This window comes from Secundilactobacillus paracollinoides DSM 15502 = JCM 11969 (assembly GCF_001311135.1).
GTDB lineage: Bacteria > Bacillota > Bacilli > Lactobacillales > Lactobacillaceae > Secundilactobacillus > Secundilactobacillus paracollinoides.
On the sequence record NZ_BBAG01000026.1, the window covers coordinates 1 to 43,500 of the forward strand.

At 47.0% G+C, this 43,500-nt stretch carries 42 protein-coding genes and 7 pseudogenes; 24 read left to right on the forward strand and 25 right to left on the reverse strand.

Annotated elements, in window-relative coordinates; genetic code table 11:
• Nucleotides 1-514 precede the first annotated feature (514 nt).
• Nucleotides 515-1,175: pseudogene (locus JCM11969_RS09360) on the forward strand (SDR family oxidoreductase).
• 72 nt (nt 1,176-1,247) lie between these two features.
• On the opposite strand, the gene JCM11969_RS09365 reads toward JCM11969_RS09360, so the two are convergent.
• From JCM11969_RS09365 to map, 4 genes and pseudogenes are all read right to left on the reverse strand, one after another.
• Nucleotides 1,248-2,144, reverse strand: a complete 897-nt coding sequence (locus tag JCM11969_RS09365) for a DMT family transporter (protein WP_065928572.1) — start codon at nt 2,142-2,144, stop codon at nt 1,248-1,250.
• A gap of 181 nt (nt 2,145-2,325) precedes the next feature.
• A pseudogene (locus tag JCM11969_RS09370) lies at nt 2,326-3,906 on the reverse strand (MFS transporter).
• 1 nt (nt 3,907) lies between these two features.
• Nucleotides 3,908-4,369 (reverse strand): PadR family transcriptional regulator, encoded by a 462-nt coding sequence (locus tag JCM11969_RS09375; protein WP_263850047.1) that lies wholly within the window; start codon nt 4,367-4,369, stop codon nt 3,908-3,910.
• 260 nt (nt 4,370-4,629) lie between these two features.
• Nucleotides 4,630-5,421 carry a type I methionyl aminopeptidase gene (map, locus tag JCM11969_RS09380; protein ID WP_054710750.1) on the reverse strand — a complete coding sequence of 264 codons (792 nt, stop codon included), beginning with the start codon at nt 5,419-5,421 and terminating at the stop codon, nt 4,630-4,632.
• Nucleotides 5,422-5,555: 134 nt separating this feature from the next.
• Between map and JCM11969_RS09385 the strand changes: the two are divergent.
• A pseudogene (locus tag JCM11969_RS09385) lies at nt 5,556-6,265 on the forward strand (glycosyltransferase family 2 protein).
• A gap of 417 nt (nt 6,266-6,682) precedes the next feature.
• Here the strand turns inward: JCM11969_RS09385 and JCM11969_RS09390 are convergent.
• The 3 genes from JCM11969_RS09390 to JCM11969_RS09400 form a co-directional block, all read right to left on the reverse strand.
• Complete coding sequence (locus JCM11969_RS09390) at nt 6,683-7,645, reverse strand: YhgE/Pip family protein (protein WP_162231469.1); 963 nt, start codon at nt 7,643-7,645, stop codon at nt 6,683-6,685.
• Complete coding sequence (locus tag JCM11969_RS09395; RefSeq protein WP_054710754.1) at nt 7,593-8,234, reverse strand: hypothetical protein; 642 nt, start codon at nt 8,232-8,234, stop codon at nt 7,593-7,595. Before JCM11969_RS09395 ends, JCM11969_RS09390 begins: the two co-directional genes overlap by 53 nt.
• A 111-nt stretch (nt 8,235-8,345) precedes the next feature.
• Nucleotides 8,346-8,849 (reverse strand): YhgE/Pip domain-containing protein, encoded by a 504-nt coding sequence (locus tag JCM11969_RS09400; RefSeq protein WP_054710756.1) that lies wholly within the window; start codon nt 8,847-8,849, stop codon nt 8,346-8,348.
• Between the two features lie 434 nt (nt 8,850-9,283).
• Here JCM11969_RS09400 and JCM11969_RS09405 point away from each other — a divergent pair, with 434 nt between their 5' ends.
• From JCM11969_RS09405 to JCM11969_RS09415, 3 genes are all read left to right on the forward strand, one after another.
• Complete coding sequence (locus JCM11969_RS09405; protein WP_054710758.1) at nt 9,284-9,910, forward strand: hypothetical protein; 627 nt, start codon at nt 9,284-9,286, stop codon at nt 9,908-9,910.
• 596 nt (nt 9,911-10,506) lie between these two features.
• Nucleotides 10,507-12,642, forward strand: a complete 2,136-nt coding sequence (locus JCM11969_RS09410) for a YhgE/Pip domain-containing protein (RefSeq protein WP_054710760.1) — start codon at nt 10,507-10,509, stop codon at nt 12,640-12,642.
• A 407-nt stretch (nt 12,643-13,049) separates the two neighbouring features.
• Nucleotides 13,050-13,652 (forward strand): hypothetical protein, encoded by a 603-nt coding sequence (locus JCM11969_RS09415; RefSeq protein WP_054710762.1) that lies wholly within the window; start codon nt 13,050-13,052, stop codon nt 13,650-13,652.
• Nucleotides 13,653-13,698: 46 nt separating this feature from the next.
• Here JCM11969_RS09415 and JCM11969_RS09420 read toward each other — a convergent pair whose 3' ends face one another.
• The gene (locus JCM11969_RS09420) at nt 13,699-14,271 is read right to left on the reverse strand and encodes a TMEM175 family protein (protein WP_054710764.1); all 573 of its coding nucleotides are present in this window, start codon (nt 14,269-14,271) and stop codon (nt 13,699-13,701) included.
• A 180-nt stretch (nt 14,272-14,451) separates the two neighbouring features.
• On the opposite strand from JCM11969_RS09420, the gene JCM11969_RS09425 reads away from it, so the two are divergent.
• The 3 genes from JCM11969_RS09425 to JCM11969_RS09435 all read left to right on the forward strand — a co-directional run bounded on the left by JCM11969_RS09425 (nt 14,452) and on the right by JCM11969_RS09435 (nt 16,167).
• The gene (locus JCM11969_RS09425) at nt 14,452-14,820 is read left to right on the forward strand and encodes a MerR family transcriptional regulator (protein ID WP_054710766.1); all 369 of its coding nucleotides are present in this window, start codon (nt 14,452-14,454) and stop codon (nt 14,818-14,820) included.
• A gap of 3 nt (nt 14,821-14,823) precedes the next feature.
• The gene (locus JCM11969_RS09430; protein ID WP_225353219.1) at nt 14,824-15,291 is read left to right on the forward strand and encodes an NAD(P)H-binding protein; all 468 of its coding nucleotides are present in this window, start codon (nt 14,824-14,826) and stop codon (nt 15,289-15,291) included.
• A gap of 354 nt (nt 15,292-15,645) precedes the next feature.
• Nucleotides 15,646-16,167 (forward strand): hypothetical protein, encoded by a 522-nt coding sequence (locus JCM11969_RS09435; protein WP_054710768.1) that lies wholly within the window; start codon nt 15,646-15,648, stop codon nt 16,165-16,167.
• Nucleotides 16,168-16,215: 48 nt separating this feature from the next.
• Here JCM11969_RS09435 and JCM11969_RS09440 read toward each other — a convergent pair whose 3' ends face one another.
• From JCM11969_RS09440 to JCM11969_RS09450, 3 genes are all read right to left on the reverse strand, one after another.
• On the reverse strand, nt 16,216-17,049 hold the full coding sequence (locus tag JCM11969_RS09440; protein WP_054710770.1) for an oxidoreductase: 834 nt from the start codon (nt 17,047-17,049) through the stop codon (nt 16,216-16,218).
• A gap of 72 nt (nt 17,050-17,121) precedes the next feature.
• Nucleotides 17,122-17,682, reverse strand: coding sequence for a TetR/AcrR family transcriptional regulator (locus JCM11969_RS09445; RefSeq protein ID WP_054710772.1), 561 nt, complete (start codon nt 17,680-17,682; stop codon nt 17,122-17,124).
• 332 nt (nt 17,683-18,014) lie between these two features.
• The gene (locus tag JCM11969_RS09450) at nt 18,015-18,464 is read right to left on the reverse strand and encodes a helix-turn-helix domain-containing protein (protein ID WP_054710774.1); all 450 of its coding nucleotides are present in this window, start codon (nt 18,462-18,464) and stop codon (nt 18,015-18,017) included.
• Between the two features lie 241 nt (nt 18,465-18,705).
• On the opposite strand from JCM11969_RS09450, the gene JCM11969_RS09455 reads away from it, so the two are divergent.
• On the forward strand, nt 18,706-19,275 hold the full coding sequence (locus JCM11969_RS09455) for a TetR/AcrR family transcriptional regulator (RefSeq protein ID WP_054710776.1): 570 nt from the start codon (nt 18,706-18,708) through the stop codon (nt 19,273-19,275).
• A 35-nt stretch (nt 19,276-19,310) separates the two neighbouring features.
• Here the strand turns inward: JCM11969_RS09455 and JCM11969_RS09460 are convergent, their stop codons facing one another.
• Entirely contained in the window at nt 19,311-20,099 is a 789-nt protein-coding gene (locus tag JCM11969_RS09460; RefSeq protein ID WP_054710778.1) for a hypothetical protein, read from the reverse strand.
• 404 nt (nt 20,100-20,503) lie between these two features.
• Nucleotides 20,504-21,070, reverse strand: coding sequence for a TetR/AcrR family transcriptional regulator (locus JCM11969_RS09465; protein ID WP_054710780.1), 567 nt, complete (start codon nt 21,068-21,070; stop codon nt 20,504-20,506).
• Nucleotides 21,071-21,398: 328 nt separating this feature from the next.
• On the opposite strand from JCM11969_RS09465, the pseudogene JCM11969_RS19000 reads away from it, so the two are divergent.
• Nucleotides 21,399-22,228 (forward strand): annotated as a pseudogene (locus JCM11969_RS19000) (amidohydrolase family protein).
• Between the two features lie 214 nt (nt 22,229-22,442).
• On the opposite strand, the gene JCM11969_RS09480 reads toward JCM11969_RS19000, so the two are convergent.
• The 3 genes from JCM11969_RS09480 to JCM11969_RS09485 form a co-directional block, all read right to left on the reverse strand.
• Nucleotides 22,443-22,670 carry a hypothetical protein gene (locus JCM11969_RS09480; protein ID WP_263850048.1) on the reverse strand — a complete coding sequence of 76 codons (228 nt, stop codon included), beginning with the start codon at nt 22,668-22,670 and terminating at the stop codon, nt 22,443-22,445.
• Nucleotides 22,667-22,816 (reverse strand): hypothetical protein, encoded by a 150-nt coding sequence (locus JCM11969_RS19005; RefSeq protein WP_225353220.1) that lies wholly within the window; start codon nt 22,814-22,816, stop codon nt 22,667-22,669. The genes JCM11969_RS09480 and JCM11969_RS19005 overlap by 4 nt, the downstream gene beginning before the upstream one ends.
• 148 nt (nt 22,817-22,964) lie before the next feature.
• Nucleotides 22,965-23,543: a TetR/AcrR family transcriptional regulator gene (locus tag JCM11969_RS09485; RefSeq protein WP_054710789.1), complete on the reverse strand. Its 579-nt coding sequence runs from the start codon at nt 23,541-23,543 to the stop codon at nt 22,965-22,967.
• A gap of 142 nt (nt 23,544-23,685) precedes the next feature.
• Here JCM11969_RS09485 and JCM11969_RS09490 point away from each other — a divergent pair, with 142 nt between their 5' ends.
• On the forward strand, nt 23,686-24,450 hold the full coding sequence (locus JCM11969_RS09490; protein WP_156319327.1) for a hypothetical protein: 765 nt from the start codon (nt 23,686-23,688) through the stop codon (nt 24,448-24,450).
• 85 nt (nt 24,451-24,535) lie between these two features.
• Nucleotides 24,536-24,775 (forward strand): hypothetical protein, encoded by a 240-nt coding sequence (locus JCM11969_RS09495; protein ID WP_156319328.1) that lies wholly within the window; start codon nt 24,536-24,538, stop codon nt 24,773-24,775.
• 73 nt (nt 24,776-24,848) lie between these two features.
• On the opposite strand, the gene JCM11969_RS09500 is transcribed toward JCM11969_RS09495, so the two are convergent.
• The 5 genes from JCM11969_RS09500 to JCM11969_RS09520 all read right to left on the reverse strand — a co-directional run bounded on the left by JCM11969_RS09500 (nt 24,849) and on the right by JCM11969_RS09520 (nt 28,452).
• Nucleotides 24,849-25,484 (reverse strand): sulfite exporter TauE/SafE family protein, encoded by a 636-nt coding sequence (locus tag JCM11969_RS09500; protein ID WP_156319329.1) that lies wholly within the window; start codon nt 25,482-25,484, stop codon nt 24,849-24,851.
• A 185-nt stretch (nt 25,485-25,669) separates the two neighbouring features.
• Entirely contained in the window at nt 25,670-26,665 is a 996-nt protein-coding gene (locus tag JCM11969_RS09505) for an AraC family transcriptional regulator (protein ID WP_054710795.1), read from the reverse strand.
• A 311-nt stretch (nt 26,666-26,976) separates the two neighbouring features.
• Nucleotides 26,977-27,789 (reverse strand): oxidoreductase, encoded by an 813-nt coding sequence (locus tag JCM11969_RS09510; protein ID WP_054710798.1) that lies wholly within the window; start codon nt 27,787-27,789, stop codon nt 26,977-26,979.
• Between the two features lie 118 nt (nt 27,790-27,907).
• Nucleotides 27,908-28,120, reverse strand: coding sequence for a hypothetical protein (locus JCM11969_RS09515; RefSeq protein WP_054710800.1), 213 nt, complete (start codon nt 28,118-28,120; stop codon nt 27,908-27,910).
• Nucleotides 28,120-28,452, reverse strand: a complete 333-nt coding sequence (locus tag JCM11969_RS09520; RefSeq protein ID WP_054710802.1) for a TetR/AcrR family transcriptional regulator — start codon at nt 28,450-28,452, stop codon at nt 28,120-28,122. The genes JCM11969_RS09515 and JCM11969_RS09520 overlap by 1 nt, the downstream gene beginning before the upstream one ends.
• 164 nt (nt 28,453-28,616) lie before the next feature.
• Here JCM11969_RS09520 and JCM11969_RS09525 point away from each other — a divergent pair, with 164 nt between their 5' ends.
• From JCM11969_RS09525 to JCM11969_RS09560, 8 genes and pseudogenes are all read left to right on the forward strand, one after another.
• Complete coding sequence (locus JCM11969_RS09525; RefSeq protein WP_054710804.1) at nt 28,617-29,282, forward strand: HXXEE domain-containing protein; 666 nt, start codon at nt 28,617-28,619, stop codon at nt 29,280-29,282.
• Nucleotides 29,279-29,935 carry an HXXEE domain-containing protein gene (locus JCM11969_RS09530; RefSeq protein ID WP_054710806.1) on the forward strand — a complete coding sequence of 219 codons (657 nt, stop codon included), beginning with the start codon at nt 29,279-29,281 and terminating at the stop codon, nt 29,933-29,935. Before JCM11969_RS09525 ends, JCM11969_RS09530 begins: the two co-directional genes overlap by 4 nt.
• Nucleotides 29,936-30,086: 151 nt before the next feature.
• Nucleotides 30,087-30,935 (forward strand): MurR/RpiR family transcriptional regulator, encoded by an 849-nt coding sequence (locus tag JCM11969_RS09535; RefSeq protein WP_054710808.1) that lies wholly within the window; start codon nt 30,087-30,089, stop codon nt 30,933-30,935.
• A gap of 235 nt (nt 30,936-31,170) precedes the next feature.
• On the forward strand, nt 31,171-31,725 hold the full coding sequence (gene hxlB / locus JCM11969_RS09540) for a 6-phospho-3-hexuloisomerase (RefSeq protein ID WP_054710810.1): 555 nt from the start codon (nt 31,171-31,173) through the stop codon (nt 31,723-31,725).
• A gap of 20 nt (nt 31,726-31,745) precedes the next feature.
• Complete coding sequence (locus JCM11969_RS09545; protein ID WP_054710812.1) at nt 31,746-32,576, forward strand: MurR/RpiR family transcriptional regulator; 831 nt, start codon at nt 31,746-31,748, stop codon at nt 32,574-32,576.
• A gap of 55 nt (nt 32,577-32,631) precedes the next feature.
• Nucleotides 32,632-34,624, forward strand: a pseudogene (tkt, locus tag JCM11969_RS09550) (transketolase).
• A gap of 148 nt (nt 34,625-34,772) precedes the next feature.
• On the forward strand, nt 34,773-35,786 hold the full coding sequence (locus tag JCM11969_RS09555; protein ID WP_054710814.1) for an ROK family glucokinase: 1,014 nt from the start codon (nt 34,773-34,775) through the stop codon (nt 35,784-35,786).
• 15 nt (nt 35,787-35,801) lie between these two features.
• Nucleotides 35,802-36,768, forward strand: a pseudogene (locus tag JCM11969_RS09560) (GRP family sugar transporter).
• A gap of 128 nt (nt 36,769-36,896) precedes the next feature.
• Here JCM11969_RS09560 and JCM11969_RS09565 read toward each other — a convergent pair.
• Nucleotides 36,897-37,781, reverse strand: a complete 885-nt coding sequence (locus tag JCM11969_RS09565; RefSeq protein ID WP_054710816.1) for a LysR family transcriptional regulator — start codon at nt 37,779-37,781, stop codon at nt 36,897-36,899.
• 108 nt (nt 37,782-37,889) lie between these two features.
• Here JCM11969_RS09565 and JCM11969_RS09570 point away from each other — a divergent pair, with 108 nt between their 5' ends.
• The 4 genes and pseudogenes from JCM11969_RS09570 to JCM11969_RS09585 all read left to right on the forward strand — a co-directional run bounded on the left by JCM11969_RS09570 (nt 37,890) and on the right by JCM11969_RS09585 (nt 41,544).
• Complete coding sequence (locus JCM11969_RS09570; protein ID WP_054710818.1) at nt 37,890-38,420, forward strand: DapH/DapD/GlmU-related protein; 531 nt, start codon at nt 37,890-37,892, stop codon at nt 38,418-38,420.
• Between the two features lie 14 nt (nt 38,421-38,434).
• Nucleotides 38,435-39,180, forward strand: a pseudogene (locus JCM11969_RS09575) (SDR family oxidoreductase).
• A 947-nt stretch (nt 39,181-40,127) separates the two neighbouring features.
• Complete coding sequence (locus JCM11969_RS09580) at nt 40,128-40,934, forward strand: patatin-like phospholipase family protein (protein WP_054710820.1); 807 nt, start codon at nt 40,128-40,130, stop codon at nt 40,932-40,934.
• A gap of 307 nt (nt 40,935-41,241) precedes the next feature.
• Nucleotides 41,242-41,544: a hypothetical protein gene (locus JCM11969_RS09585; protein WP_054710822.1), complete on the forward strand. Its 303-nt coding sequence runs from the start codon at nt 41,242-41,244 to the stop codon at nt 41,542-41,544.
• 15 nt (nt 41,545-41,559) lie between these two features.
• Here the strand turns inward: JCM11969_RS09585 and JCM11969_RS09590 are convergent, their stop codons facing one another.
• The 3 genes from JCM11969_RS09590 to JCM11969_RS17760 form a co-directional block, all read right to left on the reverse strand.
• A complete protein-coding gene (locus tag JCM11969_RS09590) occupies nt 41,560-42,711 on the reverse strand; it encodes an MFS transporter (protein WP_054710824.1) in 1,152 nt (383 codons plus the stop codon).
• Between the two features lie 463 nt (nt 42,712-43,174).
• Nucleotides 43,175-43,306: a hypothetical protein gene (locus JCM11969_RS19885; RefSeq protein ID WP_263850049.1), complete on the reverse strand. Its 132-nt coding sequence runs from the start codon at nt 43,304-43,306 to the stop codon at nt 43,175-43,177.
• Nucleotides 43,303-43,443, reverse strand: coding sequence for a hypothetical protein (locus JCM11969_RS17760; RefSeq protein WP_156319331.1), 141 nt, complete (start codon nt 43,441-43,443; stop codon nt 43,303-43,305). The genes JCM11969_RS19885 and JCM11969_RS17760 overlap by 4 nt, the downstream gene beginning before the upstream one ends.
• Between the last annotated feature and the right edge of the window lie 57 nt (nt 43,444-43,500).

The following is a 43,500-nucleotide window of genomic DNA, read 5'->3' on the forward strand; positions in this document are numbered from 1 at the left end:
CGACAAGACATCTGGCGGCAACAAGGTCTCAATGCGGTTCATGAACACCTACATGACGTATGCCCCAGACATCGAACCAGAAAACTTCGATGTGTGCCCAGTCTTATTGACCCATTCTTGGACAAGATCACCAAGGTAAAGGTAACACGGACAACGCTGCGGAACGGGTCACACTACCCAATTGAAGCCACGGCTTTGACTGATCTGCACCGCGAAATTTTGAACTTCTTACATGAGAATAATGCATAGAGAGCAGAACAAACCGGTTAAAGACTGGAGCAGAAGCGGACTATGTTATAAAATCCCGGTTTGGATTTTGTAACATAGTCCGCTTCTGTGCAAGTCATTGGTTTGTGGCACTCGTTTCGGCACGGTCGCTAGAAGACACCTTTCAAAAATTTTAGGTGATGTCACCCCCAATCCATCCTGACCCCGATTCAGATTAATTGTTGTCCTTATCACTTATCGTTATACTAAAACCGATAAGCTAATTTACAGCAAGGGAGACAACATCATGAAAATTTTAGTTATTGGTGCCCACGGTCGGGTAGGGCAACGCATTGTGAATCAGTTAAATGATAAGGGTGATAACGTTTTGGCCGGGTTGCGTGATGAAGCGCAGTTCAGCACATTTAACGGCGAACACATTACCCCGATTTTATTAGATATTCAGCAAACCACTGTAGCGGCACTCAGCGCCCAAATGGCCGGCGTTGACGCGGTCGTTTTCAGTGCTGGTGCCGGTGGCGGTGGTTATGACCGCACGATGTTGATCGACCTGGATGGTGCGGTTAAGGCCATGCAAGCAACGGAACAAGCTGGCATCAAACGCTTTGTTATGGTCAGCGCAATGGGCACGAGCAGTCGGGCAACCTGCGGATGCGATTCGGCCATACTACGCCGCTAAGTTCTATGCTGACCACTGGTTGATCCATGATACAGCTCTCGATTACACGATCTTGCGGCCGTCAACGTTGAGTGACGATTCCGGAACGGGTAAAATCACCATCAATGCCAGCGATAAGTTGGATAACGGTGCTAAAACAGTGAGCCGTGATGATGTGGCTGCAGTTGCGGTTGCCGTGTTACATGATGATCAGACGGTTAAACAAACGATCAGTTTTACCGGTGGCAAGACGGCTATCCAGTCAGCAATTGATGCCGCAGCAAAATAGATGATCAGTGGGCTCCAACTGGTGAAGCCTACAAAAAAGTCCATCGACATACCACATGTCAGGGACTTTTTTCTATTCGGGTTGCTTGCGCGGCCACATTTTTCGGAAGTTCAGCTGCATAACGAGCAGGGCAATCATGATAAGGACGCCGCCGATCAACAGGTCGTTGGTGAAGGGTTCAAACCCAAACACAACGGAGAAGATACTGCCAAACATGGATTCTGTCATTAAAATGATACCGGCTGGTGTGGCATCGGTAAAGCGCTGGCCGACAACTTGCAGGGTCTGGGCACCGAATGAGGAGAAGATTCCGAGGATGATAACGGGCAGGATCCCCGCTTGCCAGTTAATGCCGGAGAAGGACCCACGCTCAAAAATGAGGGCGTAGATCAGGCCGAATACACCCTGAGTGATACCTAGCATAAAGGAGAGAACCCAGGGATTCATATCGGTTGCAGGCAGGCTGAAGTACACGATTTGCAGTGCGTAGAAGAGTGCCGAGACGATGGTCAGTAAATCGCCAATGTGCAGCGAAACGCCGTGGTCAACGATACCGGTGAGAAACATCATGCCAACCATACAGATAATAATTGCGGGATACGTTTTAAGTTCAGGTCGTTTGTGAAAGAAAACGAACATGATGATGGGAATCATCACAACATAAATGGCTGTTAAAAATGCGTTATTGGCCGGCGTTGTATGCATCAAGCCCATGGTTTGAAATTGAAAGCCTAAAAAGTTAATAATGCCGGCCGTTAAGCCAACGCGAAAGTCCACCCAACTCATGTGGTTGATGGCTTTGTGGAAGACCAGGTACGCTAGTCCAGCGTAGATCAGTCCCCGAATAGCGTTGATCGTCCCGGCTTGCATCCCAGCGTTCGTCGCCTGTTTGGAAAATAGGTAACCGGCACCCCAAATGACGGCGGCGACCAGCAACATCACGTTGGCCCTTCCTTTGGATATACTCATGATGGCGCCCCTCGCTTTCTTTGATTGTCACCAAACCATGATAGCATTGATATGGTGGGGATTACCAGCATAAATGAGTAGAATATGGATAAATATTTAGTTTTATGCATTTTGCTGTGTATAAGCCTTTTGTGGTAATTAAAAAAGACCCAGACACTAATTTTGCCTGAGCCTTTTTTAATTAGTGGTTCTCGCTAGTATCCGTAATCTCAGTAGACTTTTCTTGGTTCCGCAACAGCAACGCAGCAGCCAAACCGCCAACGATCGCGATGATTGCGGCGCCAACTGACACAGCAGCCGTTCCGTTATCGTAAGCGTGGACAACAATGCGTTGGAAGTCCTGCGCAAATGGCATGTGGCTCAACCGCGCAGAGAAGGCGATGTTGTGGCCAGAGAATGGACCGGCAGTGATCAGCGCGTCCTTTAAGCCGTGGTAGGCTTGTGTTGGCATGTTGATGCTGCTTAAATGGGCATTGAGGTAGGATTCGTAACGGGAATCTTGAATCAGCCTAAGCCAACGACCCCAACGGTGATCCCGATTTGCCGGAAAACGTTCAATAAGCCGGATGCCATTCCCATTTCTTGAGGGGCGATCCCTTCCAGACCAGCGGTGTTCAGGAGTGGGTTGACCATCCCATTGGTGATCCCCATGAGGACCATGCCAGGCCATAGATCAACGAAGCTGACGTTGGGACCGATAGCGTTGGCCAACAGCAGGAAACCGATCCCACCCAGGAACATGCTGAGGATAATCATCCACTTCTTGGAATACCGGGCACTGAGGATGCCGGTAATGGGTCCCAAAATTAATGACCAGACACTGATGGTGAGTTGCCGCACCCCAGTTTGGATGGCGGAGTAGCCAATATAGTTTTGCATTAAGGCGGTCAGGAATGTGTTGTAAGAGTAGATGCCGGCACCCAACGTAAAGGCGACGATCACGATCCAACAAAGTGGGCGCTTTTGAACATCTTGAGGTTGACCATTGGTTCCTTGATCTTTGATTCTGCGAAAATGAAGATGATCAGGCAACGATACCGCCAACGAGCCAGCCGGCAACGCGACCGTCAGTCCAGGCCCAGTGCGTGTGGCCTTCCTTGACGATCAGGCCGTAAACAATCGCAAACAGGCTGACTGTGGATAGGATCATGCCAATAAAATCGATCTTTTGATTTTTCCCGTAACTTGGGGTTTCTTTCACGTAAATGATGGTGAGAATGACGGCAACAATGCCGAATGGGACGTTGACGTAGAAGATGGATTCCCAACCGAAATGTTCAACCAGGTAACCGCCGATCAGCGGCCCGGAAGCACTGGATAACCCGATGATGGAACCGAGGATCCCAAGCGCTGTCCCGCGGGCACGGCCATCAAAGTTGGAGGCCACCAGTGCCATGGAGAGGGTCATCATCCCAGAACCGCCAATGGCTTGCACCCCACGGCTGATATCGAGCATTAATAGACTGCTGGCCATCCCGTTGACGGCCGAAGCGATGACGAAAACGATCATTGAGGCAAGAAAAATCTTCTTACGGCCGAACATATCGCCAAGTTTTGACATAATTAAGAGTGAAACAGCGTATACCAGCGTGTAGGCGTTCAGCACCCACTGCAGGTTCGTAAAGGTCGTGTTAAATGACTTCACCATAGTTGGCAGCGCCACGTTCACAACGGTGACGTCCAGCAACCCCATGAAGACCCCTAATCCCATGGCGCCCAATGCGATCCATTGGGCGGTGGTGGTTTTTGTTTTTTCTTGCATGTTAAAGTTCCCCCTGTAATTCTTCTTGGCACTGGGTGATCCAGGCCAGCTTAGTGTCGCAAATTGACATGCTGAGTTCAAGCGACCGCAGCGACCAGGCCAAAACGGTTTTATCCGTAATTTCAGATGCCAGCTTATCCGTCAAATGGTGGTAGGTGGCATCAAAACTAGCTCGGTCAGTATCGACAGCAGCCTTGTAATCAGCTAAGATCTGCGCGCGTTCAGCAGGTGTAACGGTTCCGAGGCCCCGAAGTTTGAAACGAAACATGGATTCACGTTTAGCATCCATTTCGATCGGTTGACTCATCAGGTCTTGAAGCCGGTCACGACCGGCGTCGGTAATGTGGGCAATTTTCTTAGCCCGCGGGCTATCGTTTTCATGCGCCAGGGTAATGTAACCAGCCGCCGCCATTTTATTGAGCAGCGGGTACATGACCCCGTTAGAAATATTGCGCCGCGGCACCAGTGACCCGCCGAGGACCTGACAAAGTTTATAACCCGACATATCACGGATGAGAGCATAATCAAAATTAATAATTCGTACATATCGGCCTCCGTTACTGAAAATTGCAACTTTCCTAGTATAGGTCGTGACGACATATAGTGCAAGTGTTTTTTATTATTTTCTGAAAAGTATCTTCAAATGAAAACAGCTAATGAAAAACGGAGACAAGGCATCTCGAGTGGAGATACTTTGTCGCCGTTAGTTGGCGTTACATTCAATTAGCTTAGGTACTTTGCGTCCATCGCTGCATCCTGGCTCGTCAAGATCTTCGGGCCATCTTCAGTAATTGCAATGGTGTGTTCAAACTGGGCACAGTCTGAACCATCGTCCGTCACATAGAATTCCCAGTCATCGCCAGGATCTTGTTTTGCCACAATGTCGGAGCTGCCCGTGGTGATCATCGGTTCGATGCAGATGGTCATGCCGGCCTTCAACCGTGGCCCGCGGCCTGCTTCACCATAGGCGGGCACGTCTGGACTCTCGTGCATGGTTGGCTGAATGCCGTGACCAATGAGCGCCTTAACGTTACCGTAGCCCTTTGACGTCACGTAGCTGTCAATTGCATCACCAATATCGCCGACCCGGTTGCCGACGACGGCCTGTTGGATTCCCAGATAAAGCGCCTTTAGCGTGTCGTCCATCAACGCTTGACGTTCTGGAGACAGTTGGCCACAAGCGTAGGTCCAGCAAGAATCTGCAAGGTACCCGTGCCAGTTCACAACGGTGTCGACCGCCACAACATCGCCGTCTTTCAGCAATAGGCCCTTGCGTGGCATGGTGTGTGCCACTTCATCGTTGATGGAGACGCAGGTCGCATACTTATAGCCTTCGACCCCTTTTTCTTCAGGGGTTGCGTCGTGGTCCTCGATATATTTTAAACTGAATTTTTCGATGTCCCAGCTGGTGATGCCGGGCTTGATAACATCGCGAAGGGCACGGTGCATGCCAGCCAGAATGGCGCCGGCTTTTTCCATGCCTTCGATTTCGCGAGGTGATTTTAATGTGATCATTGTCTGTTTGCTCCTACAAGTTAAGTTAGGTTAAGTTTACCACAGTTGTTCACGGCTGGAAATTCGTGCTAAATGGTACAAGCTAATCGGTTGATAATGTCAATTTTCGGGGGATAATAGGCCGCAAAAACGAGGTGATCACGATGAAAATGACAGTTGTTGTGCCAACTTATAATTTAGGTGCTTACGTGAAGGCGATGTTGGCAGATCTGAAAGAACAGACAGTGGATTTTGAAGCTTGGTTAGTGGATGATGGGTCGACGGATGGCACGGCAGAAACGCTGGCGGATTTTGCACGCGGCATCCCGATGTTTCACGTGGAACAACTTCCGCATCAGGGTGTCTCATTTGCCCGTAACTTCGGCATTGATCACGCAACAGGGGATGGCATCGCGTTTGTCGATGGCGATGATATGATCAAGCGACCTTCGTTGAACGCCTGTCCCAGGGACTGGATCAAGATGCAGTGCTGTCGGCGGTCGGCTATGATTGGCACCGGCGCTCAACACGAGAGTCCCACGAATTTGTTGTGCTGGATCAAAAGGATATGTTTACTCAGGTCTCCAATCACGGCACCGAAGTGGGCGGGTATGTGTGGAACAAAGCGTTTAGCAAGAAAGCGCTGGACGCCAACAAAATTAGATGTGATACGACGTTGCACATTGCGGAAGATTACCTATTTACGGCAACCTTTGTGGCTAAGACGCCGGGTCGGTACATCTATGTGCCTGAGGTACTGTATACGAAGCGTAATCGACCGGATAGTACGATCCACACGGTGAACCGCGCGCAGGAACCGGTGGTGTTTGAGCGGATTTATGAGTTGGGGGATTTGATTAAGTAGAGAGCGGAGGAAAACGGTAGGAAGCGGAGTGTAAGCCAACTCTGGCAGAAATGCCTGGGCTTGGCATTTGTGTCAGAGTTGGCTTACATGCAGCTTTCAGTTTTCCGAAGCTCGTTTCGGCACGGTTGCCTAGAAAGTAGCTGCCTAAAGCTCAACCATCCTGTTTTACACCGATTAAAAAGACCCATCAAACGATTGTCTCCGTTTTGTATGGGTCTTTTATTATGGATTGTTGTTTTCTATCATGGGTTTTGCAGTCAAAGTGATCTGGCAACTGTTCTCCCTTGTTACATAGACTAAACGCGTTCCGCAAGGCTGAGGGCTCCTGTGTAAGCGACTCTGGTCAAAAAAGTCAGGACCGGACTTTTCTGACCAGAGTCGCTTACACTCCGCCCTCAAAACGCCTTGCTCCACGCTCTACTGCCCGATCCCACTATTACTAAAATCAGACAAAATCCGCCGTGTAAACCGCTGCAGCCTAGCCTTCAAGAAGTAGCCCAGCAGCAGTGTCACGCCGATCATCAGCAGTAACGCAAAGGCGTCCGTGAAGACCGTCACCATATTTGGCCCGCCGACTGCTTCTCTAAAGCCGCCCACACTGTATGCGAACGGGAAGAGGTGGTAGACGGCGCGGAAGAAGGCTGGGTTCAATTGGATCGGGTAGAGTGCCCCGGAACCGGCTAACTGGAGGGCCACCAGGAAGATGACCACCGCTTTTCCTAAGTTCCCAAAGGTCGATGCCAGGGTGTACACAATCGTTGTGAATAGGATTGAAGTGAGGAACCCGAACAGCAGCATGATGAACAGGCTTTCCACCTGGACGTGCAGCAACAATACCGAGCTGAAGATGATGACGGCCGTTTGAATCAATGAGACCGTGCCAAACGTCAGCATTTTGCCAAAGTATTCTTCATGCACCGTCATGTTTTTGAAGCGGCGGTTCTCTCGTGGAATCTTGGTGTGAAGGACCATGACCAGCATTGTGCAACCGACCCAGATCGACAGGGTGATGTAGGTGGGTAGGAAGGCCGCACCGAACGTGCTGACCTTGTAGATGCTTTCGTCCTTGACGTTGAACAGCGAGACCAGCGTGTGGCCCATGGTCTTCGGGTTGTTCTGCAGGACCGTGATAATTGAAACGATATCGCTGTCGCTAGTCAGTTTGAGTTGATTGGCAATGTTGGAAATGTCGTCTTGATAACTGGTGAGTTTGCTGTTGAGGGCAGCGCTGCTGGAAGCAATCAGTTTGTTACCTTGAATCGCATTGTTCAGATAGTCCTGATTGATGCCCTTAGCCTGCTGAAGCTCGCTTAGAATGGTTTGCGACTTAGTCACTGCATAGATCAAATGCGTGCTGATACTGTCTAAATGGCCCTTCACTGAGGTGTTGTACTGTGTCAGCGCGGAACTTAGGTTGCTTGAGATCTGCCGCGTGTTCGTGAGTGAGCAGCTGAATGTCGCCGCTTGTTAATTTACCAGTGGTGTTCAGCGTTGATTTGAGAGATTTCAGCTGGGTCTTCGTGGCATTTAGGAGAGAGACCGCGTTACCCAGGGTGTTATTGAGACCGGTCAAGCCTTGGAGCTTAGCCTGCCCGTTGACACTCTTCAAAAATGATTGCAGTGGGGTGATCTGACCCTTTAACAGATCGACCTGTGAGATGGCGCGATTTAACGTGGTGCTGACGGTACTGCGACTGCCTGAGCTCACTTCTGAATTTAACTGGTTCAGGGTGTGATTAAGCCGTGACGCCCCGGCATTAGCGCTTGATAGGTTGGTGTTTAAACTGGTAAAGGCTTTGTTGATCGTTTTTTGTACCGAACGCAGGGATGAGATGGTTTCAGTGTTCGTGGTTTGTAGCACATCCACGTTTTGAGAAGCCGTCATCACGGGCTTTAGTCCGGTTAGAATCGATGCCATATTTGTGGATGTCTGGCTGATCTCACTCATCGCACCGGTTGCGAGACTCATACTGTTGCTCAGAGTGATGATCCAGTCCTTTAATTCCAGAATTTCTGCGCTTTGGCTCTGAGCCTTGTTACCAAGGATGTTTAATTTGCTGAAAATGGTGGTATTGACGGTTTATAGAAAAGTGGTTTGCACCTGATTGACCAGCGTTTTTGCGGCCGTTTCAGTAATCTTGCCGCCCATGGGACTGTCACGGCTATTCGCCCGGTAGACCAGTTTGGCCTTATGCGCGTGACTGCCCGCGATACTGGAGAGCGATTTTGAAAAGTTTTTCGGGATCACGATCTCCGCGTAGTACTGGCCGCTGCGTAATTTAGTCGTGGCGGTCTTCGCGGACGCAAATTTCCAATTCAGCTGGTGGTCATTTTTCAAGGTCTTAACCACCGTTTGGCCGACGTTGAGTTTTTGTCCAGCGAGTGTGGCGCCCTGATCCTTGTTCACCACGGCAACGGGGATATTTTTAATTTCTGATGTATCATACGGATTCCAGATGGCCCGTACGTTGATCAGGGTATAGAGGCTCGGCAGAATGCACAGAGCCAGGAATGTGATGATCACAAACGGCGACGAAAACAGCGCCCGTAGATCACGTTGATAAATTGCTTTGACGTTTGACATTAATTTCTCCCTATATAAGTGACGACGGTAACGATTTTGGCGCTTCCTAAATAGTTTAGGTTAGTCCTGCGGTAAATTCAAATACGCGATGAATGGGGGTCAACACCTGTTATGATTCAATAAATCAAACATTTGCTATATAATTGTACTAAATAATGGTTAAAAACGCACGATGGCGCACTTTTTAGCAATTGTGTTTTTGACAATTCAAGGGTTCATGACCGTGACCATGCCAGAAAAGACCGGTTTTGGTGGTATACTTGTGTCCCATTGACCCAATAAAAATGACCTTTATTTTTTTGCGGAACTTATCTATAATAACTTGACTATTCAAATTTTAAAAGGAGTTTTATTTATGAAGAAGCCAGTCCTACTTGTTGCCCTCCTGACCAGTATCCTGTTTCTGGTGACCTGTTTCTGGTGACCTGTTTCTGGTGACCACCACAAATCAGGCGGATGCGAAAACGAAGTCTGCTACAATCCTGTCGACTAGAACGCTGACCAAGACGCCATACCACGCTACTAGCGGGTATTTATACACGTCCGCTCATTTGACCAAGAAGGCCCATAACGCTGATAACTATCCGTTGACGACCTTCTACGCTACCAAGTCAGATACGGTGCGTAAGTCGAATGGTAATAAAGCCGTTTACTACTATGTGAAGAATGGCAACGGCAAGGTTAAGGGATGGATCTGGCGCGGTCATCTTGTGCGGATCATTGACACAAGTTCAAAACTGAAACAGTTTAACGAACTGATTGGCTTGATCGACTCAACGACCACCAGCACGCATAACCAAATCGTTTCCTTATTGAAGACACTTGGCAGCAACAGCAACACGACGCTAACCACGTTGACATCGGATCTGACCACGTTGCAAAATAGCCTGACGAACAGTTCAGACATTGCCAAGGTGAAGGAAATTATTTCGATTCTGCAAAGTGATTTCAGTACCGGCATTACGAATCTGTATAATTTAACCACGGCACTTCACGGTCTGACCACGAATTCTAGCTCGCTGATCAACTTATTGCTCAGCCAAATTTCGAGTGCGTCTTAATTAAACAGCAACTTACCTAAGCGTTGTCTTGAGACCAGAGAGTTTTGGGGCGATGCTTTCGTTTGTTTTATTTAGTGTCTTTCTATGTTATCTAGCCTAAACGTGTTCAGCAAGGTGGCCTGGCAGGTGATAGTCCGTTGCATTCCGCAATTTGGCACTCCGTGTGGTGGCTCGCGACTGAGCTAACTCGATTTCTGCTGCGCAGCTCTCGAGTGGATCTCAGTCGTCTCGCATGTCACTAAATGGTCAAAGAACGACCATTAAGTGACATCGACACCACAGCTCCGTGCCAAATTGCTGCATTCCACTGACGTTGCGCTTACTTTTTACCATCGGTTAAGCATCACAATAGCGTTAAATCGAGTTCGAAGAGAATCCGCTCTCGACTGCGGTAAGCCCATTGACAGCAATGCTTTTGGCAATGGGCTTGGACCCGGTAACGATTGGTCAACAGGTTTCATGACAGCGTTTATGAAGACTAACAATCTATGATGACTAACACAAGTATCGCAACGAAGCGACCTGATAACGCTCAAAGCCCCTCAGCACGGTACGACAGCCTTTAAACACCTTTTTACACACTCTCGGAGGTCCTCATGCACAACATTTTTAATCTCATCAAAAAAGATTTTCATAACATCTTCCACCGTCGTGCCATCTGGATCACGTTGCTGGCATTTGCCCTTATTCCCATGTTTTACGCGGTGCTCAACATTCAAGTTTCTTGGAATCCCTATTCGCCCAAAAATACCAGTCGGCTGGAAATTGCCGTGGTGAACAGCGATGAAGGGGGGGCGCTTAAAGGACAGTCGTTTAACGTCGGTGACCGGATCATTAAGCAGTTGCGTAAAAATCACGCGATTCACTGGGTGATCACGAACGACTGGGCGGCGAACAACGGGTTGGAAAATGGTCAGTATTACGCCATGATCGAGATTCCAGACGACTTTTCGTCTAAGCTGGCCACGTTTACGACCAGTGACCCGCAGAAACCCAACGTCATCTATAAATCAAACGAGAAACTCAATCCTGCAGCAACCAAGATCATTGGGCAAGCCAAGGATACGCTGACTGACACGATTCGCCAGAATTTTATTAAAACGAGCACCAAGGAGATTCTCCAGGTCGCCAATCTTGCCGGCGAGCAAATTCAGGACAAGAAGCCAGAGATCCTGCAAGTTCGCAGTTCACTGACGGATGCCATCAAGACGATCAACAAGACGCAGACGACGCTGGCGAACGTCAACAAAACAAACGTGAAGACCAAGGCCGCGTTGCAGGAAGTGAAGACTAACATTCCGGTCATTTCCAGTCAGATCGATGACCTGCAGGATGACATTTCCAGTACCAAATCCTTGAACAGTTCGACGCAGAAACTGAATAGTTCACTGAAATCGAACTTGGCGGATGGCATCAACGCGTTGCAGACGCAGGGGACAAAACTGCAGAATACCGTCAACGCTTTACCATCGGGGAAGATTTCCGGTACGACGCTGACGAGAACTACGGCAACGACAACCTCACTGTTAAACGGTATCAACGACACACTGAGCGACAATCTGCGGGTGCTGGATATCCTGAATAATTTCATTCCAAACAACACCACGACGTCGCTGATCAAGTCGATCAGTACCGCAAAACAAAATGTGAACAAACAAAAGTCGATAGTCAAAAAGTTGAAGACTACGGGTGCTAGTTCAAAACAGCAGGCGCTCGTGAAACAGTTAAAGGCTGGCGCAAACACGTTAAACACAGACTTGGACAACGCGTACACAGACTTTAACGCAACAACTAGCCCGGCGCTCGACAGCCTAAATAATACATTGAACAGTAATCTCAACGGCAACAGCCAGGTCGTTTCATCAATGAAGTCAGTGCTGCCAGAGTTAAAGGCCATGGCCAACGCTGGGAGTATCACAACGTCCCAAACTAGCGATATCAGTTCCCGGTTAGGTAAAATTAAAACGACGCTGAAGACCTTAGACGGCCAGATGCGTTTCCTCAACGAAAAGAACCTCGATACCGTTATCAAACTGCTAGGCACTGATCCTAATCTGTCGTCGATCTTGTCATCACCAATCAAGCTACAGACCAAGGAAATTTACCCGATGAAGAATTTCGGCTGGCAGATGACCCCATTCTACTCAGTATTGGCACTATGGATCGGGTCGCTGTTGCTGTCGACCATCCTGGCATGGAAGTACATTTTGCCGGATAAGAAAAATGGCCTGCACCGGCCAAACACGTTTGAATCGTACGTTGGTAAATTAACCGTTTACCTCACCATGGGCTTCTTCCAGGCAACCTTCGCGTTTATCGGCGAAATGCTGCTGGGGGTGCGACCGGTCCACTGGTTCTTGTTCCTACTGGCGTTCTACGCAGTGAGCGTGACGTTTACGATCATCATGTTCAATCTCGTCTTCATGCTGGGCAATGCCGGAAAGGTGGTGATCGTCCTGCTGATGCTGATCCAATTGTTCGGGACCGGCGGGGTGTATCCACTAGAAGTCGTGCCAAAGGACCTAGCAGCACTGGCGCCATTCATGCCGTTCACGTATGGCATTCAGCTCTTTAGGGAGGTCATGACAACGCCAAACTGGCCGGTGGTCGGCCACGATGTGTTGATGCTGCTGGTATTTATCCTGTTCTTCACAGTGATCATGGTGCTGAGACGCGTGTTTGAGAAGCGCGTGTTTAGGATGGAAGAGGATATGAAGAAGGCGCGTCTATAGAGTGCGGAAGAAGGCGGTTAAGGGGCGGAGCATAAGCGAGTCTGGTCAGAAAAGTCCAGGCCTGACTTTTTTGACCAGACTCGCTTATGCAGTAGCCCCTTGCCTTCTGGAGCATGTTTAGTCTCGAGGACAGAGACCCACAGAGCAAAACGGGTCTTTAGCAAAATTTCATTCAGAAAAGTCCGAACCTGACTTTTTTGCCCAAAATCGCTTACGCAACATTCCCCAGCCATCAATAGCAAATTCAATCTCAAAAATGGCACACAATCCACAACAACTTAAACAACAACAAACTCGATTACGCTGACTTAATTATCAAAAAAGAGGTCAATCCCACCTTGCCAATACCATTGCGGTATACTCTGATTTAGGAGTGCATTGATTACCTAAATTTGGGGGTTAGAGGATTGACACTATACATAAACATAGGCGTTCTAGTCTATTTCATTTACCAACAGTTCAACTTTGGTATTGTGAACCGATTCAAGTACCTTGCCTTACCGGTTTTTGCATTGTATAAACTAGCTACGATTCCCGGATGGCAATGGTCAGATGTGCCATGGGCGATTCTAATTGCCGCTATTGGTCTGATGATTAGTTGGTACCAAGCCAAGGGGACGAAGGTTAGGGAAGAGCATTTAGCTAAATATTATTTCCGGAATAAAGATAATGATGAGGTGCCTGTATACACGCATGCAGTGACGGCTAAGGGCGGGACTGCTTATTTGTCAGGTTGGGTGATTATTATCATCGTTGAATTTGGCCTTGAGGTCGTTTTTTCACAACTCACTTTGAACAATTCAAATTTGTATCACTTGGTCGTTAATGAGGCCTTAGAAACGATAGCGACTGCATATGCGATGGCTAACCCTGGTCATGGCAGCTGGTCAGTTTGGTCATTGACCTTTTTTACCAGCGCAGGCTACACACTTTGGTTGATGAGAAAATCATCGTTGGTGAAAGACACGTTGCTCAATCGTGAACCGTTTGAAATTGTGGATGAAGACTAAAAAAACTTTCGTTAAAACGACATAGTTGTCGCTCAACGAAAGTTTTTTAGTCTTGTCGAGGTGTAGCCGGCGCCATCGTCAACTGCACCGCTAAAACAACGGTAATCAACGCAACAAGAAACAGCGCAGAAATCGGCCAAACGAAGGCAAGAATCATGCCGACAATATAACCGCCATACAGAATGATCCGCGTTCTAAGATTATTTGACGCGTCTCGTTTAACCTTTGGATTATCGCGAATGATCTGCTCGTCCATTAATTGAAAGATCAGCGCCCAGATCAAGAGGATAACAAGATAGAACAGTTCAGGTACTGCGGCATCAGGATGTTCGCCAACCCAGGCCGTCGCGAACGGCACCAGCGTGAGCGTGAATAACCACATACCGTTATAGAGAAACGTTTTGGTAGTAATTAACTTGGCTTTATTGAACGCATTGTGGTGTGAATACCAGACAATGTAAATCAGCGTGAAACTAATAATGTAGGACAAAAGTACGGGCCAATCCGTTAATAACCCGCGCAGTGAGTCCGTCTTTGGTGTGTGCAATTCCAGTACCATAATTGTCGCAGCAATGGCGATCACATCATCAGTAAAGGCTTCTAGACGTGCTTTGTTCATATGTATCACCCCTCAATTATTAGTATAAACTAGGGATGATGATTTATTAATGCGAAACACTTGGCATATGGACTAACAATCGCTTTGCATAATAGTAAGCAATTTTTCTTGCTATGAAGTCAGCTTCATAGTTTATACTTCGGTAATGTTAAATAAAGTACTCGTAAGGAGGGGTTCCGGATGACTTATACAACCAATGAAGTTGCCAAAAAGGTCGGTATGACAGTCTCACAAATTCATTATTATGATCGGCTAGGATTAATACCAAACCTTGATCGATCAACAAACGGTTATCGTGACTTTTCGGAAACGAATCTTGTTTGGTTAACGAAATTGAAGCTGTTTACAGACTCAGGAATGTCGCTTAAGGATATCCAACAGCTCACTCAGTTGGTTGGTGAAGGGAAGCTTGAAACGGTGAAAAAACGCCGCGAAATTGTTGAAGACCATATTTTTCGACTCGTGCAACAAGAGTCTGAAATTCACGACCAAATTACTTACCTGCACCAATTCTTAGACGAGTACGATCACTTAGAAGGGAAGTCATAATGAATGAAAACTGTTTTAGTTCTAGGGGCAACTTCGCCAACAGCACAGGCATTTATTCGGTTGATGGAAACAGAATTTTCGGATTATCAACTGCGTTTATTTGTCCGTAACGAGAGCCGGTTGCCACGAGATGAACGGCAACAGCATACTGTCATTATCGGAGATGGGTCCTCGTATGACGACTATGTAAAGGCATTGAACGATGTTGATTATATTTACAACTCGATCGGTGGGCTTGAAACAGGACCCTATACGCAATTGCTCATTCAGGCAATTCGAGATACGAAAACGTCAATTCAACGTGTTGTTGATATATCGGCAGGCGGTATTTACGGCGAATACTTGTCAGGCGACCTGCCATACCTATCCACAGTTCGTTTCAGACATCCCGAATATACGAGAGATCAGTTGAACAAACTTGAATGGTATAAGGAATCGGGCTTGTCCTTTACGATTTTTCGTCCTGGCTGATTCAAAACGGACCTGAAACACAGATCATTACACATACGCCAAACTATTTGAAAATAGCACCGGATGAATTTGCGATTAATAGGGCAACTTTTGCGCGAGCTGCGGTTAACGCGCTATTTAAAGATGATTATCATAATCAAAGCGTGTCTGTTTCAAATGGGAAGAAACTCTAGTTTAAGCAGGTTAATGCGGACTGAAGTCATCAGTTGCATTGCATATTCGTTTAATGTTTCATATGAAACACCCGGTTCCCCGATTTAGCAACTTTTTTAGCTATGGTCTAATTACCACACTTGCTGTAGGATTATACTAATGACTATATTAGTTTGATTTCATGAAAGGGGAGATAGTGTTATGAAACATAAGATTATTGGGGCAATTGCTTTAGGGGCGGCTTTTTTCGCTGTTGGAACAACTGCACAAGCTTCTAGTCATAGTACGATTCCGACGAAGTTGCGGGGGACTTGGTATCAACCTAGTTCAAGTAAATCGTATTCAGTGATGGGGATTACTACCCATACAGTTTCTTTGTGGACAGCAAATAATTCAGGCAAACGGACTTCTAAAAAAACGACTGTGTTAACGTCTTCAGCTAAAAATTATAAACAACTCTATGTGACTAAGAGTAATGCCTTTAGCAAAAACCGTTACTGGTATCAGTTACCAAACATCAATAAGCAAATTCCTGGTGGTTTTACGGATGACTGGGGCTTCTGGACTTACACCAAGAAAATTGGCTCAAAGAAGTACAGTGTGTTAGGGACGTATCAACGACAAGGTTACGTTGATGCATACTCCAAAACGCGAACACACCATAACTTTTCCTACACTGCCAACTCGCAAAAGGCAATGGATGCCTTGGGTTACAAAAAATAGCGTCAAAAAAGACCAGTTCACAACGAACTGGTCTTTTTGTATCGCCATTTAGTTATCCTTCGGTGCCATAATCGCCTTCAATGATCGGAACATCATTCGATCAAACATCTTGTAGGACAGCTTACGAGCGGCAATCACCAACATATTAGAAGCATGGTCGGGCAGGTAGCGGGTCTTTGGCTTTCGGGCGTTAATGGCCGTTAAAATAAGTTCAGCAATCGTATCAGGGGTGGTTGAGAAGTTGGAGAAACCGGAGTTCTTGGCATAGCGGTCAACAATATCCCGGTAGGCGGAGTTGGCAGGTGTCTGTTCCAAGAGTTTCTTGGTGGCAATACCGCCCCATTCCGTTTTTGTACCGCTTGGTTCAACGATGATGACATCGATGCCAAAACGTTTCACTTCCATGCGCAGCGTGTCGCTTAATGCTTCCAATGCGTGCTTTGAAGCGTAATACCAGCCAGCAAGCGGGGAGTAAATTTGACCGCCGACGGATGAAATATTGATGACCTTACCTGCGTGCTGATGACGCATTGCGGGTAGCACAAGTTGTGTTAGATTCATCAGTCCAAAGACGTTCACATCAAATTGGCGTTTGGCTTCTTCCGGTGAAACGTCTTCTAAGGCACCCTGAGCGCTGTAACCAGCAGAGTTAACAATGACATCAATCGTGCCGCTTTGAGCGAGGACGTCGCTGACAAAGGCCTGATTTGAGGCCTGGTCAGTCACATCTAACGCGTGAACGTGAATGCCAGCGTCAGCGAGATCCTGCATTTTTTCAACACGACGGGCACCAGCAAACACGGTATAGCCTTGTCGATTCAATAGTTGGGCAGTTGCTTTACCAATTCCAGCGGATGCACCAGTAACAATAGCAGTTTTCATAAAATTATTTCTCCTTTTTAAATAGTGAACGTTCAGTTATAAAACCTTAAAAATGAAAAGCCTAATCCAAAACTAGGCTTTAATGACTTTCCAACATAGATTAACAGCAGTCCTAATTTGCGCGTCATCGGGATCAACATGGTGGCCGTAGTTGGCCTTCATCCATGAATTGAGGGCGTTAAACGTAAATGAAACGATCATCGGGAAGGGGATATCGGCAATCTTGCCGCTATCTTTCCCTAACTTGATCAACGCGAGAATGTCGTCGTTGTTGTGCAACATTTTTTGGTAGACGTTTTGTTCAATCAGTTCCGGGGTGTTGTTTACAGCGTCCATGAAGAAGGCTTGATCAGGATGCGATAGTAACGTTTCAACATAGTGCGTAAACATCCGCTTGAGTTCGGCTTCGACGTCAACGTCAGGGCTGGTATCGACCTTCGTCTGGCTATCTAAGATGTCCCTAGCCTCAACGTACATTGAGGTCAGCATTTCTTCCTTACTTGCATAAGTGAGATAAATAGTGGCTTGTGAGACACCCGCTTTCTTTGCAATTTTGGACATGCTTAAATTTTGATAGCCTTCATTGATGGTGATATCGTAAACGGCCTGTTTGACGGCAGCAACTTTATCCATATCTTTTTCGCATGTTGCTAATATAACTGAACGTTCAGTTATTGTCAACAATTAACCTCAAAAAATTTCCTGGGAAATAAAACGAAGTTAGTCTAAGGTGCATTACAAAAGGAATTTTGGCTTATATGCCTAATTTTAAAAAGAGGCCTTTTATTGCTGATGGGGGAGTGATGCAACATTCTGGTCTATAGGTTACCAATAAGCGTTCGTGTATCATCATGACCTGCGATGTAAAAGAAAAGTGGACACTAAAATCGCCACTTGGATCACTATCAATCTAAGTGGCGACTGGCCATTGCACGCTGCAATGATAATGACTATACACGAGTAAATCACTTGTGCCGCAAGCGATGAACGATGCTAAAACCGAGAATAATGATTGCCACTAATAAGCATAAGTAGCCCACCGGTAACAGGAAGAAAAAGGGTTCGTGCAGGATCCCGTTTGACCCGATCCAACTCGGTGCCACGAAGGTTTCAAATAAGAAACAGGCGATTCCAATCAAAAAAGTTACAGCAGCGGCGAGGTTGAGTCGTGCCCGGTGGGTTTTGTTGCCATCTTTGATCAATTTAGTTTGCATGGTTTGGTCTCCTAAAATTAAAGTGTCTAGTGTGACATGAAAGACTTCAGCGATAGTGACGACGGTTTCTAAATCTGGTAAATTCCGCCCTGTCTCCCAACTGGAAATGGTCTGCCGCGAGATGTGAAGTTTAGTTGCCATTTCTTCTTGGGTGAGATGATGCTGTTTTCGAATGGTGTTGATCTGACGATTAAAATCCATAGTCTTCCCTCCTACCGAATAGTATACGCAAGGTAGGCTGAAAAAGCCCGATTGCCTGGTGGCATACTGCTATTGCTGCGCGCATTTTATGATTTAAGTGCTATTTCCTGGGAAATAACGTTTGAAATGTTGCCGGGTGCTAAGACTAGGCAGCTGTTACCCTATCAGGAGTAGAATGGGGCATAATACCTTTTCGGCTACAAATAGTAGCAGCCAATAAAAAAGGGAGGGAGTAGACCTCATGACCACACGAAAACCATCTAAACCCACAATTGATGCACGAATCCGAGCTGCTTATTTAGATTTATTACAGACAACTCGATTTGATCGCATTAAGGTTAAGACCTTAATTTTAAACGCGGGCGTGAGTCATGGCAGTTTTTACATCTACTATGATTCTGCTTTAGATGTTTTGGAAGACATCGAGGACCAGTTTCTTGAACAATTAGCGGCAAAGTCCTACACGCCGCAAGCAATGTATCAGGATGCTCATCCCACTGACGAGTTGTTCAACAAATTGACCAGCATAACGGAACAGATGCCCACATTTAAGCGGCTGTTAGGCCCCAATGGCGATCCTTACTTTGAACGGAAGATGAGCCGCTTTTTTGATAAAAAATTGGACGACTATTTTCAAAATACGCCTTCGCAAGATCCGCTTTCGCAGCAGTTGATTCAACAGGCAGTCGATGGTGCCCGCTGGTCGTTATTAACCTGGTGGGCACAGCATAGTGAACAACTGTCAACAGCTCAATTGGCCCAATTTTTATATCAGTATATGAAGATGATCGTTACTTTAACAACAAAATAGACGCTGCCACCTGAGCAACGTCTAGTAGATTTAACCTATTTCTGGTTCGCAATCAGTTGTAGTGCGCCACCAAGTTCCAGAGCAAAATGGATCGTATGACCGTCTGCGATAGCTTTGGGTGCGTCTTTGGGACAGAAATAGGACGACACAATATCCAGACCGTTATCAAGTGGTTGAATTTGATGAACGGCACCAACGTGAATGTTGAAGTTATCGTGCTTAAGAAAGGTCGCGCCACTTAAAATACCAGGGTGATCGGCGAGTCGTTGTACATCGGCATAATCTGGAATCGTTTTGCTGCCAGTACCGTAAGTGAGTGTTGGCTCGCCCAGCATGCCAAAGGTTTCCATGATGGTCTGCTGTTCCGTAGTGACATCCCCAGCCACGTAGTAGTGTTCTGGCATGATCTGAAATGGCAAATCACCATTTTGAACGGTGCCCATGGCCGTTCCAAAGCTTGCGGGGTCAATCCCGTGAGCAGTGATGTGGGTTGTGCCGACCCAACAGCCTTGCTCATCAATTGGCCGCTGATTGAAGGTGTGCCAACGAGTGTCTGAATCAATTAAAATCGTTTTGAAGAGGTCGAGTGTGCCTTCTGGTCCGAGGGCCGTGTGGGTGGCCACGGCTAAATCAAGGACTGCGTCGGGTGCCATCCAGTTGAGTGCGATTGCTGTCACTGGTTGGCCATCTTGTGTTTTGGGCGTGACACCAAGGTCAATGACCTCGTGGAGAAAATGCAGGGCGCGCTCATACTTATAGCGATTCAGTTGTGTTTCTGAATAGGGTTCGTTGTTGATTTCAATTGCTAGGTTAAAGGTTGTCATGATGAGACCCTCTTTTCGTTTTAATAAGTCTAGGATAACGGGTGATGCACAGTGATGCTGGAAGCAATTGGACGGACTGTCCATTTTTTAGACAATTCGCGTAAATTATCTAAAAGATGGGGCTTGCACCCGGCACCGGAAATGTTATAGTTAAACTGTGAATTTTTTTAAGAAGAGAGGGAAACCACATGGCCAAATATACGGTTGAATTAAGCGAAGAAGACTTAAACATGATCAAGGATTGTCATTCAAAGAACCCTTCAATCATGAAAGCAATGAACGAAGCTAAGAAGTCAGAAAAGTAAACTTCTAATACGAAAACACCCATCGGGAAATCATTTCTCGGTGGGTGTTTTTGACTCTTTAACTGGTAAGTAACGGTTTCATGTGAAACAACTTGTCAGCTACCCAAAAATCGAGGCTAGACTCGGCACTGTTTTTTGAAACAATGGTTGCAGTTCCCCGAATGAAAGTTGGGGGAATTTTAGCATGAGTTGTCCAAAATTGAGTAAGTTTCGTGCGTACATTTCGGCCAACATCGGCTGGTGAAGGGTCTCGTTTTCTTGTTCTGATAGGACGCGTAAAATCTCACCAGTTAGATATTGGACGACCGTTTCGGTGGTGCGACTCCAAAAAATCAACTGAAGGGTCTGCTTATTTGCGACGAGGGCAGCAACAGCTCGCCGCGGTCCTTCTGTTTTAATGTCCGTGAGTTTTGTGAGTTGCTCGAGAAATTGATAGAGTCGTCGAACGCTCATGACTTCGACGATCTCACCAATGCTGCCGTAATGGCGATAGAAGGTTTGCCGGGCGACGTGAGCTTGACGGCAGAGCTGTGTGACACGGACGGCGTCAAAGGGGGTGCCTGCCTCAAAATTCGCCAGTAATGCGGCGTACAGCTGATCTTGCGTGTGCTGTAGGCGCTGGTCGACGTGACGATCCGAAATGAGCTGATAATTCGTGATTGGCATAACCTCACCTGCTTTCTGTGACAGTTTACCATAGTTTGACACCGAAAACGGGTATTCGACGCTGCTAAAGTTTCATATACTATGGGCAAATAAATGAAAGCGGGTCGTCAACATGAAATTAGTGACATTGGAAGAACATTGGGAGTCACAGCAGGTCAACGAGGCAGCAAAACCCTATTTACCTAGCTGGACGCCGCAACATCACAATCCAGAAGATCACAGTATTGCCGATTTTGCAGCCATGTCGGGTAACACGCAAAGTGCCATCACAGCTGCCGGCGAGGACCGACTAAAATTCATGGATGATAATGGGATTGCGATGCAGATCATGGGTTATGGTGATAACACACCTCAGAATTTAGAGCCAAGTGTTGCGATTCCGCTAGCCAGACAAGCAAACGATGAGCTAACCGATGCAATTGCACAACACCCTGACCGACTTGGCGGCTGGGCAGTCCTACCCGTTGGCGACCCAGAAGCAGCAGCGTCTGAGCTGATGCGGGCGGTTCAAGAAAAAGGGCTGCAAGGTGCCATGATTCACGGTGTGTATAACGGCAAGTTCTTCGATGATCCGTTCTATGAACCGATCTTCGCCATGGCGGAGCAGTTGAACGTGCCGCTGTATTTCCATCCGGCACTGATTCCCGGCAACATCAGCGGACACTATTTTGAAGGTGAGTGGTCAGAACTGGCAGCCTACACGTTTGCGGGTGCTGGCTGGGGCTGGCATGAAGACCTTGGTGTCCAAATGGTTCGGTTGATCATGGATGGCGTCTTTGACCGCATCCTAATTTGCACATCATCACCGGTCACTGGGGTGAAATGGTACCAAACTTTATCGAACGGCTGGATCAAACGGTGGGCCTAGCGGTCAAACTTGATCGGAGTATTTTAGAAACTTACCGGGATAATTTCTTCATCACGCCAAGTGGCATGCTGTATCAATCACAAATGGCCCTGACTAAGACCATTATGGGCGCTGACCACCTGATGTATTCGATTGACTATCCGTATAACCAACGTGTGGGTGCTGCAGCTGCACACTTCTTGGACGAGGCTGACCTCACTGATGATGAACGGCAAAAAATCGGGTATCAAAACGCGGTTGATTTGTTACAGTTGGATGGGAAATTGAAGGGCGAGAAGGGCAATGATTAAAGCCTTGGCTGAAGAGGAAGGGCTTATTGCTGACGATTCCAAAACGTTTAGTCGGTCAAAAGATGCGATGGATTATCTATCAGGAGAGCATCAGGGTTAATTATTAGTAAAAACCTGTTTCAGCAGGGAACCCAACACCAAAAAGACACCCGCCCATTCAGGCAGGTGTTTTTTTAAATACTGGAAATACGAGGTTTCACATGAAACAACAGCATTAAGCTAATGCAAAGATCTGTTCGATATCGATCACAACGACGTCAGCGTGGTCGAGATTACTTCCTTCAAGCGCTTTTTTGGCAAAATCGTCGTCTTCATGTAAGTGCGCTGTTCCGTTCACCCGAAATGCTAAATGATTCTTAGGATCCCAAGCTGCGGCAGCCACGTGGGTATTGGCCTTCACATTGGCATAAGCGTGGTCGAATGTGTATTCAAAGTAGATCAAATGGTTCGCATCCAGCACATGCAGTGATCCCTTAGGACCAGTTGGGGATGACCTGAGGTGTCAGACGTTGATAAGAAGACCATTGAATCGTTGAAAAATTGTTGTTGTTCATCAGTTAAGGTGTTGCCTTCAAGTAATTTTGCCATGTGGTATGGGGTCCTTTCTGTTGTCAAAACGTGTTTATTTGCACGTCTATAGTTGTCATTAGATTAACGTTACATTCAATTTAGCACGAAAAATGGCAACAATCAATTGAATAGTGCACAATTAATTCGAAACATAAGTATTAATCGGCTAAAAGAGAAGCTCGCTTGCGATCACTTCTTGGTGTTGACGCAAAACAATGGCCAGTATTTCGTCAACGGTTTGTTGTTTGCCGCTATGCAGCCAGCCATTTAATATGCCCGTTAAAAAGCCGACACGAGTTGATACAAAGTAGGCGTAATCATCATTTGGATGGTACAGCCCCATTTGCTCGTAACATTCAAGTACGATATGAGCATTTTGAATAAAGACGTTATAGATGATGTCGAGTCGTTCCATTTCAAGCAGCATTTCCCACGCCTTTACGTTTTGGGGGGATAAGATACTCGTCAATACATATCGCAGTAAACTGCTAGTTTCATCGTTTGGTTTAAAGTCGGCGACATAATTGGTGAGGGCATCATGCATGTGTGTATTGCACTGCCAAGTTAAAATATCGATGGTGTCATCAAAATGCCGGTAGAAGGTTGTCCGGCCAACGGTTGATTCACGAGAGAGGTCAGATACCGTAATTTGAGTAAAAGGTTTCGTGTCTAAAAGCGTCATCAGACCGTTATAAAGCAGCTGTGCAGACCGTTGTGCACGAATGTCGTCTTTGATGTGAAACATAAGTCCTCCTTTTGTCATACAAGTCCTAGAACTATTGTGTGGCAATCAAGCATATGGTAAAAATAGCCTATGGAACAAATGAACCATAAGTAACACATGTATCATATCAGGTGAAGTTAATTGCCGTCAATAATAGTAGGTCATGATGATGACAAATAAAGAGATGCATTTAAAAGACACCCACGTTAAAGATTGGGACCGATTACGCGCACAGCATTTGATTGCTCGTAACGCATTAGAACAGGCTGGAAAATTAAATTTTAAGCGATACAGTTCTGCTAAGTGGGCTGACTTTGTGGTCAGTGATCGCGGTGTAATGACAGCAAAAGTTCAGCATGACGACGTGAAGGGTGTTACACCGGAAATGATTCAATGGTTTTTTGAGCATTTAGGGTGTGTGACCACTTGGAATGGCGTTGATTTTTCAGGCCCCGCTGTGTCGATCTATCACCTGTGGCATCATCGCGACCATGTTGCCGTTACACCATTGACAGATGTTAACGGGAAACGGAACCTTGGTTTTCTCGAAGGTGGCAAATCAAAGATTCACGAGCTGACTAACGAAGTGAATGATGTGATCTACTATGAAATGGAAACGGTGGAACTCAACACACATACCTTTACGTTTAACGTGATGAAAAATGGGAAAGCGACCGGACATGTGAAGCACGTTTATGCACCGGCGGATGATGGTTGCACGTTTTACGCGGAAACCGCTGTTGGAACCGAGACTGGCAGTGAAATTTTCAATAAGACCATTGTCCCGAAACTATATTCGAAGGAAGCTGGGATGCAGTGGATTGCTCATAATATTCAGGAAACTGGACGGATGCAAGACATCTTACCGGTTCTCTATGCTCATCAGGACAAGGTTTACTATGATGCAGACCTTATCAAGTTTGACTAGTCATTAAGAAGACACATTGTCTGTGACAACACTATGCCCTTTGATATACTGTAAGAAATCATATCAGTAAATTAGGTGCGTGATTATGATGGAAAATGGACAAAACAAATTTCTAGCGTTTATTGATGCTGCTGTTGAACCGACAAATCAAGACCGGGTACACGACATACTGCAAAAAAGCTTCCAAGCTCAGCAAGCAGGTACTTTTGACTACAAAGCGTTTCTTAACATGAAGGATGACTTATTGGTGTTGGTAAAACCAGATCAAAAGATCAAGGTTGAAGCGGCAATGAATCAGTTCGCTGATCAATTAAAAAAAGGGTAATTAAAAACGACTAGCCGGAATGGTTAGTCGTTTTTGATTGCCGTCAATTAAGGTTTCACGTGAAACACTTCGATCAAAACAGGAGATAATATAACCCGCTCAAGCCAATAAAGCCATATATCAGCGGTCTGATCGTCGTTAAATTCCAGCGCGTTGATAATCGCGCTGCAATCATGGTGCCCACGGTTGCAGCAACCATCCCCACGATGATATAGGGAATGTCGGTGGGACCCAGAATACCGTTTGCCACTCGGATCGTTGCAATATACACAGCATCGATAAGGAAGAATCCTTGAATATTCGCGATATATTCCGGCATTGTTTTGGATAACGACAGAAAGTACAGCGCCATCAGCGGACCGCCAATACCAAACAGACCGTTGAAAAAGCCGGAAATCACCATAAATCCGAATGAGACAATTAATGGATACTTGTGATCGCCAGCATGCTTGGACAAGGTGAAATATAGACAGAGCGCCACTAGCAGCCCACCCAGCATGAGTCGCAGCACATGGGTGTTCAAGATACTGCCTAGATGCACGGACCAGGTTGCCACTGCTGCGTAGATGATGAATGGCCCAATGAGTCGTTTGAAATTGAAATAATGGCGGTAACGGATGGTTTGCACCAAGACACTCGCCAGCATAATAACACCGCCAATACCGGCCGCTTGCTGCATGGGTAGGACGGATAGAAAGAAGATCATCATGATGATGACGGCGCCAAATCCCGTCAGCCTTGGACCAGGCCTGCTAGTAGTGCGGGAATGATAATGACTAGCCAGATCATGTCTCCTGGCCTCCTTTTTTGGAATCGACGCTATTCAGTTTGGCGGAGTTTGATGATCGTGTCAATGGGCTCTCGTGGAAAAAGATCCGGTTTTAGGTCAATGATCTAAGCCGGATCTTCGTCTTTAAGACTTAATTTTTGGCGGTACGCATTTAGGGTATCACCGGTCCATTTTTTAAACGCTCGCGAAAACGAACTGGGTTCCACGTAACCGACAAGATAGGCGATGTCAGTCGTGGTCAACGTTGGATCGTGCAGATAGTTGATGGTGAGCAGCTTTTGTACAGTTTGAACCTGTTGTTTGAAGGTCGTGTTTTCCGCACTGAGATTGCGTTGCAGCGTACGCTGGCTGACGCCAATGGTCTGGGAAACGGTCTCGCCGGTAAAGTCACCGCTTGGGATGGCCTTGAATAGGGCTTTCTTGACCTCATTGGTGAAACGCTGCTGGCTGTTCATGGCTGCCAATTGCCGGTTGAATTCCGGCTCTAAATATTGCCACATCACGTTATTTTGCGTTTGAAATGGTCGCTGGAGGTCGACGAGATCAAAGGCGAGTTGATTGCCTTGTGCAACCTGTTCACCTGAAAGGCCGAACTGAGTTTCGACGATGTTGCCATACGCATATGGACCAGCTAGTAGGGTGGGCGTTAGCGGCTGACCACTGCCCGTTCGCAAGACGCTGAGAATTAGCAGCTGTTCATTCAAAATCGAGAAGCGCGGCAGTTCCTGTTGCGGATAAATAAACGAGATTTCTACCTGAACCTGATTTCCGAGTTCCTGAACGTCAAATTTGATGGGACCTGCGAGCTTTTTATAAGTCGCAAGGCGCTTTAACGCTGCTAGACCATCTGGTGCACACAATGCCGCGAAGAAGGGCGGCATAAAAGCATTGATGCGGTTGACATCGCTTAGAGTAACCAGCTGGTCATCGGTCAAAACGTCAGAGAGGGCGGTTAATAATTGAAAATACTGCTGGTCTGAGACATCCAGTTCTTCGCGCCAGAGTTGGTTGGCGATGCCCGCTTGTTTGAGGATGGTTGGAAAATCGATGTTTGACGTTTGCATGAAGGCTTGGAATTGTTTTGGGACGGCGACTTTCATGAGTGGGGCTCCTTTCTTTGGTGGGTGACTGCTTTTTTTGGCGTGGTTGAGTTGGTTTTGGAATTCTTGGGGGGTTCTGTGGGATTGGCGATGTGGTTCGCTTTGGGGTTGACTAAACGGGTTCTGCAAGGCGAGGGCTACTATGTCAGGCACTTCGACCCAAAAAGTCTTTCTATTAGCCTCGAGACTAAACGTGTTCCGCAAGGCAGAGGGCTCCTGTGTAAGCAACTCTGGTCAAAAAAGTCAGGCCCGGACTTTTCTGACCAGAGTTGCTTACACTCCGCCCTCTAACCGCCTTGCTCCACACTCTCCTACGATGCCCTCATCATCATCCAATCAAACATCCTCGTTGGCAATACCGTGTGCAGGAAGACCAGTGGCTTTGCGCCCATTCCAATTAGGTAGCGGGTTCTTGGGCGGCTGGCATTCACTGCCTTGCTCATTGTGTTGGCGATGATTTTTGGGTTGGACATCAGATTTGAGCCGTACTGCTTGCGCATGCCCGCAGCTGTTTTTTCTGCGTACTGTTCGTAAGCGCCGCCCTTAGCTGATTCAGCGAGGTGGTCAGCCGCAATGAAGCCCCAGTCCGTTTTGATGCCGCCGGGTTCGATGATGCTGACGTCGATACCGAAGTTGCTGACCTCCATCCGCAGGGCGTCACTGAAAGCTTCCAGTGCGTATTTTGTGGCGTGGTACCAAGCGCCAAAGTAGGTGGTCATGCGCCCGCCCATCGATGAGGTGTTGATGATACGGCCGCTGTGTTGTTTGCGCATGTAAGGCAGGACGGCTTGGGTCAACCGGGCAACGCCAAGTAAGTTCACGTCGAGTTGTTTTTGCGCTTCAGTGATTGAAACGTCTTCGACGGCGCCGTATGACCCATAGCCGGCGTTGTTGATCAAAACGTCAATGCGCCCCTGTTCTGAAATGATTTGGGAAACGGCCGTCTGCACGGATGCATCGCTGGTGACGTCAAGTTTCAATGGTTTAACGCCGGCATTGCCCAGTGCTGCGATCTTTTCAACACGGCGGGCAGCTCCATAAACGATGTGGCCCTGTTTTGCGAGTTGTGCTGCTGTCTGATACCCGATACCGCTGCTGGCGCCTGTAATTAAAATAACTGTCATAATGAATGGCCTCCTAATGGCTTTTTGTTTGATTGAATGACATTAGTATAGTCAGAATTGAGCCTAGACTGAATGTTCAAACGCGCCATTCATTTGTCAGTTCACGCCAAAAATGAAACTAGATGACGTCACCAAGGTGGATCGCGATGCGTTCTGCAACGGTTCCCATCTCTTTAGGCGTTGCGGTGGCGCCCTCAGTCAGCCATTGGTTCAGCAGGTTCCAGATCCCACCAGCAGCAAATGCGAAGGCGTAGGTGTCATTTTGAGGGAGCAGGTAGGTCAGCAGACTAGTTTGAATGCCCGTTGTGAGCTGTGTCAGCAGGTGACTCATTAACCCGTTTGCTTGCAGCGCCAACAGAAGTCGCGTTGCGGCACACAGGCGGTAAAGAAGATCGTGACGACCTCTCGAAAATGGTGTGGCCGGGCGGTCTTGGTGGTCGCGATAATGTCGGCCACCTGAGTTTCGATAGCCTTATCAAGTAAGTCATCAATTGATTGGAAATGCCGGTAGAAGGTCCGTCGTGACAGGCCTGACCGGGTTGCAACGGCACTAATCGTAATTTTTGAATAGGGCATTTGTTGCATGAGTTGGAGCAGGGCCTTAGTTAACCATGAAATCGTTTGGTCGACCTGTTGCACGCGTTTAATCGGTTTATCTGTCACAGGTGAACCTCCTTTGTGTCACTTAGTCTTGGAACGCTGGTGTTTCCATACGCCATCAGTATAATGAGTTTTATTAAGTGTTACAAGTGAGACATTAAGCGCGTCGGTAAATAGGTTGGGGTTATCGCGTCACCCTTCGTAAAGGCAGAAAAGGAGTGAGAATAATGAAAATAATAATCAATAATTGGTATCGATTTGGGGCCGTGATCTTGATCATCATGGCTGCCCTATTGGCGGTGATGCGTCCTGATCTGACACAGATCCAGTGGTTGCTGATTGCTAATTTTATGGCGCTGTTGGCGCATCAAGTCGAGGAGTACCAGTTTCCTGGCGGCGCGCCTATGTTTATTAATCGGGTCGTGTATGATGAACGACAGCTAACGGATCGATATCCTGGGAACACCTTGTCCATTTGCCTCGTGAATACCAGTGCGTGGGTTATTTATGTCATCAGTATTGTCTTACCGCATGTCTATTGGTTGGGATTAGGGGTCATGCTATTCAGCCTTTTCCAGATATTAGGCCATTTAGTCGAAATGAATATCAAGTTGAAAATCTGGTATAACCCTGGGTTAGCGACAACAATGGTTTTATTTTTACCCATCGGCTGGCGCTATATCGCAGTAATCGTGGCGAATGATCTGCTGTCTGGTTGGGGGTGGCTCTTTGGCGGGCTGATGCTGATTATCTGTATTCTAGTGACGATTGTGATGCCCGTGCAGGTCTTGAAGAATAAGAAGACACCTTATGTTATCAGCGATTGGCAGATCGCCCGATTTCATCAGATCGTTCGTTTTGCCAGTCTAACACGGAAGGGGTCGTCAAAATGAAATGGATCATTCGCCACTGGTATGAGCTAGCTGTTTTTGTTGCGGGTCTCGTTGCAGTCGTGCTGGCCGTTGGTCAGTGGAACCTGCTGCAAACGACGATTTTGGCAAGTCTGCTGGTGATTCATCTGCACTTCTATGAAGAAATGGGTTTTCCGGGCGGCTTTCCATGGGTGGGGGTCAACGTTGAATTACACATTGATGAACGCGATTCAACAAGATGGACCCTTAACCAGCTGTCGTCACTTTGGGGCAACGAGTGGTTTGCTGTGCTCGTGTATGTGTTGCCACTCTTCATGCCACAGTGGCATTGGTTGAGTTTGGCAGCCGTTATTTTTGCATTTGCAGAGCTGGCAATGCATCTGGTTTATTTCCCGCTGTCACTCAAAATGCTCTATAATCCGGGGTTCTTGACCGCAACTTTTGGATTAACACCAATCACCATTGCCTACCTCGTTCGGGCGCCGATGACTCATCTGTATCATTGGTTGGATTGGGTATTGGCAATCATTTGGATCATTTTCAATTACTGGATGGCCTTTCGCGGACCGGTTTATCAAAAATTTGGCGCGATGAAACAGTATTCATTTACGGTCGAAGAGGTCAATCGGGCAGAACGGTATATGAAGCAGGTTCGGAAAAATGATGCGCGATAAGTATATGACTGAGTAGTCAGTGTTTCATATGAAACAATTTAGTGCCTCAAATGAAGATGGCCTGTTCTATTTTGTTCTGAAATCCCGTTTTCAAAATCAATTTCGTGTTAAACTAAATGCAACGAAATAAATTTTGTAGTGGGAGGCCACAATGAATAATCAAAACGCAATTGAAGCGATTCAGGCTGTTTATGATGACCTGTATGGCCAGGAGAAAAAGGTGGCCGATTACGTCATTGCACATGGTACAGAGGCGGCAAAAATGACCGTTACGGAGCTCGCAGAAGCAAGTGCCGTTAGTGAAGCTACTGTGATGCGATTATCAAAAAAAGCGGGATTTAAAGGGTTTTATCACCTGAAATTGGCGTTGGCACAACAGGCATCGGTGCCGAAAATAACGCCATCGGAGACGAAGATCGACCCTAAGAATATGTCAGCAGCTGTTTCGACACTGTTAGCAGCCAAGGCGGCGGATCTGCAGGCAGTCAGTAGTTCCCTTGATGACGGCCAGGTAGAAACTGCGCTTGCCCGCATCAAACAGGCGGCGACCCTGTACATTTTTGCGGCCGGCAACACGAACAATTTAGCAGCATATGCCGCGTACTTGTTTAACCAACTTGGCGTTAAGACAGTTAACGCGCCATTGCCAGAAATGCAGGTTAATCTTGCCTACCAAATGACTGTTAACGACGCATGTTTATTGATTTCACAATCTGGGAGTACAACGCTCACGACTGATATTGCACAGGTTGCACACGACTACCAGGTTCCTAGTATCGCCATTACGCTAGAGGATAAATCACCATTAACTCAACTGGTGGATACGGTACTGTTAAGTCCGCAATCTCAGCAAGTTACACTGCAAATCGCCGGTGCGACTCAGTTGACGGAGATGGCCGTAGTTGATTTATTGATTATGCTGTTGGCTGCTGATGAGAGTGGGCAATACGCAAATAACGGTGTAACACAGGAAAATCGATTGGCAAAGTACAAGTATTAGGGCATGGCACCAAAAAGATGAGTTGAAGCGTACAATGAGACACAGATAAAACCGGAGAGCTACAGAGCTACCCGTTTTTTTTTGTGTCTCTAAATCATTAGGATAACGATATTCAGAATATAAATTTCGCGTATTTTGTATTTTAAATAAAAAATATTTCGTATATTTTGTTGAAAACCGCTTTTATTGGTGCTATTATCTGTGTGTCAACAAAATAAATTTCGTGAGAGGTCACATGATGAGCAAATATTCGGATCAAGTTATTTCAGAAATTTCAACGGTGATTAATAAGATTCCAGATGACGAATTTACGGAAGCTGCGAAGGCAATTACGTCAGCAAAGAAAATCTTTGTTTTGGGACTTGGACGTGCCGGTTTCTCGATTAAGTCACTCGGCATGCGCTTGATGCATATGGGAATGGAAAGTTACGCATTTGGCGAAACGATTACGCCTGATTTTGAAGCCGGTGACCTCTTGATCGTCGCTTCTGGGTCTGGTGAGACCAAGGAACTGGTTCAAAAAGCACAAAAGGCAAAGGCCCTTGGGGGTAACGTCTTGGCGATGACGACAAATGAAGATTCAACGTTACATGATATTGCGGATCATTCAATTGTCATTCAGGCACCAAGCAAGGTTGTTAGTGATAGTGATTTTCATTCAGAACAACCCATGGCGTCTCTTTATGAACAATGTGTTCTGGTCGCCAGTGATGCACTGGTTTTGGAAATCATGGCTGATGTCAGCACACAAGGCAACGATATGTTCAAACGCCACTCTAATTTGGAATAGGTGACAGGAGGCAGAAACTCGTGACGAACCCAGCAATTCGCGCCATTAAGCAGATCTATAGCACACTCTATGGCCAGGAAGCCAAGGTGGCGGACTATGTGTTGCGACACCCCGATATCGCAGCCAAGATGACGGTCACTGAGTTGGCTGAACGCAGTCATGTGAGTGAGGCCACGGTGATGCGTTTTTCTAAAAAGGCTGGGTTCAAGGGCTTCTACCATCTGAAAATTTCTCTTGCACGTCAAAGTGTGCTGAAACAAACGATAACGGATGACCCTAATTTGAGCACCGTTGTCCGTGACCTCTTTAAGGAAAAGGTTGCGGACCTTGGGTGGACGCAACAGGTAATTGACATTTCGGTGTTACAAGAAACGTTGAATCAGCTAAAAAAGTCGCAAATGGTCTACCTGTTTGCGGCTGGTAATACGAACAATCTTGCTGCCTACGCGTCATATTTATTTAACCAACTCGGCGTTAAGGCAATCAGTACACCACTGCCAGAGGCACAACTTAACCTAGCATATCAAATGCGACCAACTGATTTTTGTTTGCTGCTCTCCGATTCAGGCGGTACCAAACTCATTTTAGATATCGCTGAAATTTGCAATCAAAATCGGATTCCAATGGTTGCACTTACAAGTCAGGATAAGTCGCCGCTGACCCAGTTGGCCCGTCGTGTTCTGTTGGGTGTCCATCGTGCACCGTCAGCTCTTGAAATTGCAGCGTCAACGCGCCTACCGTTGATTGCTATTTTGGATCTTTTGGTCACGTTGTTAGCAGCAGACGACAGCGGACATTATGTTCAGTATGGTTCAGAACGTGAAGGAAATTTAGCTCAGTATAAGTATTAGCACAGGATTCAATTATGGATAGCATCAGTACTCAACTAAAAAAGGAGACATCAGCATGACTAAATTTACTGAAAAGGATACACAGGCAGTTAATGCCATTCGAGCGTTAGCCATTGATATGATTCAACACGCCGGCTCTGGCCACCCGGGGTTGCCCTTAGATGCGTCACCAATGTTGTACGTGCTCTATAAAAATTATTTACGAATTAACCCAAAGGATCCCAACTGGTTCGGTCGTGATCGATTCGTGTTATCAGCTGGCCATGGGTCGTCCATGATGTACGCCTTGTTACACTTGTTGGGGTATGGTATCTCGATGGATGATCTCAAAGCGTTTCGCCAGTTAGGCAGTCAAACACCGGGTCATCCTGAATTGGGTACTCCAGCATCGATGCCGCCACTGGTCCACTGGGCCAAGGGTTTGGAATGTCAGTTGGGATGGCGATGGCTGCTAAGCATCTGGCAACTCAATACAATACTACTGACAATAATCTGCTAGATAATCAAATTTTCACCCTAGTTAGCGATGGTGATCTGATGGAAGGTATCAGCCACGAAGCCGCTAGTTTGGCTGGACATTTAAAACTGAACAACCTCGTTGCGCTTTATGATTCAAACGATGTTACCTTGGATGCTCAAGCTGACAAGAGTTTAACGGATGACGTTGAAAAACGGTTCACTGGCTACGGCTGGAATTATCTTCGTGTCACCAATGGCAATGATCTAGAAGAAATTGATAATGCCATTAAAGCAGCAGTGACGTTGCAAAGTGGCCCAACCATTATTGAAGTGAAAACAACTTTGGGCTATGGGTCACCAAAGGCTGGTCAAACTGTTGTTCACGGCAATCCACTGGGTGACGACGGTGTTAAAGCGACCAAAGACTTCTTTAAATGGCAGTACGGGCCGTTTGAAATTCCAGATGACGTTTACGCAACCTATCAAGAAATTGCAGATAGTAAAGTGCCTGCCCAACAAACGTGGTTGGCTAAGTTGAACAAACTGGAAGAAACCGATAGCTCACGTTTTCAAAGCTTCGAAGATAACATTTCAGACCAAGCCGGATTACCTGACTTCAACCCAGCCGATCTCACATCTGAGCCTGAAGCTACCCGTGGAACAATGCACAAGTTGCTACAAAAAACGGCAGATTGTGAATTGAACTTCTGGGGCGGTTCAGCTGATCTTTCCAGTTCAAATAAGACCTATTTTGAGAACGATGATGGGTTTGAACCTGGACAGTACAGTAACAAGAATATTTTCTTTGGTGTTCGTGAGTTTGCGTCTGCCGCCGCTGTTAATGGGATTACCTTATTTGGTGGCAGCCGAGCATTTACCAGTACCTTCTTCGTCTTTTCAGATTATATGCGTAACGCCATTCGAATGGCCGGTTTGCAAAAATTACCATCGATTTTCTTGTTCAGTCATGATTCCGTGGCGTTAGGTCCAGATGGGCCAACCCACCAACCTATTGAGCAACTAGATAGTATTCGTGCTATTCCAAACGTCATTTTGTTCCGGCCGCGGATGCGTTAGAAACACAGGCAGCGTGGGCTTACACGCTCCGACAGCACGAAAATCCGGTTGTGTTTGCCATGTCTCGGCAGCCACTAAAACAGATCAGTGATCCAAGCGGTAGTGCTTACGACCATGTTGCTCATGGTGGCTACGTCATTTCACCGGCCCAAAAACCAACCGCGGAAGGCCTTTTACTTGCGGCCGGTTCAGAAGTTGAGCTTGCGCTGGCAGCGCAGAAACAATTGCAACAACAGGGGCACGATGTTGCTGTTGTTTCGATGCCGAGTCAGGATCTGTTCAATAAACAGTCCTCAGCATACAAGGAAAGTGTTCTGCCAAGTGCCGTGCGTAATCGTGTTTCTATTGAAATGGGCAGTACCCAATCATGGGGACGCTACGTTGGTCTCGATGGTATTTCAATCGGTATCGATGCCTTTGGCGAGAGCGGAAACGCTAATAAGCTAATGGCACAACGAGGGTTCACAGTTGAAAATGTTGTTAAGCGGTATCTCAATGCGTTTGGCAAATAGCGTGAATCCCAGGTAAGGCATTTTGACACAATTAGAATGACAACTTAAATCCTAACATGATCGTATGGAAGGCCGACCAACGGCCTTCCTTGCTTTAAAACTGATATGTAAGCGTTTTACATTTAATAACTGAAAGAAGTGACAGCACATGCCCTCTAAATTAATTGGCGTTGACGTGGGTGGAACCACCGTCAAATTTGCAATTTTTAACGTTCATGGTGATATTCAAGATCAGTGGAGTTTTCCAACGGATCCGCTTGATAACGGTAATCGTGTCGTACCTGACATTATCAATTCAATCAAGCACCGGGTGCAGTTGTACGATATGAAATTAAGTGATTTTTACGGTGTCGGGCTTGATTTCCCCGGAACTGTTACCGACCATGGTCGTGCCGTGGTTGGTGCCTACCATCTGAATTGGGAGACACCACATGCTGTGAAGCAGCCGCTTGAAGAAGCACTAGGCATTCCAGTTATTTTAGAAAACGACGCCAACGCAGCGGCACTTGGCGAGAATTGGAAGGGTGCCGGCAATAACAGCGCTAATATGTTAATGATCACGCTTGGTACCGGAATCGGTTCAGGTATTATTGCAGGTGGTAAACTACTAACCGGTTATCTAGGTTCCGCAGGCGAAATTGGCCATATTTGTGTCGACCCAAACGGCTTTAAATGTTCATGCGGCAATATGGGTTGTTTGGAGGAGTACGCTTCTGCAACGGGTATTGTCCGGGTGGCACATGCAAAAGCTGAAGAGTATGAAGGTAACTCAAAGTTAAAAGCGATGCTGGACCAGGGGGAAGAAGTGTCTTCCAAGACTGTGGTTGATCTGGCACGCGATAAGGACTATCTGGCTGAACAGTCGCTAACCCAATCATGCACTTATCTGGGGACGGCATTATCATATGTTGGTAACACGTTGAACCCAGAAACCATGATCATTGGCGGTGGCGTTTCAGCAGCGGGACAATTTTTGCTCAATCTCATTGAAAAACCGTTGCGTGAGCATCTTTTTCCAACCATGAAGACGAGTACACAATTAAAATTAGCTGAACTGGGAAACACGGCAGGCTTGATTGGCGCCGCTTCGTTAGTACTCAGCACGATCGATGACTCGGCACTCACAACAACGGAACGCATTGCAAAACAGATGGTCCTTTAGGGAGGAGAACGCATAATGTTAATGTTAATTGCACTTGCCCCCGCACTTTTCTGGGGTGCGACGGTAATTGTCACGACTAAAGCTGGCGGAAAAGCCATTCAAGGCACCTTAGGAATGGCCTATGGGTCAGTCTTACTAGGTCTCGGCACGCTATTTTTCTTTGTCATTCCACATGCCGGGCTGGCCTATGCTTTTAACCCAAGAATTTGGCTGGTCGGCATCTTTTCCGGCCTGTTTTGGGCAGTGGCTCTGTCGGCCAATTTGAAAGTTTTAAAAAAATTGGCGTGTCGATCGGGAACCCGATTTCAACAGCGGGCCAAATCATCACGAACGCACTGATGGCCGCCATTGTTTTAGGGGAATGGACCACGCTAAATATGTGGACTTTCGGAGTGATCTCCATTGCGATGGTGACGGTCGGTGCTATCTTTACCGCTGTCACTGACAAGAAAGACCAGTCTGCAACGAAGATCCCAGCTGACAAGTTTCGACAGGGCATGTACGCCATTATTATCTCAACGGTCGGTTTTATGTTCTACTTTGTTTTCCCAAATCTACTGAATAAGATCGGTTTATCAGTAATGCGGTTCATAGTACACCGAACGGCAGCGGCCTCTATTACATGACGGCAATCATTGCCCCACAGGCGGTTGGTCAGTTGATTGGTGCGTTACTGATCATCACTTTCTTTGTGAAGGAACCCAACCTTATTTTTGATAAATACACGTGGCGCAACGTTGTTACTGGAATCGTGTGGGCCATTGGGAACATCTTTATGTTTATCGCGGCCGGGAATCCACATATTGGTCAGGCGGTTGCGACGACGTTGTCACAATGCGGCGTAATAGTTGGAACGTTTGGCGGCATCTTTATTCTGAGTGAAAAGAAGACGAGTCGTCAGATGGTTTACGTCACGATTGGGTCGATTCTAATTGTGATTGGCAGCATTTTAATCAGCAATTTGAGTTCACTTCATTGGTAGATTGTTTGGCGTTTAGTTAGAGATTACGCTGACTAGACACGACCAATATCTATATCTGACAATACTGTGTTTCATATGAAACATCTAAAACACAATGCCATTTGAAGGCATTGTGGTTTTTACAGGTCTCACGATAATTCTAAATTTGCTTCCAGTCGCTTCAAAAACAACTGCGCGATCGGGGACAGTGGTTGTTCCTTGGACCAAACAACGGTAATGGGTTCAGTTAAGGCCGGTTCTAGTGGGCGAAAGGTCAGCGGCGAGTCCTCACCTGTGTTGACGAGATTCGCAAAGCCCAGCACATAGCTGCTGCCGTTGGCAACCATGAGCGTGGCGTTGAAAATGAGATTATAGGTGCCGACAATTGTGATCTGGTCGGCAACGTTGCGCCACCAGTCTTGAAAAAGGTCACGATGCAAAGCTTGTTCGGAAAGCATTAGCGGTATCCCAACAAGGTCTGCTGGGGCGACAGATTTTTGTTGAGCCAGAGAGGCACTTTCTGGCATGATCACGCCCCATTGGTCCACCTCAGGAAGTTTTAATGCGCCGTATTGTTTAAGTTGACGCTGTCCCATAATGACCCCAAAGTCCAAACGACCGTCTGCAAGCTGGGCTTCGATGGCGGAAGCGTCACCGCTGTGCAGGTGAATCGACACCGCTGGGTAGTCCTGCTGCAGCTGGGCAACAATGTCCATTAACCGCTGCATTCCGCGACTTTCTCCCGCGCCAATATCGAGTGAGCCTGAAATGACAGTTTGATCAGTCTGAAGATTTTGTTGGGTTTTATCGACTAGCGCAATGATTGCGTTGGCACGTTGCAACAAATAACGCCCCTTATCCGTTAGGGTGATTTCCCGAGCGCCACGCGTAAATAGCTGACTGCCAGTTTCTGATTCTAGCTCACTGATCTGCCGCGATAGTGTCGGTTGTGAGAGGTGGAGGCGTTTGGCGGCACCAGAGATCGTTTTAGCCTCTGCCACCGCCACAAAGTAGCGTAACACACGAATTTCCATAACATCACCCCCATAGGTTTTAGACATACTATATCATTTAATATAAGTATTTTACATAGTTATTAATACCCCGTATACTCACTATCATTGAGAAAGCAGGTGGATGAGATGCAAGAAACAAGCCAAATTGATCGACAGCAGCTCACTGAGCTTCAACCGCTGATCGATCAGAATCAGCGGCTGTTGCAACGGTTGAATACCATGCCGCACAATCCGTGTGAAAGCCGTCAGTTGATCAGTGAGATCATCGGTCAGCCCGTTCGCAATAACACTGAAATTCGGCTACCGTTTTACAGCGACTTTGGCCGGCACATTCAAATTGGCGACAGGGTGTTCATTAATGCCAACGTCACAATGGTTGACCTTGGCGGGATTACCATTGATGACGACGCATTGATCGGGCCTGGAGCGTCACTGATCACGGTTAACCACCAGATGGCACCGGAACATCGCCGCGAACTATCCGTCAGCTCGATTCACGTGAAACACAATGCGTGGGTCGGCGCTAATGTGACGGTGTTGCCAGGCGTCACTATTGGTGAGAACGCTGTGGTCGGTGCTGGCGCAATCGTTTCGAAGGACGTACCAGCAAATACTGTTGTGGTGGGCGTGCCCGCTAAAGTAGTCAAGCATATTTGAAAGGAAGTTTTAAAATGAGTATTGAAAATAAAGTTGTCGTCATTACAGGTGCCTCCAGCGGGATCGGCGCTGCAACTGCTAAATTATTGGCAAGCAAGGGCGCTCAAGTCGTTTTGGGGGCTCGCCGTGAAGATCGGTTACAGGCATTAGCTGATGACATCGGCGCGAACGCCCATTACCGTGTGACAGATGTCACTGACCAGCACCAGGTTCATGATCTGATTCAGTCGGCAGTCGATCAATTTGGCCGGGTCGACGTGCTGTATAACAATGCCGGCACGATGCCACAGGGTAATTTAAGTGACCGTGAATATGATAAGTGGCAAATGATGCTGAACGTGAACATCATGGGGGTTCTGAATGGCATTGGTGAAGTGTTGCCCATGATGCAGCAACAACATGATGGCTGATCATCAGCACCGATTCAGTGGCCGGCCATGTCGTTTACCCCGCTTCAGCCGTCTATAACGGCACCAAGTTTGCCGTTCGGGCCATTATGGAAGGCCTTCGTCAAGAAGAAAAGGGGAACGGTATTCGATCGACCATCGTCTCACCAGGCGCTGTCCGGACTGAACTAGTTAACACCATCGGGAATCCTGAAATTACAAAGGGCATTAGTGCGCTGATGGCCGCTGATGACGATCAAAACTTAGCCATCAACCCGGAAGACGTTGCGAACGCAGTGTTGTACGCTATCGACCAGCCAAAACACGTTGCCATTTCAGAGGTAATCGTGCGGCCAGCAGGACAGGAAGTTTAGCGCTTAGCGAGCAATCGTTTTTTAAAATAACTGTCAAGCCGTGTCAGATTAGGGTTTCCTGTGCTGGGTGATAGTCCGTTGCATTCCGCAATTTGGCACTCCGTGTGGTGGCTCGCGATGAAGCTAATTCAGCTGTCGCTGTGCGCCATCTGAATGGATCTCCATCGTCTCGCACATCAGTAACCGACCAAAGAACGGTCGCTAACTGATGTCGACACCACAGCTCCGTGCCAAATTACTCCATTTCACTGACGTTGAACTACCTTTTTACCGCTGGTTAAGTATCACAATGGTATTAAACCGAGTTCGAAGAGAATCCGCCCTCGACTGCTAGTAAGGTCATTGACAGCAATGCTTCTCGCCTTGAGCTGGTCATTAGTAACGTTCAATTGGCAGGTTTCATGGCACCGCTTATGAAGTCTTAACATCTATGATGACTATTATAAGCATTGTAGCGTAGTGGAGGCGTCGGCATTGCAGGCTGTAGTGTCGGTATTAGTTAGCGACCGTTCTTTGGTTGGTTACTAATACGGGAGACGTAGGAGATCCTTGAATTTCTAGTTTATATTGCGGAAACGTGTTCCGCAGGCCAACTCCCTACTGTGTAAAGCAACTTTGCCAGAAATTCAAGAACGGAATTTCCGGCAAAGTCGCCTTACACAGTAGGGAGTTAACCGGCCTGCTCCACACTCTTACCTGCAGCCTGCAGGGCCGAACGGCGCAACGAAGCGAACTTTATGCACAATTTGACTCACTTAACAATGAAAAGACTTTTCATATGACCCGTTCTGAATAAATACTGTACATCCATTTTGCTGAACCAGGCTTATTTTTGCGCCCAAACAAAATACCTCCCTAATTTTAAGGTTGGCACTAACAATAAGCGGTACAATCTTAACAAACGAAACCTTTGTCTGTGATAAAGATTGAAATTAGGAGGGTCTGACATGGTACGAAATGAGGTAGCCGTCGTTCTTGGCGGCGGTGGTGTTACCGGAATTGCTTGGGAAAGTGGGATTATTGCGAATTTGAAGGCCATGGGGATCTACTTATGGCAGGCGGATATGATCTTTGGAACTTCTGCTGGCTCCTTTGTTGGGGCAGCTCTAGCCAGTGGGTATGATATGCAACAGCATTTTGATCATCAAATGGTGGTCAACCCAGATGAAAAAACGGGCGTTGCGTCTAAGGATATTATTCTTGCGTGGCGGGATGCCTTTATTGAAGGTGGGACGGATGCTGAGGCAATCGAGCGTGCCATGGGCAACATCTCTAAAACCCGTCAGCCGCAAATTTCGTTAGCTGAACGCGAGGCGGTTGCGAAGTCACGGTTGGAGACACTTGCGTTTCCAGATCACTTTGGTGCCGTTTCTGTTGACCGAGATACTGGTAAAACCCACGTCCTTACAAAGGAGAGCGGGGTATCTCTTGTTCAGGCAACATGTGCCAGTGGTGCTGTCCCGGGTGTTTGGCCCAGTATTTCGTTTAACGGGATCGACTGGATCGATGGCGGCATGGTTTCTTCTGCTAATCCACTGTTAGCCAAGGATTACCGCAAAGTGCTTGTGATCGCACCGTTGCCAATTGGCTACGGTCAGATGCCCAGCACTCAAGAAGAGGTTGCCGAGCTGTCGAAAACCGCGAAGACGTTCCTGTTTGTTCCGGATGCGCACACCAAAGAGGTTGTTGGTAAGGGAATCTATGATGCTGACCGAGCGCCGCTAGCGGGCAAGCAGGCTGGGATCAGGCCCTGAATGTTAAGGATGAGATTTTAGCATTTTGGCGCGCTTAGACCATGTTTCATATGAAGCACCTTGTAACCAGTCTTATATCTTTAAACAACAGTCAAAGCCGACTCCCAATTTAAGGAGAGTCGGCTTTTTTTGACAATTAAACGTTAAAAAATGACTTTTACGCATAGAATATAGATATTATACAATATAATTTACTATTATGCATATATACGCTTTACATATACATAAAATCTTGTTAGGTTAGACTATAAGTTCAATTCATTAAACGAATAAGAACTAAATCAGAGAAATTATGGGAGAGAATTGAATGTCAGGATTTATGAAAGCCGAGAAGGGGCTGTTTTACGGCCTCGCCGTTATTCTATTGGTCGTTGGGTTAGGCACCGCGCTGCTATTACACTTGCACGTGTGGGCCTACCTCCTGATGCTGGTTGTTTTTGCAGGTATCGTTTGGCTGGAAGGCCACTTTGCACTTAGTGGTGTCATCCCACTTTTCCTGCTCATGAGTTTCGTTGCGCTGGGCATGCTAAGTCTCAACCTTGGCCGCCCGAACCAGCAAATATCGTTTAGCAACGCCCTTAACACACAGGTCGTTCACGCAGATAAATAAAAAAGACGCACACCCTCACAGGTGGCGTCTTTTTTTGAACGCAACACTCAGACCGAGATACACCACGGTGCACCACAGCAAACTCACAAACATGGTCTGATAACTGCTAATATCAACAATCTGTCCCAGCAGGTAAGCGCCCAGACCCATTCCAAGGTCGTAGCAGTTAAGCGGCACCCCAGTGACTGATTCGCGCTTTTCATTACCGGCATCCTTCAGTGTCCACGCCTGCAAGGTCGGGAAAATGGCGCCGTCACCAGCGCCGTAAAATACACCGGCGAGCACAAGTTGCCAAGTGTTGTGCATGGTGATCAAAAACCACAGGCTGAAGATCAGCGCGACAATGCTAGGGATAACCACGAAAAACGCGCCCCGTTGGTCAAACAGATTGCCGATCATTGGCCGCATAAGAACGCCCACAACTGCAGCGGCAAAGAAGAACCACGCCACACCAGAGACGTGCTGCACCTTAGCAAACAGTGTGGTGTAGGCATTTACACCGCCCATGACGAGTCCTAAAAAGAAGATCATGGTGAAGTGCGGGATAAATGCGCGATCAAATCCGGCAAATATTGGCTGTGATCGACGGACAGGGTGGACCTGGTCACGCGGTGTCAGAAACAGCAGGCTGACCATTGCGATACTGAGCACGACCACACAGGCCACGAAGAACGCGTTAAACGAGATCGACTCAGCTAGCGGAATGGCAATCAGTGGCGCCAGTGATGCCGTCAGCATGCTGCTGACCCCGAAGTAGCCCATCCCAGTGCCCATACGATTAAGCGGCAGCTCATCGGCCGCAGCGGTGGCGAAGTAGGTGGTTGCTAATCCATGGCCGAGACCATTGACCACCCGCAGAAAGATAAGGACGCCGAAAACGGTGAAAAACGGGTAGGAAATGGCGGTCATCAGATAGAGACCGGCACCGATGAGTAACAGTGTCTTTTTTGAAAAATAGGTCAACAGTTGCCCTGTAAAGAACCGGACAATTAACCCGGCAAACATCAAGATACCAACGAATAGCCCAATCTGTCCTGCATTGAGCCCAATTTTTTGCCCGTAAAGCGGCAGAACCGGCACCTGCATGTTGTAGGCCATGAAGACCATGGCGTTACCAATGAATAATAGCATGAAATTCTTAGTGAGAAACTTGTGATTTGATGCCAAAATAAAGCCAAATCCTTTCGTCAGGAGACAAAAAACGCCAGACGAGATTACAGATCGTAATCTTATCTGGCGTTTGGTTTGCCGTCCGATTGAATTCTTATCCAGTTCATTGTGAACTGCTCCGATTTACTGTTTTTAAAATAGCGAAAATTGGGTGGTTTGTCAAGATTTGGTGGGTGTTTTGGGTGCGGTACTTTTGGGGTTGCGGTGGGGAAGGGGGATGGGTGGGTTCTTTGCTTGGTTGGATGGTTAGTAGGATTGCTTGTCACCCAGAGGCAGTTTTATATTTTGTTACGAAATACCGTTTAACTGACTTTCTTGGCAACCGTGCCGAAACGCGTTTCACAAAGCAAAGACTTGCACATAGGGCGACTATGATACAAAATCCAAACCCGGGATTTTATATCATAGTCGCCCTATGCTCCAGTCTTTAACCGCTTTGTGAAACGCTCTGTAAAACGTTCTAATCTAACTTCGTAATCGAAGTTCTCGTATGATGTTCTGGTAAGTGCTTCTCGGGATCCGTGTCACGCAGGTAGTTGATCTCCTGCACCGCAATGAGGGCGAGGGACCGCTTGACTGCTTCGTAGCTCAATACTGCAGAGAGTGCAGTGGCGAACTGTTTTTTTGTGTCCGGATCAAATCTTTGGTGCTGGCAGCGTCGTTTAACGCCTTTAAAATCGTAGTAGAAGCGACCGAAGCTGAGTGGTCGTCGAATGTATGATCAGCCATAAGATTCACCTCTTTCTGGAAGTCTGTTCCATATCTTATGGAAATTATAGAGTGTTT

Coding starts and splice junctions, on each gene's coding strand:
- JCM11969_RS09365 (WP_065928572.1), bottom strand. CDS start 2,144: ATGAGTATATCCAAAGGAAGGGCCAACGTGATGTTGCTGGTCGCCGCC.
- map (WP_054710750.1), bottom strand. CDS start 5,421: ATGATCACATTAAAATCACCTCGCGAAATCGAAGGCATGGAAAAAGCC.
- JCM11969_RS09395 (WP_054710754.1), bottom strand. CDS start 8,234: ATGAGTCTCGCAACCGGTGCGATGAGTGAGATCAGCCAGACATCCACA.
- JCM11969_RS09400 (WP_054710756.1), bottom strand. CDS start 8,849: ATGTCAAACGTCAAAGCAATTTATCAACGTGATCTACGGGCGCTGTTT.
- JCM11969_RS09410 (WP_054710760.1), top strand. CDS start 10,507: ATGCACAACATTTTTAATCTCATCAAAAAAGATTTTCATAACATCTTC.
- JCM11969_RS09420 (WP_054710764.1), bottom strand. CDS start 14,271: ATGAACAAAGCACGTCTAGAAGCCTTTACTGATGATGTGATCGCCATT.
- JCM11969_RS09425 (WP_054710766.1), top strand. CDS start 14,452: ATGACTTATACAACCAATGAAGTTGCCAAAAAGGTCGGTATGACAGTC.
- JCM11969_RS09430 (WP_225353219.1), top strand. CDS start 14,824: ATGAAAACTGTTTTAGTTCTAGGGGCAACTTCGCCAACAGCACAGGCA.
- JCM11969_RS09435 (WP_054710768.1), top strand. CDS start 15,646: ATGAAACATAAGATTATTGGGGCAATTGCTTTAGGGGCGGCTTTTTTC.
- JCM11969_RS09440 (WP_054710770.1), bottom strand. CDS start 17,049: ATGAAAACTGCTATTGTTACTGGTGCATCCGCTGGAATTGGTAAAGCA.
- JCM11969_RS09445 (WP_054710772.1), bottom strand. CDS start 17,682: ATGGATAAAGTTGCTGCCGTCAAACAGGCCGTTTACGATATCACCATC.
- JCM11969_RS09450 (WP_054710774.1), bottom strand. CDS start 18,464: ATGGATTTTAATCGTCAGATCAACACCATTCGAAAACAGCATCATCTC.
- JCM11969_RS09455 (WP_054710776.1), top strand. CDS start 18,706: ATGACCACACGAAAACCATCTAAACCCACAATTGATGCACGAATCCGA.
- JCM11969_RS09460 (WP_054710778.1), bottom strand. CDS start 20,099: ATGACAACCTTTAACCTAGCAATTGAAATCAACAACGAACCCTATTCA.
- JCM11969_RS09465 (WP_054710780.1), bottom strand. CDS start 21,070: ATGCCAATCACGAATTATCAGCTCATTTCGGATCGTCACGTCGACCAG.
- JCM11969_RS19005 (WP_225353220.1), bottom strand. CDS start 22,816: ATGGCAAAATTACTTGAAGGCAACACCTTAACTGATGAACAACAACAA.
- JCM11969_RS09485 (WP_054710789.1), bottom strand. CDS start 23,543: ATGTTTCACATCAAAGACGACATTCGTGCACAACGGTCTGCACAGCTG.
- JCM11969_RS09490 (WP_156319327.1), top strand. CDS start 23,686: ATGATGATGACAAATAAAGAGATGCATTTAAAAGACACCCACGTTAAA.
- JCM11969_RS09495 (WP_156319328.1), top strand. CDS start 24,536: ATGATGGAAAATGGACAAAACAAATTTCTAGCGTTTATTGATGCTGCT.
- JCM11969_RS09500 (WP_156319329.1), bottom strand. CDS start 25,484: ATGATGATCTTCTTTCTATCCGTCCTACCCATGCAGCAAGCGGCCGGT.
- JCM11969_RS09505 (WP_054710795.1), bottom strand. CDS start 26,665: ATGAAAGTCGCCGTCCCAAAACAATTCCAAGCCTTCATGCAAACGTCA.
- JCM11969_RS09510 (WP_054710798.1), bottom strand. CDS start 27,789: ATGACAGTTATTTTAATTACAGGCGCCAGCAGCGGTATCGGGTATCAG.
- JCM11969_RS09515 (WP_054710800.1), bottom strand. CDS start 28,120: ATGAGTCACCTGCTGACACAGCTCACAACGGGCATTCAAACTAGTCTG.
- JCM11969_RS09525 (WP_054710804.1), top strand. CDS start 28,617: ATGAAAATAATAATCAATAATTGGTATCGATTTGGGGCCGTGATCTTG.
- JCM11969_RS09530 (WP_054710806.1), top strand. CDS start 29,279: ATGAAATGGATCATTCGCCACTGGTATGAGCTAGCTGTTTTTGTTGCG.
- JCM11969_RS09535 (WP_054710808.1), top strand. CDS start 30,087: ATGAATAATCAAAACGCAATTGAAGCGATTCAGGCTGTTTATGATGAC.
- hxlB (WP_054710810.1), top strand. CDS start 31,171: ATGATGAGCAAATATTCGGATCAAGTTATTTCAGAAATTTCAACGGTG.
- JCM11969_RS09555 (WP_054710814.1), top strand. CDS start 34,773: ATGCCCTCTAAATTAATTGGCGTTGACGTGGGTGGAACCACCGTCAAA.
- JCM11969_RS09565 (WP_054710816.1), bottom strand. CDS start 37,781: ATGGAAATTCGTGTGTTACGCTACTTTGTGGCGGTGGCAGAGGCTAAA.
- JCM11969_RS09570 (WP_054710818.1), top strand. CDS start 37,890: ATGCAAGAAACAAGCCAAATTGATCGACAGCAGCTCACTGAGCTTCAA.
- JCM11969_RS09580 (WP_054710820.1), top strand. CDS start 40,128: ATGGTACGAAATGAGGTAGCCGTCGTTCTTGGCGGCGGTGGTGTTACC.
- JCM11969_RS09585 (WP_054710822.1), top strand. CDS start 41,242: ATGTCAGGATTTATGAAAGCCGAGAAGGGGCTGTTTTACGGCCTCGCC.
- JCM11969_RS17760 (WP_156319331.1), bottom strand. CDS start 43,443: ATGGCTGATCATACATTCGACGACCACTCAGCTTCGGTCGCTTCTACT.